The organism is Pseudomonas sp. RIT-PI-r (assembly GCF_001297015.1).
Taxonomy (GTDB): domain Bacteria; phylum Pseudomonadota; class Gammaproteobacteria; order Pseudomonadales; family Pseudomonadaceae; genus Aquipseudomonas.
In genome coordinates, this window is sequence record NZ_LIGE01000047.1 from 57,672 (window position 1) to 113,830 (window position 56,159).

Below are 56,159 nucleotides of genomic sequence, written 5' to 3' on the forward strand. Positions count from 1 at the left end.
TCGCCATCGGCTACACGATGGTTTACGGCATCATTGGAATGATCAACTTCGCCCACGGCGAGGTGTACATGATCGGCTCCTACGTGGCGTTCATCGCCATCGCCGGGTTGACCATGATGGGACTCGACAGTGTCCCGCTGTTGATGACTGCGGCGTTCATCGCCAGCATCGTCGTCACCAGTTCCTACGGTTACAGCATCGAACGCATTGCCTACCGCCCCCTGCGCGGCAGCAACCGTCTGATCCCGCTGATTTCCGCGATCGGTATGTCGATCTTCCTGCAGAACACGGTTCTGCTGGCGCAAGACTCCAAGGACAAAGCTATCCCCAACCTGATTCCGGGCAACCTTGCCTTCGGCCCAGGTGGCGCACAAGAAGTGCTGATTTCCTACATGCAAATCGTGGTGTTCGTGGTGACGCTGATCGCCATGCTCGGCCTGACACTGTTCATCTCCCGCTCTCGCCTGGGTCGCGCCTGCCGCGCCTGCGCCGAAGACATCAAGATGGCCAACCTGCTCGGCATCAACACCAACAACATCATCGCCCTGACCTTCGTCATTGGTGCCGCGCTGGCAGCCGTTGCGGCTGTACTGCTGAGCATGCAATACGGGGTGATCAACCCGAACGCCGGTTTCCTCGTCGGCCTCAAAGCCTTCACCGCAGCGGTACTCGGCGGTATCGGCAGCATCCCTGGCGCCATGCTCGGCGGGTTGGTGCTTGGGGTGGCGGAAGCGTTTGGCGCCGATATCTTCGGCGACCAGTACAAGGACGTCGTGGCTTTCGGCTTGTTGGTTCTGGTGCTGTTGTTCCGTCCGACCGGCATTCTGGGCCGTCCGGAGGTTGAGAAAGTATGACTAGGAATCTTAAACAGGCGCTGTTCAGCGCTTTGCTGGTGTGGGCCGTGGCCTACCCGGTACTCGGTCTGAAACTGACCATCGTCGGCATCAACCTGGAAGTGCACAACACCAGTCCGACCGTGCTGGCGACCATCGCCATCTGCTCGGTGCTGATGTTCCTGCGGGTGCTGTTCAACCAGCAGATCAGCAAGGCCTGGCGTTCATCGCCGGGTCTGCCGCTGATCCCGGCCAAAGCGAGCAACTTCCTCACACTGCCAACCACCCAGCGTTATTTCATCATTGCGCTGATCCTGGTGGCGCTGGTGTGGCCGTTCTTCGGCTCCCGTGGCGCGGTGGATATCGCGACGCTGATCCTGATCTACGTGATGCTCGGCCTCGGCCTGAACATCGTCGTCGGTCTGGCCGGTCTGCTCGACCTCGGTTACGTCGGCTTCTACGCCGTCGGCGCCTACAGCTACGCGCTGCTGTCGCACTACTACGGCCTGAGCTTCTGGATCTGCCTGCCGATTGCCGGCCTGATGGCGGCGACGTTCGGCTTCCTGCTGGGCTTCCCGGTGTTGCGTCTGCGCGGTGACTACCTGGCGATCGTGACCCTCGGCTTCGGCGAGATCATCCGTCTGTTCCTGCGTAACCTGACCGACATTACCGGTGGTCCGAACGGCATCAGCAACATCGAGAAACCGACGTTCTTCGGCCTGACCTTCGAACGCAAGGCCGCGGAAGGCATGCAAACCTTCCACGAGTATTTCGGCCTGCAATACAACTCGATCAACAAGGTGATCTTCCTTTACCTGGTTGCCCTGTTGCTGGCGCTGGCGGCGCTGTTCGTCATCAACCGCCTGCTGCGCATGCCGATCGGCCGTGCGTGGGAAGCGCTGCGTGAGGACGAAATCGCTTGCCGCGCACTGGGTCTGAATCCAACGATCATCAAGCTGTCCGCGTTCACCCTCGGTGCTGCGTTTGCCGGTTTCGCCGGTAGCTTCTTCGCTGCGCGTCAGGGGCTGGTGACGCCGGAATCGTTCACCTTCATCGAGTCGGCGATCATCCTCGCCATCGTCGTATTGGGTGGCATGGGCTCGCAGCTGGGCGTGATTCTCGCGGCCGTGGTGATGATCCTGTTGCCGGAAATGATGCGTGAGTTCAGCGAGTACCGCATGCTGATGTTCGGTGCCCTGATGGTATTGATGATGATCTGGCGTCCACAAGGTCTGCTGCCGATGCAACGCCCACACATGGAGTTGCGAAAATGAGCCGCGAGATCTTGAAAGTTGAGAACCTGAGCATGCGCTTCGGCGGCTTGCTGGCGGTCAACGGCGTGGCCCTGACCGTCAAAGAGAAACAAGTGGTTGCACTGATCGGGCCGAACGGCGCCGGCAAGACCACCGTGTTCAACTGCCTGACCGGTTTCTACCAGCCAACCGGCGGTAGCATCCTGTTGGACGGCGAGCCGATTCAAGGCCTGCCGGGGCACAAGATCGCGCTCAAAGGCGTGGTGCGCACCTTCCAGAACGTGCGTTTGTTCAAGGACATGACGGCGGTCGAGAACCTGTTGATCGCCCAGCACCGTCACCTCAACACCAACTTCCTGTCCGGTCTGTTCAAGACCCCGGCGTTCCGCAAAAGCGAGCGCGAGGCCATGGAGTTTGCCGAGTACTGGCTGGAAAAGGTCAACCTCAAAGAGTTCGCCAACCGTACCGCCGGCACCTTGGCTTACGGTCAGCAACGGCGTCTGGAAATCGCTCGCTGCATGATGACCCGTCCACGGATCCTCATGCTCGACGAACCGGCCGCCGGCCTGAACCCGAAGGAAACCGAAGACCTCAAGGCGCTGATCGGCGTGCTGCGTGAAGAGCACAACGTCACCGTGCTGTTGATTGAGCACGACATGAAACTGGTCATGAGCATTTCCGACCACATCGTCGTGATCAACCAGGGCACGCCTCTGGCCGACGGCACGCCGGAACAGATCCGCGACAATCCTGAAGTGATCAAAGCCTACCTGGGGGAAGCGTAAATGCTGCAGTTCGAAAACGTTTCCACCTTCTACGGCAAGATCCAGGCACTGCACAGCGTCAACGTCGAAGTCCGCCAGGGCGAGATCGTGACCCTGATCGGCGCCAACGGTGCCGGCAAGTCCACGCTGCTGATGACGCTTTGCGGTTCGCCGCAGGCGCACAGCGGCAGCATCCGCTACATGGGTGAGGAACTGGTCGGCCAGGACTCGTCACAGATCATGCGCAAGAGCATCGCGGTGGTGCCGGAAGGTCGTCGGGTGTTTGCCCGTCTGACCGTTGAAGAAAACCTGTCCATGGGCGGTTTCTTCACCGACAAGGGCGACTATCAGGAGCAAATGGACAAGGTTCTCGGCCTGTTCCCACGCCTGAAAGAACGCTTCAACCAGCGTGGCGGCACCATGTCCGGCGGCGAACAGCAAATGCTCGCCATCGGCCGTGCGTTGATGAGCAAGCCGAAACTGCTACTGCTCGACGAGCCGTCGCTGGGCCTGGCACCGATCATCATCCAGCAGATCTTCGACATCATCGAACAACTGCGCAAGGACGGTGTGACGGTGTTCCTGGTCGAGCAGAACGCCAACCAGGCGCTGAAAATCGCTGACCGCGCCTACGTTCTGGAGAACGGTCGTGTGGTCATGCAAGGCACCGGTGAAGCACTGCTGACCGACCCGAAAGTGCGCGAGGCGTACCTCGGCGGTTGATGCATTTCACTGAACAAAAAAACGGCCTTCTGGCCGTTTTTTTTACCTCACACATCCCCCCGTAGGAGCTGCCGAAGGCTGCGATCTTTTGACGTTGGTTGTTAAAAACAAGATCAAAAGATCGCAGCCTGCGGCAGCTCCTACAGAGCATCGGTGTCAGTACGGATTGCAGTGCTGTGCTACCGCCGTGGCCTGATCGACATACGGACGTGCCGGTTCCAGATTCCATTCAGGCTTGTTGCGCACAGGTTTGCCCTCGTACGTTGCCGCGAGGTGGCAAACCATCTGCCGACGCAACGAGCCACCATTGACGCTGTACTGCCGCCACTGCTGATCGTCTTTGTGCTTGTTGTACAGCTCGGCAAACATGCGATCAGTCTGGTCATCCTTGATCGCGCGACCGCAAGCGGTCGGTACCACCGAGAGTGACCAGGTGTTCGGCCCCAGTTTCGGATCAGGACGTTGTGCCCAGGTGCTGGATTCGATGTACTTGTCGCAGAATTTCGGTTCTGCCGGCATCGAGGTCTGGATGCACGAGAACGAAGCCTTGGCGACCGGAGTTCGCGGGAAGTCGATCTTGATGATATTGCGGTCCTTGCCAGTCTTGGCTTTGTAGTCCTTTTGATTGGCCAGTGCGTCATTCAGGCCACGTTGATCGCTGTAGAAAAACGCCAGAATCGGCAGCTCATCGGTTTTCGGATTGCCCAGACGCAGTTCCGTCTGCGTTTGAAACTCGCGGCTGTTGATGACTTTGCGCGCGCCCAAGAAATTGCGAAAGGCATCGACACGCTCCCTGCTGCTCATCGGATTGCGCATGTTGAAACCACACTGCAACTGATCCTGCTGCCGATTGTTGTTGTACTGGGTGAAGTGTGCGACCCAGGCATTCGGGCTGGTGATCGGTGGTTTCATGGCCTGGCAAACCGCTTCGGCCGGCGCAGTGTTTTTGTTGTCGCCACAGCCGCGGTCGTTGCGATAGTCGGTCCAGGCATCATTGGGAAAGGCGCAATAGACGTGCACGGGTGTTTCCGGATCGCGGATCAGATCTCTTGGTGTAATCAGATAGCCGTTTTGCGTACTCATGCCGGGGTCTTCATAGCTGATGCCGTCGGCACGCATATACGAAGCGGCGAACGTGCCCAGCTCCACGGCTTTCGGGCTGGGATTCCACACATCCCATTTCTGCCCCTTGGCCGGATCGGCGCGGTGGGTGCCACGAACCAACAGTCCCGAACAGTCCGACGCGGGGTCCTGACCGCAACTGTCGACGGTTTTGTTGTACAGGCTTTCGACCTTCTTCAGCGTCTCGTCGCAAGATTCGGCACGGGCCCATGTCGCGTGCAACAGCAGCGGCAACATCAGCAATGGAGCGGTCCTGATCAGACGTTTTTTCATGGCTTGCATCTCCTTGATTAGCCAATACACACTCAACGGGGAACGGGGTTGCAGCCGGCCGCCCGGGTCTCGGCGTCCGATAACGCCGGCCGGAACGGCTCGAGATTCCACGGTGTCTTGTTGCGATAATTGGCCAGGACACAGCCCAATTGCTGACGCATGCTGCCGGCCGACGTTTCGTTATCGCGCCAATGGCTGTCCGCGCCCTTGAGGGCGAACAGTTGCGCATAGATCGCCTCGAGTTGCTCGTTGGGCAAGGCACGTCCCGCCGCCGTGGGCACGATGCTCAGGCTCCATTCCTCCTTGCGGGTGCCGGGGTCGAAACGATTGACCCAGTCGGCCGAGGCGATGTATTGCGGTGACGCAGCCGCCACCGGATTGCACCCGGCCTTCGCCGCTTGCTGCGGGCTGACAGCAGGACGGAAGGGTTCCAGATTCCATTCGGTCTTGGCCGGATAGTTCTGCACCAGACAGGCCAGTTGCTGGCGCATGCTGCCCGCCGACTTTTCGTTGTCGCGCCATTGGCTGTCAGCCCCCCGCAGCGCCAGCAGTTCCTGATAGACAGCATCCTGATTGCTGGCCTGAATCGCTTTGCCCTGGACGGTCGGCGTCACGCTGAGCGACCACTCGTTTTTCTTGCTGCCCGGGTCGTAGCGCTCGATCCAGATGGCGTTGGCGATGTATCTCGAGGTCGGTGCATCCGGTGGCGGCCGGGTATCCCCCGTCACCGTCAGATCGATCGCCTGATCGGCGGCGACATAACTGAAACGCTGTTCGGCAGGCTTGGTGAAATCCAGCCGCAGGATCGGCACGCTGTAGCCTTGCGCCTGAAGTTTTTTCTGAAAGTTGCGCGCACTGTTCAGGCCGTTCTCGGGCTTCGGTGGCGCCTGATCACCGCGGGTGGCGAAGTTCTGCGTGCTGTTGACGTTGTAGATGAAGGCGTCGATGTACTTCATGTTTTCGCTGCCATCGTTGGTTGCCGTGGCATTTTTCAACATGAACTCGTTGACCTGGGCGCTGAAGGCAAACGGGTCTTTGTTGGTCGTGTTTGGCCGCGACTCGTGCACCCGAATCATTGCGTTCCAGTCGCTGGGTTTTTCCGCGTTCCATGAGCATTGGCCGTACTGAATCGGCCCCTTCATCAACCCGGTGTATTTCTGCGTCCATTGCTCGGCCGTGCTGACCCCCGCCTCGGCGCAAGTGCCGTAGGCCAGTGCAGCATTGCGATTGTTCATCGTGCCCTGAGCCGCGCGCGGCGGTTCACGGCTGTCGAAGAAACCGCAGCCATACCATTTGCGCTCCGGTCCGGTACCGCCATCAAAGGCATAGATGCAGGTAAAGCCCTGTTCCTTGACCGGCAGATTCAGCGCCGCCGCATCGGTGGGTGTACGCAGGATGAAGCCGGCCGGATGAATGAGAATGCGCGTGCTCAGATCCTTGCGGATCCACGAGTAGGAGGTCGCGCCAATCCTGATCGCGTAAGGACTGTAGTCCCACGGATTGAAAGGCCCGTCATTGACCATGCGTAGTGTCACACCGCTGCAATAGTAGAGACCGCGCGCGGCACCGGTATCGGGCTCCTGGCATGAGTCCTTGAGGGTGTTGTAGTTGTGATTGATACGCTTGAGTGTGTCCTGCGGATCGGCTTGCGACTGGGCGTGAACCGTGGAGAACAGCAAAGGCAGCGTGCAGGCCAGAGCAAACGATGAAGCCTTGCGCGACAGCACAGCGAAGACTGAGCGATCCTTGGTCATGAGATACCGTCCTGGTAAATCGGCCTGTTGGAGTGGCCGTAGAAGTGACTATAGAACACTGCCGGCAACTCGGATAAATCACTGCAGGAGCTGTCGCAGGCTGCGATCTTTTGATCTTGATTCAATCGCTAAAAAGCCGAGTCAAAGATCGCAGCCTGCGGCAGGTCCTACAGGGGGTTTGCATTATCTGGAAAAAATTGCTGTGGGCTGTAACGCATCGTCGACTGGTTTCTCTAGAGGGGTAAGCAAGCGCAAATCGCTTGTAAAAACCCTGACAAGACTGGAGAAACATCATGACTGCTACCACTCGTACCCTGTCCGCCACCGCCCTGGTTCTGGCCCTCGGTTCTGCCCTGAGCATGGCCGCCGTCTCCACCGCCCACGCTGCCGACGACATGGAAAAATGCTTCGGCGTGGCCATGAAAGGTCATAACGATTGCGCTGCAGGCGCAGGTACTACCTGTGCCGGCACGGCGAAAATGGACTACCAGGCCAACGCCTGGAAACTCGTCCCGAAAGGCACCTGTGCTACCACCGAAAGCAAGACCTCGCCGACCGGCTTCGGTCAGATGGAAGCGTTCAAAGCCAAGTCCTGATCCGCGATCTGCCTGAGTGACGATCATGTTCACAACACAACAAACTCCTCTACCCGGCACCCAGGCAGCCCTCACAGAACTCCCGCCGCGTGCCGGGCTGGGGCTCAAGACCGGGCATTTTCGTGAAGTGCTCGGTTTGCAACCGGACCTCGGCTTCTTCGAGGTCCACGCCGAAAACTACATGGTCGACGGCGGCCCGTTTCATCATTTTCTGGGTTTGATTCGCCAGCAGTATCCGCTGTCGCTGCACGGTGTCGGGTTGTCCATCGGCGCTGAAGGGCCGCTGGATAAAGACCATCTCAAGCGTCTTGCCGAGCTGAACCGGCGCTATCAACCCCAGTCCTTTTCCGAACATCTGGCCTGGTCCAGCCATGGCCCGGTGTTTCTCAATGATCTGCTGCCACTGGCCTACGACATGCCGACCCTGAACCGCGTCTGCGCGCATATCGATCAAGTGCAGGACTGCCTGCAACGGCCCATGCTATTGGAGAATCCGGCGACTTATCTGGCGTTTCAGCGCTCGACCATCGATGAGCCGGAATTCATCGCCGAGGTCATTCGCCGAAGTGGCTGTGGCCTGTTACTCGACGTGAACAATGTCTACGTTTCGTGCATCAATCATCAGCGCGCTCCGCTGGCCTATCTCGACGCACTGCCGTTGCACCGGGTGGGCGAGATTCATCTGGCCGGGTTTGCCGAAGATTCCGACAACCCGGGTGAGCGCTTGCTGATTGACGATCACGGCGCAGCGATCGATGACGCGGTGTGGGATTTATACCGGCAAGTGCTCGAACGCATTGGCCCGGTAGCCACGCTGATCGAACGTGACAATCAAGTGCCAGCGTTCAATGTGTTGCTGGCCGAAGCACAGCAGGCCGATGATTTTTTGCTGCAAGCGAGGGGGCGCGCATGAGCACGCACAGCGCTTTCGCTGCCGCGCTCATCGACACGCGACTAACCTGTCCAGAGGGCTTGTGCAGTGCCAGCGGCGCCGATCCGGCCAGGCGTTTCGCGGTGTATCGCAACAACGTGCAAAGCTCGCTGATCAACGCATTGGCCGACAGTTATCCAGTGGTCAGGCAATTGGTCGGCGAGGAGTTCTTTCGGGCGATGGCGGCCGTTTTCGTTCAGGCCCAACCGCCGCAAAGTCCGCTGATGAGCCGTTACGGCGAAGATTTCGCTGACTTCACTGCCGCGTTCGAACCGGCGTCCAGTGTGCCCTATCTGGCCGATGTCGCGCGCCTTGAGCGTTTGCGCACCTGTGCTTATCACGCGGCCGATGCGCTTGCGGTGCGGCCGGAAGAAATCACTGCCGCATTCGCCAATCCGCACTCCCTGAGCGCACTGACCGTCAAGCTGCATCCGTCGCTGCATCTGCTCGACTCGCCCTGGCCGACGGTGGCGATCTGGGCAGCACATCAACGGCAAGCAACGCTCGCGGGCCTCGACTTGCAGCAAGCACAGCACGCGCTGGTGCTGCGCAACCATCTCGACGTCGAAGTGTTTGTCATCGAACCCGGCGCCAGCGCGTTTATCCGCCATCTCATCGATGACCAGCCATTACTGGCGGCAGTTGCACACAGCCCTCCCTTCGATCTTGCACAAACCCTCGGCTTGTTGATCGCGCACAACGTCATCACCCACTTGAGCTACAAGGAACTGCCATGAGCAACCTCATCACCCGCGCCATCGCGCTGCTGGAAAAAATCCCCCACAGCCTGATCGCCTTCATCGCACGGTTTTCGATTGCTGCGGTGTTCTGGAAGTCCGGGCAGACCAAGATCGAAGGGTTGGCCATCGACCTGATCGACAGCACCTTTGAATTAGGCTGGCCACGACTGGCCGACTCGACGATTCCGCTGTTCAAGAGCGAATACCCTGTGCCGCTGTTGTCGCCAGAGATTGCTGCGCACATGGCCGCATTCGCCGAGCACTTCTTTCCGGTGTTGATCCTGATCGGTTTCGCCACACGGTTTTCTGCGTTGGCATTGCTGGGTATGACCCTGACGATTCAACTGTTTGTGTACCCGGATGCGTATCCGACTCACGGCACCTGGGCGGCGATATTGCTGTACCTGATGGCGAGCGGGCCTGGGAAGCTGTCGATCGATCATCTGATTGCCAGACACCACAACCGCTGATATTCCTCTAGCAGGCTTCGACAGCTCCAGGGAATGGGTTGGAAGGGAACGGGATAGCAGGGGATGGTCAGCGCTGGAGACGATCCAGCGCCTCTCCACTGCGCTTGAACCAGCCGATCAGATAGTCCGCCAGCACCTGCGTACGTTTGGGCAGCCCTCCCTGATACGGATGCACCAGGTACATCGGCATGCGTCGGGTCTGAAAATCGCGCAGCAGCCATTTCAATCGCCCGTCCGCCAATTCCGCTTGCAGCAGGTACGAAGGCAATCGAGCGATGCCGGCGCCGGACAGCGCAGCTTTTTTGAGCAGGCTGTAATGGTTGCTGGCGAACGGCCCGGACACCCGCACCCGCAACAATTCGTGCTGCAGGTGATATAGCCACTCTTCGCGCCCGCTGTAGTGGCTGTTGAGCAAGCAACGGTGTTCGGCCAGTGCCTGCGGCATCGTCGGCTCACCGAAACGCTCAAGATAAGCCGGGCTGGCGCAGGTCATTTCCTGCCAGGCCAGCAGGGGCTTGGCCACCAGCCGCTGATCATTGGCGACCTCGGAACGAATCGCCAGATCAAAACCATCCCGCGACAGGTCGCGATAACTGTTGTTCAGTTCCAGCTCGATCTGCACCTCGGGGTATTTCTGCGAGAACTCCAGCAGCAAGCCGTCAAAGAAGGTTTCCCCCAACGACACCGGAACCGTCATACGCACGGGACCGGCCATATCGTCCTTCAAACGCGCCAATGCCTGACGCGCCTTTTCGACCTGGACTACCAGCGCCTGGGCCTGCGGCAACAACGCCGCGCCCGCGGCGGTCAGGCTCAAACGCCGGGTGGTCCGTTGCAACAACACCACAGAAAACTGCGCTTCGAGCTGGCTGATGCGCTTGGACAACTGGCCCTTGCTACAGCCCAATTGCTGCGCCGCCAGGGTGAAACTGCCAGCCTCGATCAGCACGGCAAACGCCGCCAGATCATCCATCTCGCTCATGGATTGTTTCCATTTGAAAACCAAAGGTTGCCTATTAGTGCGCTTATTGGCAGAAAAAACCACTCTAGACTGAAACCTCGTTCAATCACTTGAGGCACAGCACGATGAAAATTCTGTTGATAGGCGCTGGCGGCACCATCGGTTCGGCCGTGGACAAAGAACTGGCGCAACGCCACGAAGTCATTCGTATTGGCCGCAATAGCGGTGACTTGCAGGTGGATATCAGCGACAGCACCTCGATTCGCAAGCTGTTCGAAAAAACCGGCAAGTTCGATGCACTGGTCTGCGCCGCGGGCAACGTGACCTTTGCCTCGCTGGATGAAATGACTGAAGACAGCTTTGCCCTCGGTCTCAAGGACAAACTGATGGGCCAGGTCAATCTGCTGCTGATCGGCCGTGAATTCGCCAACGACGGCGCCTCGTTCACCTTCACCACTGGCGTACTCAGCCACGATCCGATTCGCAGTGGCGCATCGGCAGCGCTGGTCAACGGCGCACTCGACAGTTTTGTCCGCGCGGCCGCCATCGAACTGCCACGCGGCCTGCGGGTGAACTCGGTCAGCCCTACCGTGTTGCTGGAAGCGATGGGTAAATATGCGCCGTACTTCCGTGGCTACAAGCCAGTTGCCGCGGCAGATGTGGCGTTGGCCTACGCGAAAAGTGTCGAAGGCTTGCAGACAGGTCAGACGTTTCACGTCGGTTAAGATCAAAAGATCGCAGCCTGCGGCAGCTCCTGCAGGAGAATGTCGAGGCGGCGATCTTTTGCATTTGCCTGACAGGCTGCGTAACGTGGCGGCACTTGTCTGGAGAGCCGAAGATGCGTGTTGCCCGTTCGTTAGCCGTTGTTGCCCTGCTGCCGTTGTTTGCCGCCTGCCAGTTGTTCGATGGCCAGCGAGAAAGTGCCTCGCACGTCGGGCAGACGCGGATGCAAGGGCAGCTGACCGCCGCCGACGGCAAACTGGTGTTCCAGCCGTGTCAGGATCAGCGCCAACTGGTGGTCAATGACATCGGCGGCACCAGCGTCCTGCAAGAAGCCGCCACTCTGGCCGACGAGCAAGGCAAACTGTTTGCCGATGTTCGCGGCAAAGTCTCGGGCGATCGACTCGATCTGACTCAGTTGTACCGCGTCGAACGCTCCGGCACAGCCTGCGACGACCCCAATTTCAAACTGCTGATCCTGCGCGCTGCCGGCCATGGCCCGGAATGGAACGTCAAGGTCAGCGGCAAAGGCATGGTCATTGACCGCGAAGGCCAGCCACCACTCGCCGTACCTTATGTTGAAGAACAACTGGGCGACGGCCGCTTCAACCTCAGCAGCGAGGCCAACAACCAGCGCATCGAATTGTGGGTCGCGCCGCAACGCTGCGTCGACAGCAGCACCGGCAGCGTGCAGCACATGAGCGCCGAGTTGCGCATCGACGGCCAGGTGCAGCGCGGTTGCGGGTATTTCGGCGGATCGCGCAACGACTGAGCGTTTTAGCCTCACCGGATCCGGCCTTTGCGGCTTATAATCGCCGCCTTCAAACGCCTTGGCGCAGTTGTGCGCCCCGCGAACCCGGATCCTCGCCATGTTACGAATCACTGAACTCAAGCTGCCAATCGACCATCCCGAAGAAGACCTGCGCCCTGCCATCGTGCAGCGCCTGGGCATCGCCAGCGATGACTTGCTCGATTTCACCTTGTTCAAGCGCAGCTACGATGCGCGCAAAAAGTCCTCCGAACTGTGCTTCATCTACACCATCGACCTCCAAGTGCGCGACGAGGCCAAAGTGTTGGGCAAGTTCGCCGACGACCGTAACGTCAACGTGGCGCCGGATGTCAGCTACAAATTCGTCGGTCAGGCGCCGAGCGACCTGAGCCAGCGCCCGATCGTCGTCGGTTTCGGCCCGTGCGGAATCTTCGCCGGCCTGCTGCTGGCGCAAATGGGCTTCAAGCCGATCGTCCTCGAGCGTGGCACGGAGGTCCGTCAGCGCACCAAGGACACCTGGGGCCTGTGGCGTAAAAGCGTACTCAACCCCGAGTCCAACGTGCAGTTCGGCGAAGGCGGCGCGGGCACGTTCTCCGACGGCAAGCTGTACAGCCAGATCAAGGATCCGAAATTCCTTGGCCGCAAAGTCCTGCACGAGTTCGTCAAGGCCGGCGCGCCGGAAGAAATCCTCTACGTCAGCAAGCCGCACATCGGTACGTTCCGTCTGACCGGCATGGTTGAAAACATGCGCGAACAGATCCGCGAATTGGGCGGTGAAGTGCGCTTCCAGGAACGCGTCACCGACGTGCTGATCGAAGACGGCCAATTGGTCGGCGTCGAATTGGCCAGCGGCGAAACCCTGCATTCGAAACACGTGGTTCTGGCCCTCGGCCACAGCGCCCGCGACACTTTCCGCATGCTCCACAGCCGTGGCGTGTTCATGGAAGCCAAACCGTTCTCGGTGGGTTTCCGCATCGAACACCCGCAATCGCTGATCGACCGCGCGCGTCTGGGCAAATATGCCGGCCACCCGAAACTGGGCGCCGCCGACTACAAACTGGTGCACCACGCCAAAAACGGCCGTTCGGTCTACAGCTTCTGCATGTGCCCGGGCGGCACCGTGGTCGCGGCGACTTCCGAGCCAAATCGCGTGGTCACCAACGGCATGAGCCAGTACTCGCGTAACGAGCGCAATGCCAACTCCGGCATCGTCGTTGGCATCACCCCGGAAGTCGATTATCCGGGCGGGCCGCTGGCCGGGATCGAGTTGCAGGAACGTCTGGAATCCCACGCCTTTATCCTCGGCGGCAGCGATTACAAGGCGCCGGCGCAACTGGTTGGCGACTTCATCAACGACATTCCTTCGACCGAACTGGGCGAAGTCGAACCGTCGTACAAACCGGGTGTGGCGCTGGGTGATCTGGCCTTGGCCTTGCCGGATTTTGCCATCGAGGCAATCCGCGAAGCGTTGCCGGCGTTCGAGAAGCAGATTCGCGGTTACTCGTTGCACGATGCGGTGTTGACCGGGATCGAGACCCGCACTTCCTCGCCGCTGCGCATTACCCGTAACGAGACGCTGCAGAGCATGAACGTCAAAGGCTTGTTCCCGGCCGGTGAAGGCGCGGGTTATGCGGGCGGGATTCTGTCGGCGGGTGTGGACGGGATTCGCATTGCTGAAGCCGTGGCGCGCGATATTCTCGGCCTGACTGACTGACACAAAACCCTGTAGGAGTGAGCCTGCTCGCGATAGCGGTAGTCCATTCAACATCAATGTTGAATGTTATTCCGCCATCGCGAGCAGGCTCACTCCTACAGTTGATTTCGGTGTGTCAGATATTGGCACGCAGGACTGAAGTCGGCAGCGCCTCACCGCGCTCGGCACTCGCCGCCACCGCTTCGATCAACCCAGCCAGCTCATACCCCTGCGCCTGCAGCCAATCCTGATCGTAATACGTGTCGGCATACCGCTCGCCGCCATCGCACAGAATCGCCACGATCGACCCCGACTCCCCCGCCGCTTGCATCTGCTGCGCCGCCATCAAGGCGCCGATCAGATTGGTCCCGCTCGATCCGCCGACATGCCGGCCCAGACGCTGCGCCAGATAATGCATGGCCGCCAGCGACAAGGCGTCCGGCACCTTGACCATCGCATCGATCACCTTGGGCAGAAACGACGCCTCAACGCGAGGCCGGCCAATGCCTTCAATGCGCGAACCGCAATCCAGACGCAAACTGGCATTGCCAGTCTGGTAGTAATCGAAGAACACCGAACGCTCGGCATCGGCGCACAACACGCGAGTGCAATGCTGGCGATAGCGCACGTAACGACCGAGGGTAGCGGTGGTGCCGCCGGTGCCCGGACTGGAAATCAGCCAGCTTGGTTCCGGGTGCTTTTCGTAGCGCATCTGCTGGAAAATCGATTCGGCGATGTTGTTGTTCGCACGCCAGTCAGTGGCGCGCTCGGCGTAGGTGAACTGATCAATGAAATGGCCATCGTGCTCACGGGCCAGACGCTCGGATTCGGCGTAGATCTGCGTCGGATCTTTTACCAGATGGCTTTTGCCGCCATAGAACTCGATCTGCGCGATCTTCTCTTTGGAGGTGGTCGCTGGCATTACGGCAATGAATGGCAAACCGAGCATCCGCGCGAAATACGCCTCGGAAATCGCCGTCGAACCACTGGACGCCTCGATCACCGGCGCACCAGGTTTCAGCCAGCCGTTACACAGCGCGTAGAGAAACAGCGAACGGGCCAAGCGATGTTTAAGACTGCCGGTCGGATGGCTGGACTCATCCTTGAAGTACAACTCGATGCCCGCAAAACCTGGTAGCGGCAAAGGGATCAGGTGGGTGTCGGCGCTGCGCTGAAAATCCGCTTCGATGATGCGGATGGCTTCGCGGGCCCACTGTCGGTTGTCGCTCATGGTGATGGTTCTCGTTGAATCGGCAGGAGATGAACCTGTTCGAAAGGCTCACTCATCAGCTTAGGAAAATTCCGATAGCGCGCACAGATACAGCTGAGTCTCAATATGTCAGGCAACTGCTAGGCTCAGCGTGGCTTGGGCCAGACACCTTGTAACGACATATAACAAAAAAGAATATAACTTTTGTTTTAACAACTAACAGTACGGGTTAGGGTGTCCCACCTTTTTGACGATTCGATGGAGAGCGACCTTGCCTCTGCGTAGCACTTTCACGCGTTTCTTTCAGTTGGAAGCTGCCAGCGGTCTGTTATTGATCGCCGCAGCCGTCCTGGCCCTGATTATCAACAACTCGCCGCTGTCGTGGCTGTACACCGGCCTGCTCGACACCCCCGTGGTGGCGCAGATCGGTGCGTTGAAAATCGCTAAACCCCTGCTGCTGTGGATCAACGACGGTCTGATGGCGATGTTCTTCCTGCTTATCGGCCTGGAAGTGAAGCGCGAAGTCCTCGACGGCCAACTGTCAAAGCCCTCGCAAATCGTCCTGCCCGGCGCGGCAGCGATCGGCGGCATGCTGGTACCGGCGCTGATCTACTGGTTCCTCAACCGTGACAACCCGGCAGCCCTTGATGGCTGGGCGATTCCGACCGCGACCGACATCGCCTTCGCCCTCGGCGTATTGGCCTTGCTCGGCAAGCGTGTGCCGGTATCGCTGAAACTGTTCCTGATGACCCTGGCGATCATCGATGACCTCGGTGCCATCGTGATCATCGCGATCTTCTACTCCGGCGAACTCTCGACCCTGTCGCTGGGTCTGGCGGCGGCCTGCATTGCGTCGCTGGTGGCGATGAACCGGCTCGGGGTGGTCAAACTCGGGCCCTACATGATCATCGGTCTGATCCTCTGGGTTTGTGTACTCAAAAGCGGAGTGCACGCGACGCTGGCCGGCGTGACCCTGGCCTTCTGCATTCCACTGCGCACGAAAAACGCCGAGCCGTCGCCACTGCTGACCCTGGAACATGCGCTGCATCCGTGGGTGGCCTACGGCATCCTGCCGCTATTCGCCTTCGCCAACGCTGGCCTGTCGCTGAGCGGCGTCACCATGGAAAGCTTCACCCATCACGTGCCGATGGGTATTGCGGTCGGCCTGCTGCTGGGCAAGACCGTCGGTGTGTTCGGTCTGACCTGGCTCGCGGTCAAAACCGGCATCGCCGCCCTGCCGCAAGGCGCCAACTGGGGTCAGGTGCTGGGCGTGGCGATCCTCTGCGGCATTGGCTTCACCATGAGCCTGTTTGTCGGCTCGCTGGCGTTTGAGCCGGGTGTGAGTGACTACGCAGGCATGGACCGGATGGGCATTTTGACCGGGTCGATTCTGGCGGCGTTGATTGGTTATGCGGTGACGGCGGCGGCGAGTCGCCGGAATACTCTGCAAAACGTCTGAAACGCTTCCTTAAGAAATCATAGCCCTTCTATATAGAGGGGCTTGGCTCTGAACCTTGCAAGTGTGCTATATCTTTCATTGACAGCCACACCTACGCAACATCGTTTCTGGAGTCATCCATGTCACGTAAAGCAGAAAAACGCCCAATGACGGACGATCAGATTTCCGTACAGGAATCGCGAATTCCGGATATCGCTCTGAAGGCATTCAGCAACGCGTACAAGATGGCGCTCGCCAATGGCGCCGCGGTGCTCGTTGCTAAAGATGGTCAGCTGTTTGAAGTGACAGAGAAGAGTTCTGTCGCTTTGCGCACAATCGGTACCTACGGAAACCTGAAAAGCGGCACTCGCCTGCACATCAACAAATCCTCGAAACAGGTCACTTCTTGAGCACACCGAGAATACGGATATTCGCTGGGCCCAACGGGTCAGGAAAAAGCACTTTCAATCGACTGGTTCCCGCGCATTTGCTGGGCAACTACATAAATCCTGATGACATAGAGCGCTCAATCAAAGATACCGGTTTTTTTGACTTCACCTCTTATCGTATCGAAGACCACAAGAAGACATTTTTGAGTTTTTCCGTGAGCACGCTTTGCTCAAGAAAGCCCCTCACTCATTGGCAAAGCTGGATTCTCTGACAATTGACGGTGAACGGCTCAGCTTCGCAAATACTGAAATCGACTCCTACGTCGCATCAGCCCTTTCCGACTTCATACGAAGATCTTTGATCAAAGAGCGCATCAGCTTTACGTTTGAAACCGTCATGTCGTCCTCTGACAAGGTCAAACTGCTCGCTGAAGCTCACGCCTCCGGTTACAGAGTGTATGTTTACTACGTCGCTACCGCCGATCCTCAGATCAACATTGCCAGGGTCGCCTATCGAGTCTCACAAGGCGGGCACAGCGTTCCCCCTGAAAAAATAGAAGCGCGGTATTGGAGATCTTTGGAGCTTCTATCTGATGCCATCCTGACCTCCAACAGAGCTTATATTTTCGATAACTCGGATGAAGGTAGCGAGGGCCTCACGCAGATTGCGGAAATCACTGATGGCGAGTTGATTGAAATCAAATCAGATACTCAGCCACCGTGGTTCAAAGAGTTCGTGCTCGACAAATTACTGTAGTGCGCTGAACGAATTTTTCCTGAGGGCTCAATCCTCTGAGTCTCGAACAACAGCCTATCTACAGATCAGAATCCGTCGAACAATCCCCACGTCTTTAGAGACGCGTCCTACAGCCACCATTTTCCTCCTTCGTTAACGTTGCGCAGCCCTTTGCGAAGGGCTGTCGATGGATGAGCGAAAGGACGATCAGTGGCTCGCAACAAGGAGATTCCTCGGGCTCAAAACCCACCGCAAGGCGACGGGCATCACGTCACCTACCGCCATATGACGGCCACTGAACTGGCCGAGCGCGACGCCAGACAAAACGCTTACGACGGCATGCTGGCGCGGCAGGAGGCTTTCGAGCGCAGCCGTGAGGTGGCGGTCAAAAAGACAGAGGCCGTTCGTGCCGGCTGCGTATTCGCCAAGTCCTGCAAATTGCCGGATGCGATTATCGATTACTCCAGTCCTTCGGGGATGGTGCCGACTGACAGCCTGAAGGATTACGGCGACCTGATCCTGCTAGGCGCGCGTGAGGCCGATGAAAACGGCGCAGTTCCTCTAAAGAAAATCGGTGCGACAGCTATTCCAGTTGGGTTTGGCAGTCTGGCGTTGGCGGGATCGGTGTTTGAAGCACTGCCCGCTGCTTTATCTAGTGCGGCTGTTGCGCCTTTAGTTGGTTTGGTTGCGCTGTTCATGCCATCGAGCCTTGGTGACAGCGCGCTCTATACCGACGAACAACTGCGTGGACTTGAACAGGCGCGAACGCGTGTTCGGTTGAGGGTCGAACAGCAGGCCGACGGCTGCCTGAAGGGCTACGGCTTCTACACCGGCAAGAATCGCGATTGGGAAATGGTTGATGTCGTGCAGTTCAAGTTGCGTGGCAGCCAGTTCATTGCTGACTTGGGCGAAGGCGTAGAACTGATCTGGACGCCTGCTGTAGATGGCTCGGACATCCTTGGTATTCCCGCGCTGGAGGCTGCACCGCAGGCACCGAACATCTGGGTTTATCCGCCGACGAAAGCGGCAGAAGGGATTCTGGTTAACCCGGTTTATCCGCCGGAGTACCGGGATTTTATTCTGGTGTTTCCCCCTAACTCCGGGGTTCGGCCGGTTTATATTGTTCTAAATGTTCGACGCCACGGTACCGCCGAAGCTGGACATACCTACCATCCTGCTCCCGAAACACGCGATATCACTGCATTTCCCGGTTTGAGAAGAGCAAAAAAGAAAACCCCATACGCGGGTGGTCTCCGAGATCGCTGGACGGATGCGAAAGGCAGAACAATATATGAATGGGATTTTCTACATGGAGAACTTGAGACGTACCGGGCAAGTGATGGCACTCACTTGGGATCGTTCGACCACAAAACCGGTAAGCAGTTAGATCCGCCAAAAAAGAAGAAACGCAGCATTAAGAAATTTCTATGAGGGGTCTATGGGATTAAGAGCCAGGCTTGAATGGTATGACAAGAAAACTGAACTGGGCGAAGGAGAAGAGTTATCGAAAGACTTCGGTGACGACGGTTCAATTATCGAATCACTTGGAATGCCAATCGAAAATAATGTGAACAACGGAGGATTCGATGTGCCCTCGCAATGGGTCAATATCCTGCAACCCCATTTTAGACAAACCATTGATTTATCCTCTTTCGACTTTCAGGTCGCTTTCGTCTACCGCGACCATTGGTAAGCGACCAACAAAAAACCCCGACCAGTCACCTGATCGGGGTTTTCTTTACCCCGAATTCCGCTTAGTGCGAAACGCGGCTGGTCCCGCCAACGGTGGAGATGCGCACGCGCTCGCCAACGCGGAACACTTCATTCTCCTGAACCTGCTGCACGTAGGCACGCATGCTGCCGTCGTCTTCACGCACGGTGATTTCCACACCCTGGGTACGGGTCAGACCTTCTTCAGTCGCCGAGCCGATCAGGCCACCGGCCACCGCACCGATGACCGCAGCAACGATGCTGCCCTTGCCGCCGCCGATAGCGCTGCCGCCAACACCGCCGACTGCCGCACCGGCGAGGCCGCCGATCGGGGTTTTGGTGCCTTCGATCTTGACCGGGCGCAGGGATTCGATGGTGCCCATGCGAATCGTCTGCACGCGACGCGCTTCGTCACGGGAGTAGGAGTCACCGGTCAGGCTCGATTGGCAGCCGGTAAGCAACATCGCCATCGTGGAAAAGGAAGCAACCAGCAGAACAGACTTACGCATAGCATCAACTCCAAAGAAACATATAGTCATTAAACTCCGTGGCTTGACGCCTGTCACGACGCAGCCCGGACAAATTCGCTTTCATTCAGGCGCGGTACAGACGCCGCACGCATTCCCTGACATAGCCCTACAGTAGCGCCAAATTGCCGATTCTGCGCCACCCGACCCCAGGATTTTCATGGATTACTTCATCATCGTCGTCACCACGGCCGCCGGTTTGTACTTCCATTGGTGGTTGTACGTGCGGATCAAACGCTGGATGGATCGCGACCTGGCGCTGTCATTGGCCGGCAAGGACGAGGGCAAACGCGCCTTCATGCTCGAACAGTTGGCGAACGCTTAGGCGCAGAAGATCAAGCGCCGGGATCTGCCGAAGTGGCTGGAGGCCGCAGCGGCAGGCTATCCCGCTCGGTAGACTGTTCAGGGTGCCAGACGTTCAAGAATCCAGTCGGCGCCCTGCACACGGTAGTTGAGGCGATCGTGCAGACGGCTCGGACGGCCCTGCCAGAACTCGATGCGCTCAGGCAGCAAGCGGTAACCGCCCCAATGTTCGGGGCAGTCGGGTTGGCTATCGGAGAAACGCTGTTCGGTGGCTTTGAGCAGATCTTCCAGTTCACCGCGCCCGTTGATCACCCGGCTCTGCGGTGATGCCCAGGCACCGAGACGGCTGCCCAGCGGACGCACCTGATAATACGCATCGGACTCCGCAGGGGTGACCTTCACCACCCGCCCTTCGATGCGCACTTGGCGCTCGAGGGTCGGCCAGAAGAAGGTCATGGCAGCGAACGGGTTGGCCGCCAGATGCTGGCCCTTGGCGCTGTCGTAGTTGGTGAAGAAGGTGAAGCCCTGCTCGTCCAGCCCCTTGAGCAGCAGAATGCGGCAATGCGGTCGCCCAGCCATGTCGACCGTGGCCAGGGTCATGGCGTTGGCTTCCACCGGTGCCTGTTCGGTTTTCACCGCGTCGGCGAACCACTGATGGAACAACGCAAACGGCTCGGCCGGGGCTTGCGCCTCGGTCAGACCATCCCGGGTGTAATCACGACGCATATCTGCCAGAGCCTGGGTCATGGCGCATTCCTTTTCGTTAGCGGATCACTTCTTGGTGGTATCGGTCGCGGCGACTTTCTTGTCGGTCGCGGCGGCTTTGGCTGGTGCAGTTTTCTTCGCTGGGGCCTTGGCTGGAGCTTTTTTCGCTGGAGCCTTGGCAGCGGTTTTCTTGGCCGGAGCCTTTTTGGTTGCCGGAACAGCAGCTTTTTTCGCCGCAGGAGCCGGGGTTACCGGTTTGGCAGCTGGCTTGACGTCTTGCGCCGCGACCAGGGTCACCGGCTTCGGCGCGGGCATGTTGTACTTGCTCAGCAGCGCGACCATGGTGTTCTGTGGGGTCACCAGCAGTTCGACACGACGGTTCAGGGCACGACCTTCAACGCTGTCGTTGGCGGCGCGCGGCGCTTCGGAACCCATGCCGCGCAGCATCAGGCGATCACGCTGCAAGCCGCTGAGACGGAAGATCGCCGCAATGGACTGGGCACGTTCCTGGCTCAGTTTGATGTTGGCAGGCGCGGCACCACTGGAATCGCTGTGGCCAAGAACCAGCACGGCGGTTTTCGGGTCGGCTTCAAGGATTTTTGCTACACGAGTGAACGGGCCAAGGGTGACCGGCAGCAGCATGGCTGGACGATCCGGGTTGAACGAGCCTTCGACGGGGGCAGTCACGACCAGCACGTTTTCACGGCGTTCGAGTTGCAGGTTGCTGTCCTTGACCGCTTCACGCAGGCGCGGCTCGTAGTCATCCAGCCAGGCTTGAGTGACTTTCGGATCGGGCATCGGCACCGCTTTAGTGGTCGGCTGATCCTTGCCGCCGAACGGCCACCACCATTTGCTGCCGGTATCGGCGTCAGCCTTGGCCACGGCAACCGGTTTCCTGGCTTCAGGCGCTACTTCTGCCTTCATGTCAGCTTTGGCGGCTTCGTCATCGGAACCGAACGGCCAGTACCAAGGGTTGCTGCTTTCAGTTTTGGCCACCGGTGCAGTCGCCGCCGGCTTCAAAGGCGCCGGAGCCGGCTCCTTGGCCGCCACTTTGTCGGAAGAACCGAACGGCCACCAACTGCTGCCGTCCGCATCGTTTTTAGGGGTCTGTGCGCAACCGGTGATCGCTACACACAGGGCCAGGGCGAGGGTCTTTTTCGATGACATTGAAAATCCACAAAATGAAGTAATGAAAAATCAGAGCACTTTCGCCCGGATAAACAGCCGTTTTGAAACGAAAAACCGCTTGAGGTTCCGACCCTGGGACCTCGGATGAAACTTTACAGACAAGTGGCAAGTACCCGCGCGAGCTTCTGCGCACGCGGATCCATCAAGACGTATGGCCCAAGGGTATTTGTCACAAAACCGAAGGCGACATCATGCTCAGGATCAGCAAAACCGATGGAACCGCCCGCGCCCGGATGGCCGAATGCACGAGGACCGAGGCCGTAGGTAGCGTTGGGCACGTCCGGTTGATCGAGCATGCAGCCCAGACCGAAACGGGTCTGGGTCAACAGTGTCTTGTCTTCGCCGAGGCTGTGTTCGCGGGTCAGCTCTTCAAGCATGTCGCTTTCGAGCAGACTGCCGTCGAGCAGGCCCGCGTAGAAACCGGCCAGACTGCGCGCATTGCCGTGGCCATTGGCCGCCGGTTGCTGCATGCGCCGCCATTCCGGTTTGTTGGTGCTGGTGAGCACTGAAGGTGGGTTGGTAAAAGCGCGGGTGGTCATCGCGGCGGGCTCGCGCATGGTCACCTGCAGCAGGCGTTGCGCGGCGGCATCGCCAGCGTTGCCCTTGCCGCGGGCAATGTGCGCCACGCGGTGGAACTCTTCGTCAGCCAGACCGACATGAAAATCCAGACCCAGAGGTTTAGCGACACGAGCGACGATGGATTCACCCGGCCCACGACCGTCGGCGCGGCGCAGCAGCTCGCCGATCAGCCAGCCGTAAGTGATTGCGGCGTAACCGTGGCCAGTACCTGGCGTCCACCATGGCGCTTCGGCCGCAAGAGCGTCGACCATGGTTTGCCAGTCATACAGCGCTTCCGGCGCCAGCAATTCACGCAGAGCTGGCAGACCGGCCTGGTGGCAGAGCAATTGGCGCAGGGTCACGGATTCTTTGCCGGCGGCGGCGAATTCCGGCCAGTAGCGCGCAACCGGAACATCCAGTTGCAGCTTGCCTTCGCCGACCAGTTGCAGCGCGGTGACCGCAGTAAACGTTTTGGTGCAGGAGAACAGATTGGCAATGGTGTCGCTGTGCCAGGCCTCGGCGCCGTCCTTGTCAGCAGTACCGGACCAGAGGTCGAGGACAGTCTCTCCGCCGACCTTGATGCACAGGGCTGCGCCGCGTTCCTGGGGATCGTCGAACAGTGCGGCGAAGGCTTCGCGCACCGCTTCGAATTGAAGCTCGTAATGTCCCTGAATCTGCACCCGCAACTCCCCCGCGAAAACGCTCTACAAAGTGGCCCGCATTGTTCCAGCCCTTGAGGGATTTGGGAACAGCTGCGGGCCAGACGGTTAAAAGCCAAGTCAAAAGATCGCAGCCTGCGGCAGCTCCTACATGGATTGCGTTTCCATGTAGGAGCTGCCGCAGCTGCGATCTTGTTAGAGCATCACAGGTTAGTGACCATTGCCGGAATGACCACCGGCATGCCCTGCCCCCGGACCTTTACCGGCTTCGCCTTTGCGGCCGCCCTCAGCCTCATGCCCCGCTGCGGCGGCCGCTTTCTCAGCCTCTTTGCCAAGCTGATCAAGCGCCTGCAAATTGCTCTTGCGCACCGATTCGACGAAACCCTGATACGGCAGATCTGTCACCCCGACCAGACCGAAATGACCGTTCTCGCCATCCAGCAAACGCCCGGTCACCGGTTGATCCAGATACTGGAACCAGTGCACGCCGACAATCGAAGGCTCGCTCAAGGCCTGCTTGAGGAAATTGGCATACGCCGGGCCACGATCCTCTTCCTTGCTCAGTTGCGTCACGCCGCCCCAGAACGGGCCGCGATCAGCGGAGCCGAAGTTGAACTCGGTAATCAACACCGGTTTGTCCAAAGCCCCCAGCGCGGCAAAGTCATAACCATCCTGCGGCGTGAGCGTGTACATATTGAAACTCAGCACATCGCAATACTGCGCGCAGGACGCCACGGCTTCCGGGGTGCTGATCGCAAAGCGCCCGCCCAACAGCATCTGATTCGGCGCGTGCCATTTCAGCGAATCGGAGATGGTCTTGAAGTAGGTGTCGGCAAAGACCTTCTGGAAATATTTGAAGTCCGCTTCGATTTCCGGGTGTTCGGGATTCGGCAATGGCGGCACAAAACCCGGGTCTTCCATCAGCTCCCACGCCGGCAGATCAATGCCCCATGCCTTCGACAACCCGGCCTGATTGCGGTACTTGTCGCGCAACTGCTTGAGGAACGCGCGCTTGGCCGGCACGTCGGTGGTCATCTTCAACGTGCCGTAAGCCAAGGCGTAACGCGATTTCGGATCGTCGCCCGGCCCGGCCCAGGCCAATTCGTTGTCAGCGTAATAACCGATCAGCCAAGGATCATCGCGATGGTCGCGGGCGGCGATGGCCACGGCACGCTCGGTGGCCATGGCGAAACGCGGATCGAACGGATCCGGCATGCCGCCCCACCAGTCGCTGCCGGTGCTGATGCTGGTGTAGTCGCCGACAATCGACAGCGGCAAGGTGTACGGCACGCGTTCGGCTTCACTGAGCGAATCGGCGCTCCAGTTGCCGACCGTGTTGAAACCCCAGGCTTGCAGGCGATCAAGCGTGTGGTTGGCCCACTGCGACTCATCAATAGTTGCTTTGCACGGTGCGGCAGCCGGTTCGCTGGCCACTTGCACGGTTTCAGTCTTGGCCGCTTCGGCGACGCCTGACTTCGGCTCAGCCGGCACAGCGACAGGTTCTGATGCCTTGGCGGCAGCGCTTTCTGCCGCTTCAGTCTTCGCCGCTTCAGCGACCCCGGATTTACTCTCGCTGTCCCCTTTGCACGGCTCGCCGTACACGCGCTGCAGGTTGGCGCCGTAGAAGTCATACCAACGCCCGTTGCCGTAGCCTCGACCTTGATCTGCGCCATTGCCGCCACGGTTGTCGCCTTCACCAAAGTGACTGGCCAGCGGCTCATCCGGTTTCGGCAAGGATTCGAACATGAATTCGCGACCCGCCACATAAGTCTGGCTGACGTCCGGGCTGACAGTGTTGACGCCGAGGGAGTAGAACGGATGCCCCTCAGGCGTGACCAGGTACCAGCGGCCGTCACGTTTTTCGGTGCGGAAGAAACCGCTGGCCTTGAACGCCGGGCCTTTGCTCCAGCCACCGAACTTGTCCAGCGATGACTTTTCGCGCTCGGCCAGCCAGGTTTTCAGCTGTTGCTGTTCCTTGGCGGCAGCGGATTTAAGCTGTTCATCGTTAGCGATTTTTTCTGGCCACTTGCTGCGAGTCGATTGCCCGTAAGCGTCGACCAGATTGCCATACACCGCTTGGCTGACCGACTCGCCGTCCTGCACGCCGAAACGCTCAAGCAGCAAGCTCTGCGCGACTTTCGGCTGATCCATCGACAAACTCACCGACACTACTTGGCTGCGATCAATCTCGCCGCTGCTGCTGGCCAGCAAAATGCGCTGACCATCGACAGTCATCGGCATCGGCGGGCCGGCCTTCATGCCTTGGCTCAACGGCGCAGTAGCCACTAGTGGCACCAGCAACGTCTGCGCAGGACCGGCCGGCAGATCGACGCGGCTGACCAGTGTGCGGCCGTCATTGCTCTGGATTTGCACGTAAACGGTAACCGCCCAGTTCATCGCACTCTGCAGGCGCAGGGTCATCATCCCCGACTGCGACCAGTCCCACGCACCGGTTTGCGGCGTCAAACGCAAGGTCGGGCGGGCCACCGGGTTGAAGATCACACGGCGCAGCACTTCGCCCTCGGGGGTTTGCTCGGCGTTGGCTTGCGGCAGATCAGCATTTTCGGTGGCGATTTTCACCACGTCGGCAGGACGGACAAAGTTGAACAGGGTCTGCTGCCCCGCAGGCGCCGCGAGTAGCGGCGTGGCGAAGATCAAGGCGAATACGGCAGGCAACGAACGGCGGATCATAAGAACGGAGTTCTCCCTAACGACCAACATTGGCCAATGGAAAAGTGATGGCAGAGAGATAGACAACACGGCGGGCAAAACTGCCCACCGTTGTCTCAGGATATTTCACGACGGAAAGGCGGCAACGCATTGAGGATCGCCTTGCCATAGCGCTGGGTGACCAGGCGCCGATCCAGCAAAGTGATGGTGCCGCGGTCTTCTTCGGTGCGCAGCAGACGCCCGCAAGCCTGAACCAGCTTCAGCGAGGCATCGGGCACGGAGATTTCCATGAACGGATTGCCGCCACGGGCCTCGATCCACTCCGACAGCGCCGCTTCGACCGGATCATCCGGCACCGAAAACGGGATCTTGGCGATTACCACGTGCTCGCAGTAGGCACCCGGCAAGTCGACACCCTCGGCGAAACTGGCGAGACCGAACAGCACGCTGGAATCACCGCCATCGACCCGCGCCTTGTGCTTGTTCAGGGTTTCCTGTTTCGACAGGTTGCCTTGAATGAACACTTGCTTGCGCCAGTCGCGATCGAGGCCGTCGAACACGTCCTGCATCTGTTTGCGCGAAGAGAAAAGCACCAGGGTGCCGCGCGAACCTTCGACCAGGTCCGGCAGCTCACGAATGATCGCTGCCGTGTGTGCGGCGGCATCGCGTGGATCGGCCTTCAGATCGGGCACGCGCAGCACACCGGCGTCGGCGTGATGGAACGGGCTCGGCACCACCGCGGTGACGGCTTTTTTCGGCAGACCGGCGCGCATGCGGAAGCGATCGAAAGTGCCCAAAGCAGTCAATGTTGCCGATGTAACGAGACAACCGTAAGCGACATTCCACAGGCTACGGCGCAAGGTTTCCGCCGCCAGAATCGGGCTGGCGTTGACCTCGATGTCGAACAGCGAACCGCTTTCGGCCAGGGTCAGCCAGCGCGCCATTGGGGGGCTGTCTTCCGGATCTTCGGCGGTGAACGCCGTCCACAATTCCCAGTTGCCGGAGGCGCGAGACAACAGGCTGCCGAACAGCGGATACCACTCTTCGGCCTGATTGCTGGCGATGCCGATGTTGACCTCGCCGTCCATGCCTTCCTTGAGCAGGTCGGTCAGGCGCGTGAACAGATCATTGAGGCGCGAAAAGCCCTTTTTCAGCTCGATGCCCATTTCGCGGATGTGCTCGGGAATCACCCCGGCGACAAAACGATAACGCGGCCGCTCACGGCCCTCGACATCTTCGCCGGGCTTGAAGTCGGCAACCTGCTCGCAGGCGCTGAACATGAACTGTTGCTGGGCCTTGATCTCCCGCGCCAGTTCCGGCACTTGTTCGATCAACTTGCCGAGATCGCCCGGCAGCGGATGCTGGGCCAGCAGCTTGGTCAGGTTTTTCGCCGTGGTTTCCAGCCAGTCGGCAGTGGAACGCAGGCGCGTGTAGTGAGCGAAGTGGCCGATCGCCTTGTCCGGCAAGTGATGGCCTTCGTCGAACACGTAAATGGTGTCGCGCGGATCGGGCAGTACCGCACCGCCGCCCAAAGCGAGGTCAGCCAGGACCATGTCGTGGTTGGTGACGATCACGTCGACCTTGCCCATGCCTTCGCGGGCCTTGTAGAAGGCGCACTGGCCGAAGTTCGGGCAATGACGGTTGGTGCACTGGCTGTGATCGGTGGTCAGACGCGCCCAATCGGCGTCTTCCAGCGCATTTGGCCAACTGTCACGATCGCCGTCCCACTTATTGCCGGCGAGTTTCTCGATCATGCTGGTGAACAGCTTCTGACTGGCCTCATCGACCTCGATCTTGAAGCCTTCTTCTTCGAACAGCTGCGCGGTGGCAGTTTGCGCGTGGCCTTCCTGCAGGAGCATGTCGAGTTTGGACAGGCACATGTAGCGGCCACGGCCCTTGGCCAGCGCGAAGCTGAAGTTCAGCCCGCTGTTGCGCATCAGGTCAGGCAAATCCTTGTAGACGATCTGTTCCTGCAGCGCCACGGTCGCGGTGGCGATGACCAAGCGTTTGCCGGCGAGCTTGGCGGTCGGAATCGCGGCCAGGCTGTAGGCCACTGTCTTGCCGGTACCGGTGCCGGCTTCCACCGCAACAATCGCGGGGTCGCCACTGCGCCGGCCTTCGTCGTCGGTGTCGATATCCCCGAGGACTTTGGCGATTTCAGCGATCATCAGGCGCTGGCCGTAACGCGGCTTGAGGCTCTTGGCCTCTAGAAAACGCGAGTAGGCGCCCTGGATCGTGGTTTTGAGTTCAGTGCTGATCATGAATTTTCGGGCGCAAAAAACGCTGGATAAATTTTCAGTGGTTTCGGATGGCGGCTATCATACCCCGCTAATTAATCCCGCGCAGAACGGAGTGCCCCAATGACACCTTTTAGCCTCGTCTATCCCCTGCATGTGCTGTCCGCCCTGGTCTGGGTCGGCGGCATGTTTTTCGCCTGGATAGTCTTGCGCCCGGCGGCTGTGAAGGCCCTCGATGGCCCTGCCCGGCTGACCTTGTGGGTGGAAGTGTTTCAAGGTTTTTTCCGCTGGGTCTGGGTTGCGGTGATCCTGCTGCCGATCAGCGGCGTGGGCATGTTGCATTTGCAGCAGGTCGGGTTCGAGACCGCGCCGAAATATGTGCAGGTGATGATGGGCTTGTATGTGGTGATGACGGCGCTGTTTATCCGCATTCAGGGGTTGATGCTGCCGGAGCTGCGGAAAGCGGTGGAAGCGAAGGACTGGCCGGCGGGTGCGGCGGTGCTGGGGCGGATTCGGCGGGTGGTGGGGCTTAATCTGATTGTCGGGCTGGTGCTGGTGGCGATTGCGGCGGCAAGACCGTGATCGTTCCCACGCTCTGCGTGGGAATGCCGCAAGGGACGCTCTGCGTCCAGTGACGCGGAGCGTCACGGGCTGTGTTCCCACGCGGAGCGTGGGAACAATCAGTGATCTTACAGGCGCTGCACAGTCACAGCCCCCGCCGCCCCCACCGGCCCAGGCTGTCCATCCGCCCCGGCCTTGCCGTTCTTGCCGCCATCGGCGCGGTACACCAGACAACCCTTGGACTTGCCGCCCTTGCCTGCCTTGCCGCCAACACCCGCCGGGCCACCGGCACCGCCAGCAACATTGACCTTGATCAGCTCGGCCGGAAATTCGCGCGGCACTTCAAGGCGCACCAGCGCCCCCGGTGCGCCTGGCTGCCCGTCCCTGCCGTTGCTGCCATCAAACCCGTGCCCGGCCGAGCCATAGGTGCAGCCCGGGTCTTCACCGTTGCCGCCGTCCAGCCCGACAAAACCCGGCGCGCCGGTGCCGCCACGGGCATCGCCCAACAGTTGCGGCGCGTTCAACGCCTTGAATTGCAGATTCAGATTGCGGCCGGCTCGGGCGGCTTTTTCATAAGTGCCCGGCGCTCCACGCGCAGTAATCTGGCTGCCATCGCTCAGCTCTGCGCGAACGACCTTCATGTCCAAAGCGTTCTCGCCCGGAACGATCGCGATGCGTGCTTCATGGCCAAGACGCAACTCACCGACACTCAACTCGGTCACGTTGGCCGGAATCAGCAGCGTGCCGTAATCAGCGACTTCGAGTTTCTCCAGTTGCAAGGTACTGGCGGTGTTGGGCAGGCGCATCAGCGAATTGGTTTCGACGCTGACCACTTGGGCGCAGGCCAAAGGGCTGATGAATGCAGCGAGCAAGCAAAGTTTACGCATGGGAAGAAGCCTCCGGAGCGGCCGGGGCCGGGATGGTTTGCAGGTGGAATACGCCGAACAACAGGATGCGGCCACGGTCACGCCAAGGGTGCGGACGGCCTTTGAGGCTGCGGTTGCACAGCAACACTTCGAGTACATGGATCAGCAACAACAGACCGCCGGCCAGATTGACCAACAGATTCAACGGATGTACGAACGGCACCAGCTGATTGGCCAGCACCACGCAGCAGAACAGCAGGGTCAACAACCGCCCCAGCCCCCAGAACACTTTCATACGCTCCCCCGTGTTGCGAATTATTCTTTGGGCGCACAGTAACGGCTTCTGCGGGGGATAAGCCAGAGGGGCAATTGAAAAAAAACCTGTCGCCTGCCAAATGGCTGCCGAAACGACGCCGATCGTCGTCCGGCAGCTCTAGCCTGCGCCCTACAGACGCGTCCTAACGATTGATGTGCAACTCCACCCGGCGGTTCTGCGCGCGGCCTTCATCGGTGGCGTTATCGGCGACCGGCTCGCTTTCACCGCGCCCCTCACTGGTGAGTTTGTTCGGCGCCAGGCCCTGGCTCAGCAGATAAGCGGCGACACTGCTCGCACGCCGTTCCGACAATGCCTGGTTGTAGGCATCCGACCCTTTACTGTCGGTGTGACCGATGACCTTGATGCTCACCACGTCGGCATTGCGCAGTTTGTCCATCAGCGTATCGAGCTGGGCTTTGGCAGCCGGGGTCAGGTCGGACTTGTCGAAATCGAACAGCACATTGCCGGCATCGCTGAGTGTGATGACTTCCGTCTGCGGTGCAGGCTCCGGCACTTTTTCCGTGACCGGGTATTGCGGTAGAGGGCAACCACGGTGATCGACCGGGGTATTGGCCGGCGTATCCGGGCAACGGTCGCGGCGGTCGAACACGCCGTCGTCGTCTTCATCGCCGTCCTGGGCGTAACAGATCAGTCCGCCGGTGAGTATCCCCAGCGCCGCACCGCCGCCGGCCCAGCCAGCACTTTCAATGGCGCCGAGACCGCCACCGACCAGCCCGCCGATAAGGCTGCAGATCGGCCACGTACGTTGATTGAGGGGGGCATCGCCATCGCTGTGAGTGGCGCAACCGGTGAGCAAGCTGCCTAACAGCAGTACCGGCAAGACGGACCTTGAGAAAACAGTCATTGTGAAAGCTCCTGTGTCACCGGCCCATACCGGTTACACAGGAGTAAAGACCCGCATCCGCGACTGCACAAGCCGCGGATGCGAGAGGTCTAGCGGACGATTTTGATTTCGGTACGACGGTTTTGCGCACGACCGTCAGCGGATTTGTTGTCGGCCACAGGCTGGCTTTCACCCAGACCGGACACCGAAACGAAGCTGGCGCGCGGCACACCTTGCTGAATCAGGTAGTCCACCACCGAGTGGGCGCGACGATCCGACAGTTTCTTGTTGTAGGCATCGCTGCCCACGCTGTCGGTATGGCCGGTCACGGTCAGTTGTGCTGTAGAGGATTCCTGTTTCAGGCGCGTGGCGACCTTGTCGAGTACTTGCTTGTCAGGGCCGGTCAATGTGGCTTTGTCGAACTGGAAGTGCACATCACGGATGACAATGGTTTCTTCCTTGACCACTACAGCTTCTTCGACCACAGGTGCAGGCGTTGGTGGAGGGCAACCGTCAGCGTCGACCTGTACGCCTTTAGGCGTGCCCGGGCACTTGTCGCGACTGTCCGGCACGCCATCGCCATCTTCGTCGCCATCACCGTGCACCCAGCAATAAGCCGCTGCCGTGCCACCGATCAGCAACGCGCCGTAGCCGGCCCACGCCGAACTCTCGGTCGCGCCGAGACCGGCACCCACCACACCACCGACCGCCGCACAGGTCGGCCAGTCGGTTTTCTGCAAACCTGCACAACCAGTCAACACACTGGTTAGCAGAATCAAAGGTAATGCTGTCCGAACTATGCTCATCTGGTTTTCTCCTGAGGGATCGGCTTAGAACCGATTCAGGGAGTAAAGACCGGAGTTTTAATCTCCGCCAGCAATAGGCCACCGCTGTTTGCGAGCGTGTTCACAGGACTTTGACGCTTTTGCCGCAAACCCGCGAGACAGGGCGCTAGGCTCCAATGATAGAGCGCGCTAGTCTTGGCGGTCTGATTGAGGAGCTTCGATGAACGTCGCCATTTCTTCCCGCACGCCGCAACAGGCGTTGGCCGCTTTGCTGGATCGCTACGCACCGGCGCGTCTTTTGCTGATCGGCGCCAGCGAGTTTCCGGCCCTGAGCGCCTTTAAAGAGGCGCATCCTGACACCGTCGTCGCCCACGCCGCGCCCGGCGCCTTGCCTGCCGAACTGGCGGCGCAGCGCTTCGATCTGGCGCTGGTGGTCGATTGCCTGGAACATTTGCCCAAGCGCGATGGCCTGAATCTGTTGGGCGGGATTCGTAATCTCAATGCCAGCCGCATCGCGGTGCTGGCGGATCTGTCCGCCAGCGGTTGGCAGGAAACCGACTTCTATTCGCTGGCGCTGCAAGCCAGCGAACGCTTTCAACGCGACGATCAAGTGCTGACGCTGTTCACCTATGATCTGCTTGAATACAAACAAGTCCCCGACTGGCTCAATTCACGCTTCTGGGCCAATCCGGAAAACTTCGGGAAATACTGGTGGTAATGCAATGAGTACAGCCATTTGCCCTTGCGGCAGCGGCAATCTGCTGGATGCCTGCTGCGGCCATTATCACGACGGCCATCCTGCGCCGTGCGCCGAGGCACTGATGCGTTCGCGCTACAGCGCGTATGTGCTGGGGCTGATCGACTATCTGGTAGCGACTACCCTGCCCGCCCAGCAAACGGGGCTGGATAGGCAGTCGATCGGCAACTGGAGCGCGCAAAGTACCTGGCTCGGTCTTGAAGTAGAAAGTTCGGAGGTCTTTGGCGGCCAGCCGGAACACGCCTTCGTCACCTTCACCGCGCGCTGGCACGATGATCAGGGTGAACACAGCCATCGCGAGCGCTCCTCGTTCGTGCAGAACACCGGACGCTGGTACTTCATTGATCCGACAGTGCAAATGAAGCTGGGGCGCAATGACAGTTGCCCGTGCGCGAGCGGGCAGAAGTTCAAGAAGTGCTGTGCAGCGTATTTCGGCGCTTAAGATCAAAAGATCGCAGCCTGCGGCAGCTTCTAAAGAGGTAGGCGATCTCATGCAGGAGCTGCCGCAGGCTGCGATCTTTTAGGACTAGACTGAGCATCAAAGGGAGTTATCACATGCTCGGTCGCAGGCGCACATTTCAGTTCTTGATGCTTACGCTGGTACTCAACCTCGGCGGTTGTGCGTCGTGGTTCAGCGATGACAGCGTCGACCCCGCCGTGCACCTGGTAAAAGTCGAGGTGGTGCGCGCCAAGCTGCTCGAACAGAAATTCATCCTGCACTTTCGCATCGACAATCCCAATGACAGCGACCTGACCGTGCGCGGTCTCGAATACCGCATTCATCTGGCCGACATGTTGCTGGCCGAAGGCGAGCATGAACACTGGTTCACCGTCGGGCCCAGGCACAGCGCCTATTTCAAAGTGCCGATCCGCACCAACCTCTGGCCGAAGGTAAAAGACGTGGTGAAACTGCTGAAAAATCCGAATCAGCAGATTCCCTATCGTTTGCAGGGCGAAATGGAAACAGGTTTATTCATCGCCCACTACGTGCACCTTGAGCGCAATGGCGTGATAATCCCCGCCGATTTAATTCCGGAGCAACACCGATGACCCAGCAACCTCATGTCCATGGCCCAGACTGCAACCACGATCATGATCATGACCATCATCACGATCATGACCACGGCCACGTGCACGGCCCGAACTGCGGCCACGCCCACCAGGAACCGGTGCGCAATGCCCTGAAAGATGTCGGCCGCAACGATCCTTGCCCATGCGGCAACGGCAAGAAATTCAAGAAGTGCCACGGCGCGTGATGCCCGGGGCGGACAGTCGTTTCGCCTGACACACCGCTTTCGCGAGCAAGCTCGCTCCCACCGTTGATCTGCACTGAACATTTTTTTTGTGGACATCCGCAGGCCCTGTGGGAGCTGGCTTGCCAGCGATGAGGCCGGCACATTCAACATTGATGTCGCCTGTTACTCCGCCATCGCTGGCAAGCCAGCTCCCACAGGTTATCAGTCGGCTGCCAAAATCTGTGCAGCACTGACCACCGTCGCATACTCCCCCTGCAAATTCCCCAGCGACATTGCGTGCACCTCTTCCGCCGTGCGCAATGTGCCGAAATAATCGGCCTTGTCGAAGGTGAAACAGGCATCCTCCGCCACCCATGCATCAAACCCCAGATTCCCCGCCGTACGCGCCGTTGACTCCACCGAGTTGTTGGTCGCCACACCGACGATGACCAACTGCCCGATGCCCGCCTCGCGCAACTGCGCCTCTAATCCGCTGGCACAAAACGCATCCGGCACCTGCTTCTGAATCAGCCATTCGCCATCCTGCGGCAAAAACCTGTCCTGAAATTCCACCCCTTCCTGCTCGGGCCAGAACACCGAATCCAGCTCACGCGACAGATGCTGCACATGAATCACCGGCCTTGCACTACGCCGCCACAGCCCCAACAGATCAAGGATTCGCTCTTGCGCCTGAGGATTGTTTCTTCGCCCCAAACGCGGCTGCAGGATGCCTTTTTGCTGGTCGATGATGATCAGTGCAGCGTTGGCCTGAAGCTCCATGGCGATTTTTCTCATGTGGGGTCATTGAATTTGCCCCAGTTCAGCATCACCTCTTCCAGTCAGGCAAGCTTTCGAATGCACACGGGATCACCTGACGCCGGCGTTTGCTGTCCGCACGCAAGTCCATTTCTGCTTTGGAGTTCTCCATGATCGACCTGTATTACTGGACCACCCCCAACGGCCACAAGATTTCCCTGTTCCTTGAAGAAGCCGGCCTGCCGTACAACGTGCACCCGATCAACATCAGCCAGGGTGAGCAGTTCCAGCCACACTTTCTGAAGATCGCGCCGAACAACCGCACCCCCGCCATCGTCGATCACGAGCCGGCTGACGGTGGCGAGCCGTTGTCGCTGTTCGAATCAGGGGCGATTCTTTTATATCTGGCGGAAAAAACCGGCCAGTTCCTGCCCAAAGACCTGCGCGGTCGGCAGACGGCCCTGCAATGGTTGTTCTGGCAAATGGGCGGCCTCGGGCCGATGGCCGGGCAGAATCATCACTTCAGCCAGTTTGCGCCGGAGAAAATCCCCTACGCGATCAAACGCTACATTGATGAAACCGCGCGGCTGTATGGCGTGCTGGACAAACAATTGGCCAACAACGACTTCGTCGCCGGCAGCGAATACAGCATTGCCGACATGGCGATCTATCCGTGGATCGTCTCGCACAAATGGCAAAGCCAGAACCTTGAAGACTTCCCGCATGTGCAGCGCTGGTTCAACCACATCAAGGATCGCCCGGCGACCGTGAAGGCGTATGCGCTGGTGCAGAAGATCAATCCGCCGAAATCCTGAATGAAGATCAAAAGATCGCAGCCTGCGGCAGCTCCTGCATTGGAATGCGCGTCCCTGTAGGAGCTGCCGCAGCCTGCGATCTTTTCCATTCGACAGAAATGCACAAATAACCCCCGCCCCCGCTTGCGCGGCCACCTCCTGCTCACTAACGTAGCGGCTTTACTGACGCTACCCCCCGCAGGAGCTTTGCCATGGCCTCGCCAGCCCTTACTCATTTTCTTCCCCGGTTCGGCGTTGCCGCAGCAGTGGCCGGTGTTTTGGGCCTGTCCGGTTGCCAGACCTGGAACGCCCAGGACACCCTGCCGCCGACCTCCGGCGTGCAACCGCTCAAGGGTCTGGCGCAGAACGTGTCGGTGCGCCGCAATGCCATGGGCATGCCGCTGATCGAAAGCAATACCTTCCACGACGCGCTGTTCAGCCTCGGCTACGTGCACGCCAGCGACCGCATCAACCAGATGGTCACCCTGCGTTTGTTGGCTCAGGGCCGTCTGGCGGAAATGTCCGGCGCCTCGATGCTCGATGCCGACCGCTACATGCGCGCGGTCAACCTGAAGAAAAGCGCCGGTGAGCTGTACAAGGCTTCGTCGCCACGCCTCAAGCGCTTCTTCGAAGTCTATGCGCGGGGGGTCAATGCCTACCTGTTCCGCTACGCCGACAAGTTGCCGGGCGACCTCGCCTCCAGCGGTTACAAGCCTGAATACTGGAAACCGGAAGATTCGGCGCTGATTTTCGCCCTGCTGAATTTCAGCCAGTCAGCCAACCTGCCGGAAGAAATTTCCTCGCTGGTGCTCGCGCAAACCGTGACCACCGACAAACTCGCCTGGCTGACGCCGTCCGCGCCCGACGAGAATCTGCCTCTGGCCGAAGCCGACAAGCTGCAAGGGCTCAAACTCAACGGGCAGATTCCCGGCCTGACTGAATTGAGCAGCGCCAGCCAGCAACTGTCGACACTGAACATGCTCGGTGCTACGTCTTCGAACAACTGGGCGCTCGCCCCGCAACGCAGCCGCAGCGGTAAAAGCATTCTCGCCAGCGACGCCCACGGGCCGCTGGCCGCGCCGTCGCTGTGGAGCTTCGTGCAGATCCGCGCCCCGAAATATCAGGCCGCTGGCGTCACCGTCGCCGGTCTGCCGCTGGTCCTCGGTGGCTTCAACGGCAAAGTGGCGTGGAGCACCACCAGCGTGCTCGGCGACAACCAGGACCTGTTCCTGGAAAAAATCCGTCGCCAGGGCAGCAGCCTGACCTATGAGGTCAATGGCAAATGGCAGCCGCTGGGCGTGCGCAACGAAACCTATTTCGTCAAAGGCCAGCGACCGGTTCGTGAAGCGGTGTACGAAACCCGTCATGGCGCGTTGCTCAACAGTGCTCAAGCCGCCGCACAAGGCAGCGGTTTCGGCCTGGCCTTGCAGACGCCGAGCTTTACCGACGACAAGTCGCTGGATGCGTTTTTTGACCTGACCCGTGCACAAACCGTTGAACGTGCTTCGGACGCCAGCCGCGAGATCCGCGCCATTGCGCTGAATCTGGTGTTTGCCGACGCGAGCAACATTGGCTGGCAAGTCACTGGCCGTTTCCCGAACCGTCGTGAAGGCGAAGGTCTGCTGCCATCGCCGGGCTGGGAAGGTCGCTACGACTGGGACGGTTACGCCGACCCGATGCTGCACCCCTACGATCAAGACCCGGCGCAAGGCTGGCTCGGCACCGCCAACCAGCGCGTGATTCCTCACGGTTACGGCATGCAGTTGTCGAATTCCTGGGCGGCGCCGGAGCGTGGCGAACGCTTGGCGGAACTGGCCGGCAGCGGCAAACACGACAGCCGCAGCGTGATCGCCATGCAATACGACCAGACCACCACGTTCGCCGCCAAGCTGAAAAAAGTGTTTGAAGCTCCAGGCATGAAGCAGCCGCTGAAGCAGGCCATCGATGCGCTGCCGGAAGCGGATCGCAGCAAGGCCCGCGAGGCGTTGACGCGGCTGATGGCGTTCGACGGCAAGCTCAGCCCGACATCGGCCGATGCGGCGATGTACGAACTGTTCCTGCAGGAAAGCATGAAGCAGATTTTCCTCGACGAACTCGGCCCGGAATCGAGCGCGGCGTGGAAAGCGTTTATTGCCAACGGGGATTTGTCCTACGCGGCGCAGGCCGATCATCTGTTGGGACGTGAAGACAGCCCGTTCTGGGACGACACTCGCACGCCGCAGAAAGAAGACAAAGCAGTGATTCTTGCCCGCAGTCTTGCGGCGGCGATCAGCGCTGGCGACAGTCAGTTGGGCGGCGATCACCGCGCCTGGCAGTGGGGCAAATTGCACAGCTATGCCTGGAAAAACAGCAATGGTCAGACGGTACGCGGCCCATTGGCGGCGGGTGGCGACCACACCACGTTGAACACGTCGGCCTTCGCCTGGGGTCAGGACTTCAACACCACGCGCGCGCCGTCGATGCGCTTTATCGTCGACTTCGGTCAGGCTGAACCGCTGATGGGGCAGAACGGTACGGGGCAATCGGGTAATCCGCTCAGCCCGAACTATCTCAATGGCATCGATGCGTGGTTGAAGGGGCAATACATCGGTTTGCCGATGCAGCCGCAGAACTTTGACCGGGTGTATGGCAAAACCCGTTTGACCCTGACTCCCGGCAAATAAGGCAAAGGTCAAAAGCCCCTCACCCTAACCCTCTCCCGGAGGGAGAGGGGACTGATTGGGGGTTGCTGCAGGTCTACGCCGACCTGAAGGAGTGTGCCGAATCCGGAGTTAACTCGGTTCGTTCGTTGCCGAATCCATAATCGGCGCGGTTTTTCAGGTCGATGTCACTCGCCAGACACCTCGGTCGGCTCCCTCTCCCTCTGGGAGAGGGCTGGGGTGACGGTTGCTCTTCAAAGTCGATAGAACTTCTGGACTCGCGCCAACCTCATAGCTAACAAGCCCCCCATTCCTGGTAACGACATGGACCTTGTTATCGCCCGCCCCGAAGGTCTCTATTGCCCTGCCGGGGATTTCTACATTGATCCGTGGCGCCCCGTCGAGCGCTCGGTCATTACCCATGCCCACGGCGATCACGCCCGCACCGGCAACCAGCATTATCTGGCCAGCAGCGCCAGCGAAGGGATTCTGCGCGCACGACTGGGGCAGGACATCAACCTGCAAACCCTCGCCTACGGCCAGCGCCTCACCCATCACGGCGTCACTTTGAGTTTTCACCCCGCCGGCCACGTGCTCGGCTCGGCACAGGTGCGTCTGGAATACGGCGGCGAAGTCTGGGTCGCGTCCGGCGATTACAAGATCGAGCCGGACGGTACCTGCGCGCCGTTCGAACCGGTGCGCTGCCACACCTTCATCACCGAATCGACCTTCGGCCTGCCAATCTATCGCTGGCAGCCGCAGGCGCAGGTGTTCGCCGAGATCAATCAGTGGTGGGCAGCGAACATTGCCGCCGGCAAAGCCAGCGTGTTGTTCTGCTATTCGTTCGGCAAGGCCCAGCGGATTCTCCACGGCATTGACGAAAGCCTCGGGCCAATCCTCAGCCACGGCGCGGTCGAGCCGCTGAATCGGGTGTACCGCGAGGCCGGCGTGTACCTGCCGCCGACGATCTACGCCGGTGACGTCGCCAAAAATGATCCACGGATGCGTGAGGCACTGGTCATCGCCCCGCCCTCGGCCGGTGGCAGTAGCTGGATGCGCCGTTTCGGTGATTTCAGCGATGCCTTCGCCAGCGGCTGGATGCGCCTGCGCGGTACCCGGCGGCGGCGCGGTGTTGATCGCGGCTTCGTCCTTTCCGATCACGCCGACTGGCCTGGCCTGTTGTGGGCAATCAACCAGACCGGTGCCGAACGGGTGATGGTCACGCACGGTTCGATCGGAGTGCTGGTGCGTCATCTGCGCGAGCACGGTCTGGATGCGCAAGGTTTTAACACCGAATACGGTGATGACGAGGAAGACAACATCGCCGCCGAACCCACCGTCGCCGAGACTTCAACATGAAAGCCTTCGCCGAGTTGTACGCCGAGCTCGACGCCACCACTTCAAGCAACGCCAAACTGGCAGCGATGCAAGCTTACTTTGCCCTGGCGGCACCGCAGGACGCGGCGTGGGCGGTGTACTTTTTGTCCGGCGGACGGCCTCGGCAATTGGTCCCGGTGCGGATTCTGCGCGAAATTGCCGTGGAGATGTCAGGCCTCGAACCGTGGCTGTTCGAGGAGAGCTATCAGTCGGTCGGCGATCTGGCGGAGACCATTTCGCTGGTACTCCCGGAAAACCCGCACAGTTCTGAAGCCGGCCTCGCCGAATGGATCGAGGACAAACTGCTGCCGCTGCGTGGTGAAACGCCGGAGTTTCTTTCCCGACAATTGCCGGCGCTGTGGGCACAACTCGATCGATCAAGCCTGATGTTGTGCATCAAACTGATCACCGGCAGCTTCCGCGTCGGCGTGTCGAAATTGCTCGTCACCCGCGCGCTGGCCTCGATGGCCGGCCTTGACAGCAAACGCGTGGCGCAGCGGCTGGTGGGTTACACCGACCTGTCGAACCGCCCCAACGCCGCCAGTTACCTGAAACTGATTGCCCCGGAATCCGCCGACGAACACGCCCAGCGCGGCGGTCAGCCGTACCCGTTTTTCCTCGCCCACGCGTTGTCGCAACCGGTTGAGGAATTTGAAGCGCTGATCGGCCCGGCCAGCGACTGGCAGATTGAATGGAAATGGGATGGCATCCGCGCACAAGTGGTCAAACGCGAGGGCCGCTTGTGGGTGTGGTCGCGCGGCGAAGAACTGGTCACCGAGCGCTTCCCCGAGCTGGATGTGCTGGTCCACGGTTTGCCGGACGGCACGGTGATCGATGGCGAGATCGTTGTGTGGAAGAGCAACCATCCGACCACCGAAGACGCCTTCGATCCGCAATCGACAGAGCCGCCAGCGGTGCAGCCGTTTGCCTTGCTGCAACAGCGCATCGGTCGTAAAACCCTCGACAAGAAAATCCTCGAAGACGTGCCGGTGGTGGTGCTCGCCTACGACTTGCTCGAATGGCAGGGCGAAGACTGGCGCAACCAGCCGCAAGCCAAACGTCGTGCGCAACTTGAAGAGGTCATTGCAAGCTGCAACAGCCCGGTGTTGCTGCCCTCCCCCGTGCTGACTGGCAGTGACTGGTTCGACCTCGCCCGTCAGCGCGAGGCCTCTCGGCGTTTGGGGGTGGAAGGCATGATGCTCAAGGCGCGGGATTCGCTGTATGGCGTCGGCCGCACCAAGGACATGGGCGTCTGGTGGAAGTGGAAAGTCGATCCGTTCAGCGTCGATGCGGTGTTGATTTATGCGCAACGAGGGCATGGTCGACGGGCCAGTCTCTACAGCGATTACACCTTTGCCGTGTGGGACGGGCCACCGGAGTCAAGCCAACGGGCGCTGGTGCCGTTCGCCAAGGCCTATTCGGGACTGACCGATGCGGAGATGCGTCAGGTGGACAGCATCGTGCGCAAGACCACGGTGGAGAAATTCGGCCCGGTGAGCAGCGTGAAACCGAGCCTGGTGTTTGAGCTGGGTTTCGAGGGCATCGCCCTTTCGCGGCGACACAAGAGCGGAATTGCCGTGCGGTTTCCACGGATGCTGCGCTGGCGACAAGATAAAACCGTGGATGAGGCGGATAGCCTAGCCACATTGCAGGATCTTCTCGCCTGAGTTCAACATGACGCGAAGATCGTTCCTACGCTCCGCGTGGGAATGCCTCAACGGACGCTCCGCGTTCGGCTCTGGATGGGACGCGGAGCGTCCCGGGCTGCATTCCCACACAGAGCGTGGGAACGATCAAAACCTGGTGTTTGATCCGAAAGGGTGCAACGAAATAGCAATGCCCGTTTCCGGGCATCCAACCGCCCTCAACATCCCCCGCCCAACCTTTTAAAACGCTTGTTCGGGACTATGGTTCGGAAATTGCTACTTTCTATAGGTCGTACGCGTTCCAGTAACAATAATTCTGCGCCACAAGCGCTCATATTGGTTCTTAGGGATTGAATAATGAAAAAAGCATTGCTGACCCTTTCTGCACTGGCGTTGTGCATGGCCGCTGGCTCCGCGCTGGCCAAGGAATACAAAGAGCTGCGCTTTGGCGTTGACCCTTCGTACGCACCGTTTGAGTCGAAAGCGGCCGACGGCAGCCTGGTGGGCTTCGACATCGACCTGGGCAACGCGATCTGCGCCGAACTGAAGGTCAAGTGCAAGTGGGTCGAAAGTGACTTCGACGGTATGATTCCGGGCCTCAAGGCCAACAAATTCGACGGTGTGATCTCGTCGATGACCGTGACCCCGGCCCGCGAAAAAGTCATCGACTTCTCCAGCGAACTGTTCTCCGGCCCGACCGCTTATGTGTTCAAGAAAGGTTCCGGCATCACCGCAGACGTCGCGTCCCTCAAGGGCAAAACCGTCGGCTACGAGCAAGGCACTATTCAAGAGGCCTACGCCAAAGCCGTGCTGGACAAGGCCGGCGTGAAAACCCAGGCCTATCAGAACCAGGATCAAGTGTATTCCGACCTGACCTCCGGCCGTCTCGACGCCGGTATCCAGGACATGCTGCAAGCCGAACTGGGCTTTTTGAAGTCGCCACAGGGCGCCGACTATGACGTCAGCAAGCCAGTGGACAGCGAATTGCTGCCAGCCAAAACCGCTGTCGGTATTAAGAAAGGTAACACTGAGCTGAAGGCGCTTTTAGATAAAGGTATCAAAGCGTTACACGATGACGGCAAATACGCCGAGATTCAAAAGAAACACTTTGGCGATCTGAATCTGTACAGCGGCAAATAATGCCCCGGCGCCCATCCTCGATGGGCGCCTTTTCCATCCGCTCAGGTTGCTGATTTATGTTCGAAACCCTCCTGCAAAATCTGGGGCTCGCCGCCTTCAGCCTCAAGGGCTTTGGTCCTTTGTTGCTGGAAGGCACCTGGATGACTATCAAATTATCGGCGTTGTCGCTGCTGGTGGCCGTGTTGCTCGGCCTGCTCGGCGCCAGTGCCAAACTGTCAAAAATCAAACTGGTGCGCCTGCCCGCCCAGCTCTACACCACGCTGATTCGCGGCGTGCCGGATCTGGTGCTGATGCTGCTGATCTTCTACAGCCTGCAAACCTGGCTGACGTCTCTGACCGATTATCTGGAATGGGAATACATCGAAATCGACCCGTTTAGCGCCGGGGTGCTGACCTTGGGCTTCATTTATGGTGCGTATTTCACCGAAACCTTTCGTGGCGCGATCCTCGCGGTGCCGCGTGGTCAGGTTGAAGCCGCCACCGCGTATGGCCTCAAACGCGGTCAGCGCTTTCGCTTTGTGGTGTTCCCGCAAATGATGCGTTTCGCTTTGCCGGGCATCGGCAATAACTGGATGGTGATGCTCAAGGCCACCGCGCTGGTGTCGATCATCGGCCTGGCCGATCTGGTCAAAGCCGCGCAAGACGCCGGTAAAAGCACTTATCAACTGTTCTACTTCCTGGTCCTTGCTGCGTTTATTTACTTGCTGATCACCAGTGCCTCGAATTTCATCCTGCGCTGGCTCGAACGCCGCTACGCCGCCGGTGCCCGGGAGGCCGTGCGATGATCGAACTTCTGCAGGAATACTGGCGCGCCTTCCTTTATACCGACGGCCAGAACATCACCGGGCTGGCGATGACGATGTGGCTGCTCACGGCCTCAATCGTTATCGGTTTCCTCGTCTCGATTCCTTTGTCGATCGCGCGGGTATCGCCGCACTTCTACATTCGCTGGCCGGTGCAGTTCTACACCTACCTGTTCCGTGGCACGCCGTTGTATATCCAGTTGCTGATTTGCTACACCGGTATTTACAGCCTGGCCGCCGTGCGGGCGCAGCCGCTGCTCGACAGTTTCTTTCGCGATGCGATGAACTGCACGATTCTGGCGTTCGCCCTCAATACCTGCGCCTACACCACGGAGATTTTCGCCGGGGCGATCCGCAGCATGAACCACGGCGAAGTCGAAGCGGCCAAGGCATACGGCCTGACCGGCTGGAAGCTGTATGCCTACGTGATCATGCCGTCGGCGCTGCGCCGTTCGTTGCCTTATTACAGCAACGAAGTGATCCTGATGCTGCACTCGACCACCGTGGCTTTCACCGCGACTATCCCCGACATCCTGAAAGTCGCGCGGGACGCCAACTCGGCGACCTTCCTGACCTTTCAGTCGTTCGGCATCGCCGCGCTGATCTACCTGACCATTACCTTTGCGCTGGTCGGCCTGTTCCGCCTTGCCGAACGCCGATGGCTGGCCTTCCTCGGCCCGACTCACTAGGACAACACAGCAAATGCGCCACCTGATCCATGACTTGCTGGCCCCGCTGCCGGGGACCGCACGACAGATCCACAGCTTCCACTTCGGCCCGGAGCAGGCCAAAGGCAAGATCTACATCCAGTCTTCACTGCATGCCGACGAATTGCCGGGCATGCTCGTCGCCTGGCATCTCAAGCAGCGCCTGACGGAGCTGGAAGCTGCCGGCCGCCTGCGCAGTCAGATCGTGCTTGTACCGGTGGCCAACCCGGTCGGCCTCGAACAAGTGCTGATGGATGTGCCGCTGGGCCGCTACGAACTGGAAAGCGGACAGAACTTCAACCGCTGGTTCGTCGACCTCAGCGAGGAAATCGGCAACGCCATCGAGGGCAGGCTGAACGACGATCCGCAGCACAACCTTGAACTTATCCGCACGCATCTGCGTGACGCCCTCGCCCGCCAGACCGCCGGTACGCAACTGCAATCCCAGCGTCTGACCCTGCAACGGCTGGCCTGCGATGCCGACATGGTGCTGGATTTGCACTGCGATTTCGAATCGGTGGTGCACCTTTACACCACGCCTGAAGCCTGGCCGCAGGTCGAGCCATTGGCGCGTTATATCGAGGCTCAGGCGAGCTTGCTGGCCACCGATTCCGGCGGCCAGTCGTTCGACGAATGTTTCACCCTGTTGTGGTGGCAATTGAAGGAACGCTTCGCCGAACATTTCGAGATTCCCCTCGGCAGTTTCTCGGTGACCGTCGAGTTGCGCGGCCAAGGTGACGTCAATCATCCGATGGCCAGCCGCGACTGTCAGGCGCTGATCGACTATCTGATCCAGTTCGATGCAATCGTCGGCGAAACCAAACCGCAGCCGCCATTGCCGTTTCCGGCCACCCCGCTGGCCGGTGTCGAACCGGTGACCACGCCGGTTGGCGGCTTGCTGGTGTACAGCGTCACAGCAGGGCAATACCTGGAAGCCGGCCAGCAAATCGCCGAAATCATCGACCCGATCCACGACAAGGTCACCCCCATTCATTGCGTCGCCGCCGGCCTGCTGTATGCCCGTTCGCTGCGACGCATGGCCACGGCCGGCATGGTCATCGCCCACGTCGCGGGCGCCGAAGCCTACCGCAGCGGCTACCTACTTTCGCCTTGAGGATGTCTGTCCCATGTACAAACTGACCGTTGAAGGCCTGCACAAAAGCTATGGCGACCATCAGGTGCTCAAAGGCGTTTCGCTCAAGGCCAAGACCGGCGACGTGATCAGCCTGATCGGCGCCAGCGGCTCGGGCAAAAGCACCTTTTTGCGCTGCATCAACTTTCTCGAACACCCCAACGACGGCGCCATGAGCCTCGATGGCCAGGCGATCCGTATGGTCACCGACCGCCACGGCATGCATGTCGCCGACGCCGATGAACTGCAACGCCTGCGCACGCGACTGGCCATGGTGTTTCAGCATTTCAACCTGTGGAGCCACATGACCGTGCTGGAAAACATCACCATGGCCCCGCGCCGGGTACTGGGTTGCAGCAAACAGGAAGCCGACGATCGTGCCCGGCGTTATCTGGACAAGGTCGGCTTGCCGGCGCGGGTGGCGGATCAGTACCCGGCATTTCTTTCTGGCGGTCAGCAACAGCGCGTGGCGATCGCTCGGGCGTTGGCGATGGAACCGGAAGTGATGTTGTTTGACGAACCGACTTCAGCGCTCGATCCGGAGTTGGTCGGGGAAGTGTTGAAGGTGATTCAAGGCCTGGCTGAAGAGGGTCGAACCATGATCATGGTCACCCACGAAATGAGCTTCGCGCGCAAGGTGTCGAGCCAGGTGCTGTTCTTGCACCAAGGTCTGGTGGAAGAAGAAGGTGCGCCCGAAGACGTATTGGGTAACCCGAAGAGCGAACGCTTGAAGCAATTTCTCAGTGGCAACCTGAAGTAGCCTCAGGGTTGAAACAGCAGCAGCCGGTTTTCCGGCTGCTGTTATTCAGGCATCAGGTTCAAGCTGGATGATCGAACTTGAAACTGCCATTTTCAATCAGGATTGCATGTTCATCGGTACCGCTGAAGGTGCCGGAAAACTGCGCGTTCCCGCCTACCGTCAATTCCATTGTCCCCGGAAAAACCACGGCTTCTGAAGTCTGAATTTCACCTCGCATAGCTGCGGTTGCTCGCGGCTGCGAAGTGATGGAAATTAAACTTGTCATAGCGCTGCATGGTCACTGGAAGAACATCTTCTGAGCGCACGTAGCCGGCATGCCCATCTCGCCCGACCTCGCAAAAATCTGGTTCAGCGCCCGCCACTGGAAGCCGTTCGCTTTTCAGAAACAAGTCTGGGCGGCGGTCAAACGTGGGGAATCCGGATTGCTCCATGCCAGCACCGGTGCCGGCAAAACCTATGCGGTGTGGTTCGCTGCGCTCAACCGTTTCGCCAAACCCGCTGCCATCGTTGAAACCTCTCGCAAGCGCAAACCACCGGCCGAACCACTGACCGTGTTGTGGATCACGCCCATGCGCGCCCTCGCCGCCGACACCGCACGCGCGCTGCAAGCCCCTGTCGAGGATTTGCAAATACCGTGGAGCATCGGTCTGCGCACCGGCGACACCAGCAGCAGCGAACGCGCCCGCCAAAGTCGACGCCTGCCGACCACGTTGATCACCACACCGGAAAGCCTGACATTGCTGCTGGCCCGCGCTGATGCGCAGGTAGCGCTGTCGACGCTGCGGATGATCGTCGTCGACGAATGGCACGAACTGCTTGGCAACAAGCGCGGTGTGCAATTGCAACTGGCCCTCGCGCGTTTGCGGCGCTGGCAACCGGATCTGATTGTCTGGGGCGTCTCCGCCACGCTCGGTAATCAATCCCACGCCGAGGAAGTACTGATCCCACAGGGCGATGGCATCAGTGTTCAAGGGCAAAGCGAAAAATCGCTGAAAGTCGACACCCTTATCCCGCCGTCCATTGAACGCTTTCCGTGGGCTGGGCACATCGGTCTGAAGATGCTGCCCCAGGTCGTTGCCGAACTCGACGCCTGCGTTAGCACGCTGGTCTTCACCAACACCCGGGCGCAGTCGGAGATCTGGTATCAGGCGTTGCTTGAAGCGCGGCCGGACTGGGCTGGATTGATCGCGCTGCATCACAGCTCTCTGTCTCGCGACACCCGCGACTGGGTCGAGAAAGCCTTGAAGGATGGCCTGTTGAAAGCCGTGGTCTGCACCTCGAGCCTGGATCTGGGCGTGGACTTTCTGCCGGTCGAGCGCGTGCTGCAAATCGGTTCGGCCAAAGGTGTCGCACGTCTGATGCAGCGCGCCGGGCGTTCGGGCCATGCACCCGGGCGTACCTCTCGGGTGACGCTGGTGCCGACCCACAGCCTTGAATTGATCGAAGCCGTTGCGGCCCGCGATGCAGTCGAGCAACGGCGCATCGAACCGCGCCTGTCACCGCACAAACCGCTGGATGTGCTGGTCCAGCATTTGGTCAGCATGGCGCTGGGTGGTGGATTTTTGCCGGATGAGTTGTACGAAGAAGTCCGCGGCGCCTGGGCTTATCGTGATCTGACGCCTGCGGACTGGACGTGGGCGCTGGCTTTCGTACGCCACGGCGGAATGTCTCTGACAGCCTATCCGGATTACCGCCGGGTTGAACCGGATGAACATGGCGTCTGGCGTGTACCGGATGCGCGTCTGGCACGGCGCCACCGCATGAGCGTGGGCACCATCGTCAGCGATGCCAGCATCAACCTGAAGTTCTGGAGCAAGGGCGGCGGCGGTAAACAGCTGGGCAGCGTCGAAGAAGGTTTTATCGCCCGGCTCAAACCCGGCGATGGGTTTCTGTTCGCCGGGCGTTTGCTGGAGTTGGTGCGCGTGGAAAACATGACCGCTTACGTCAAGCGCAGCAGCGTGAAAAAAGCGGCGGTGCCGCGCTGGAATGGCGGGCGCATGCCGCTCTCCAATGAACTGGCGCAAGCCGTGGTGACACGCTTCAGTGCGGCCGCAGAAGGTGAGTTCATCGGCGCGGAAATGCAGGCACTGCGACCGCTGCTGGAGACTCAGGCTCGCTGGTCGGGTCTGCCGACCGTTAACAATATGCTCGCGGAGGTGCTGAAATCCCGCGAGGGCTGGCATCTTTTCCTCTATCCGTTCGCCGGGCGGCAGGTGCATCTGGGGCTGGCGAGTTTGCTCGCCTGGCGCGTCAGTCAGCGCCAACCGGTGACGTTCTCGATTGCGGTGAATGATTACGGTCTGGAGCTGCTCAGTGCCACGCCGGTGGATTGGTCGAAGCAGCTCAACGCTGAACTGCTCGACCCTGCGCATCTTTTGGCTGACGTTCTGGCAAGTCTCAATGCTGGCGAACTCGCTTTGCGGCGTTTTCGCGAAATCGCGCGAATTGCCGGGCTGGTGTTCGCCGGTTACCCCGGCGCGCCGAAAAGCACCCGACAGGTGCAGGCTTCGAGCGGACTGTTCTTTGAAGTATTTAAACAATATGACGCGGACAACCTGTTGCTCGCCCAGGCCGGGGAAGAAGTCCTGCGCGAAGAGCTGGATATTCGTCGACTGGAACAGACCCTGGATCGCATCAATCGGATGAAACTCGACGTGCAGCAGATCAAACGTCCTACGCCGTTGGGCTTTCCGTTGCTGGTGGAGCGCATGCGCGAAAGTATGAGTTCGGAAAAACTCGCCGACCGGATCAGACGGATGGTCGGGGATCTGGAAAAATCGGCCGACAAGGGCAAACGCCCATGAATACGCCTTATCCCGTAAGACTGGCCGGGGAAGAGCTTTGGCTGCTGCCGGAAAAAGCCCTGTACTGGCCGGCGCAACAGGCGCTGCTGATAGCCGACGTGCATTTCGGCAAAGCCGCGGCTTACCGCAGCCTCGGCCAACCGGTTCCGCAGGGCACCACGGCGAGCAATATCGCGGTGATTGATCGTTTGCTGGCAACGCTGCCCTGCCGACAACTGATATTTCTCGGAGACTTCCTGCATGGCCCCGGCTCGCACGCTGCGGGCACTTTAGGGGCGTTGGCGGAATGGCGTGCACGCCACGCGGGTCTGCCGATGACGCTGATTCGCGGCAATCATGACAAACGCGCAGGGGATCCACCGGCGGCGCTGAACATTCGAGTGGTGCCAGAGCCGCTACTGTTGGGCCCATTCGCCCTGCAGCACGAGCCCGAGCCACATCCTCAACGGCATGTGCTGGCCGGACATGTGCATCCGGTTTATCGGCTGCATGGCAAGGGCCGCCAGAGTTTGCGGCTGGCGTGTTTCAGGTTGGGTGAACGCATCAGTCTGATGCCAGCGTTCGGCGCGTTTACCGGCGGTTATCCGGTCGAGAGGGATGACTGCTGCAAAATCTTTGTCATCGGTGATAACCAAATCTGGCCAGTCAGTTGAACCGCCCCTCAACCCTGCAGGAGCAGAGCTTGCTCACGAAGGCGTCCGCCCATTCACCCAGGATGAAACAGACAGACCGCTTCGCGAGCAAGCTTCGCTCCTACAAAAGCACAAGCATCAGGCCACCGGCGCCGGTGGTGGCTCATCCGGCAGGGTCGGCTCGCCCGGTTCGGTCGGCTGTTCGTTGGGCGTGTCGGGATCAGGCTGTCCGGGAATTCCACCGGCCATGCTCAAGGATGGTTGTGCCAACAGGGACCAGGCCAATACGCCAACCTGATTGGGCTCAAGCCTTGCCAGCTCGGCACTGATATGCGGATCGATCTTCATGGAGCACTCCTCGGCGAAGGCCCGTTTTGCCAGAAGCAAGAGCGGGCAGTACCCCCCATAGAGTGTCTGCCCGCCAAAGAATTCCCGACATCCGCCGGATGGACGAATCAGGTACGCGGCAGAGTCACGCCACGCTGGCCCTGGTACTTGCCGCCGCGATCCTTGTAGGAAACTTCACATTCTTCATCGGATTCAAGGAAGAGCATCTGCGCCACGCCTTCGTTGGCGTAGATTTTCGCCGGCAGGTTGGTGGTGTTGGAAAATTCCAGGGTCACATGACCTTCCCACTCAGGCTCAAGCGGCGTGACGTTGACGATGATGCCGCAACGCGCGTAAGTGCTCTTGCCCAGGCAAATGGTCAATACGTTGCGTGGAATGCGGAAGTATTCGACGGTGCTGGCCAGGGCGAACGAGTTCGGCGGAATGATGCAGACGTCGCTGTGGACGTCGACGAAGCTGCCCGGGTCGAAGTTTTTCGGGTCGACGATCGACGAGTTGATGTTGGTGAACACCTTGAAATGGTTGGTGCAACGCACGTCGTAGCCGTAGCTCGACACACCGTAGGAGATCACCCGGCTGTCGTCGCTGCCGCGCACCTGGCGCTCGACGAACGGCTCGATCATGCCCTGTTCCTGCGCCATGCGGCGAATCCACTTGTCCGATTTGATGCTCATGGCGGGGTGTCCTGAATAGCGAGGTGGAAAAATTCTGTCCGGCATCTTACCGGGCGCGCCGCCTCGTTCAAAGTGCGCACTGCAATTCTCGGCGATCCCCCATGATTTACGCGGTCTGGCGACGAACCGTCACACCGCCGATCCCTAAATCGAAGAAACCTTCGCAAGAAGCATTGGCACGTCTCGGAAAAAGGGTTAAGGTGGCGCCACTGTGCTGCTTGTGTCACTGAGAATCTCTACACGATATGTTGAATTTCGATCCAACCATCTACAAGAATTTTTCCTGCTCTTTGCACTCAGTCTCGGCCAGGGTTCTTCCTGAGTCGCAGTTATCTTTGTTCAAGGAGTTACACCATGTCTAATCGCCAAACCGGTACCGTTAAGTGGTTCAACGATGAAAAAGGCTTCGGCTTCATCACTCCACAATCCGGTGACGACCTGTTCGTTCACTTCAAAGCTATCCAATCCGACGGCTTCAAAAGCCTGAAAGAAGGCCAACAGGTTTCTTTCATCGCTACCCGCGGTCAGAAAGGCATGCAAGCTGAGGAAGTACAAGTTATCTAACTTGTAGCTTCTTTAGAAAAAAGCCCCGCCCTTAAAAGCGGGGCTTTTTTGTGGGCGACTATTTTTCAGCGCGCAAAAAAAGATCGCAGTCTTGGGCAGCTCCTAAAGGATGTATATCAATCCTCTTTAGGAGCCGCCGAAGGCTGCGATCTCTGCTTTTGCCTTACCAGGCCACGCCAAACCCAGCGGTGTAACGGGTCTTGTTCAGATCGGCATCGTTAGTGCCGCTGATGATGTCACGCTCCGCCTTGAGATTGAGCGACGCCCAGTCGGTGACCTTGTAGCGCAAGCCCATCTCGGCATCCAGTGCGTAGTCAGCCACGCCAGACAACGGCTTGCCGACTTCACCGTTGGTGAAGAACTCGACCTTCTTGCCAATCAGGTAGCGGTTGTAGTCCCACTTCATGGCGACGGAGTAGAAGTTGTCCTTGCTACCATCGCGATACTCGTAATCAGTGCGGTTGAGCAGCGAGCCGAGAGAGAACGCCCCCAGCTCATCGTCCCAGAACTGGTAACCGGGACCGGTACCCACCACGCGCTGGCGGGCCAGCTCTTCGATGTGATCACGCTTGTAATTCAAACGCCCCTGCCAGAACCACTGATCAGTGAGGAAGCGGTCCAGCGAGTATTCCGCGCGCCAGTTGTCGGTGGTGGTTACATCGTCCTGCACTTCGCGGTTGTATTCACCTTCCGCGATGTGCCGCCAGCGACCATGCCGCGCAGTGGTCTTGAAGCCGACGTCATAGTCGTCGGTATCCTTCTCGGCACGCTGATAGTCCAGCGCCAGGTCGACATTACCCTTCCAGACCAGATCCTCGACCACCGGTTTGGGCTTGAGAATCTGCTGAATGCTCGCCAGCTCGACCGTCTTCGGCGCCTCACCATTGGCCAGGGTAACCTTGCCGTCTTCCGCTGCGCTCAGCGATTTGGACACTTCGCCGGTGTAGGCATCCTGCTTGACCAGCAAGTGCTGATCGCTGTCCAGGGTCTTGACCTCTTTCCAGTCAATCGTGACCGCGCCAGCGTATTTGGTCTGGATCAACAGCTTGCCGCCATCGAACACGGTAATGGTGCCGCTCAACTTGTCACCGTTCTTCAACCAGACGGTGTCGGCAAGCAAGGGCGTGGACGCACTGAAAACAGCTAGGCACAGCAGGGATCTGGACAACATAAGCGAATCAAAGGCTCAAGTTTGCGAAAAAGTCGGCATTATCCGTAGGAATAAGACCCTGACAAGGACTGACCGGACTATTTCTATTGAGTTCATTTCTCAACTGCGCAGTCACGCATTACCCTTGCAGCGACAACTGCGCCGAAGTTCAGGAACCACGCCCGTGACAGACCCGATCCACGAAGATGAGAGCGAAGCGCAAATCCGACGCACGGCGCTCTACTCGACCCTCGCGCAAGTCCCCGAGGGCAAAGTCGTCAGCTATGGTCAGTTGGCCGAACTGGCCGGGTTGGGGCGCGCCGCCCGCTGGGTCGGTCGTACGTTGAGTCAATTGCCCGACGATACCAAGTTGCCCTGGCACCGCGTGCTGGGCGCTGGTGGGCGGATCAGCCTGCCGGTGGGCAGCACGTCGGGCGACGAACAAAGGGCCAGATTGCGCATGGAAGGCATCACCGTCCGGAATAATCGTGTGGATATTCAGCGCCATGGCTGGCGTCCGGTAGAGCACAGCGGTTAGAGTGCGCGCTTTGTTTTCGCAATCTTGAGGCAGACTTCAGCCCATGCCCCGTAAAACCTGGCGCGCCGCGCTCGCCGCCTATGCCAGTCCTTCGACGCTCGTGCTGTTGTTGCTCGGTTTCGCTGCCGGCCTGCCGTACATGCTGGTGTTTTCGACGCTTTCAGTCTGGCTGCGTGAAGCGGGCGTCGCCCGTGAAACCATCGGCTACGCCAGCCTGATCGGTCTGGCTTATGCGTTCAAATGGGTCTGGTCACCGTTGCTCGACCAATGGCGCCTGCCGCTGCTCGGCAAACTTGGCCGCCGCCGTTCATGGCTGGTGCTTTCTCAGGTGCTGGTGATCCTCGGCCTGATCGGTATGGGGTTCTGTGATCCGCAGAAACATCTGTCCTGGCTGATCGCCATTGCCGTTGTCGTCGCTTTCGCCTCCGCCACCCAGGACATTGCGGTCGACGCCTATCGCCTGGAAATCGCCGAAGACAACCGTCAGGCCGCCCTCGCCGCCAGTTACATGTCCGGTTACCGCGTCGCCGCCCTGCTCGCAACTGCCGGCGCATTGTTTTTCGCCGAAGGTTTCGGCTCTACCGGTTTCAATTACAAACACTCGGCCTGGACTGGCACCTATGTGCTGTTCGGTGCATTGATGGTGCCGGCGCTGCTGACCACGTTGTTCATGCGCGAGCCGCCGGTGCCGCTGCGCACTCAGCTGCAGGCCGGGCGCTACACCTTCATGCATCAATTGATGTCGGTGTTCGTGCTGATCGTCCTGCTGGTGTCCGTACCGGCGATGTTCACCCAGCTCTACAACACCGATTTCGCCAGCGTGCTGTTCGGCGGCATGAGTCCGCTCGACCTGCTGCTCGAAGACCGCGCCTTTCTGCGCGCCATTCTCTATACGCTGCTGACCGGTCTGTGCCTGTCGACCATGGGCCGCCGTGGTCTGGCGCCAGTGCTGACACCGGTCAACGACTTCATTCTGCGTTACCGCTGGCAGGCGCTATTGCTGCTCGGCCTGATCGCTACCTATCGGATGTCGGACACGGTGATGGGCGTGATGGCCAACGTGTTCTACATCGACCAGGGGTTCACCAAGGATCAGATCGCCAGTGTCAGCAAGATCTTTGGCCTGATCATGACCCTCGTCGGCGCCGGCATGGGCGGCCTGCTGATCGTGCGTTTCGGCATTCTGCCGATTCTGTTTATCGGTGGTGTCGCTTCGGCAGCTACCAACCTGCTGTTCGTGATGCTCGCCGACATGGGCCCGGACCTGCAGATGCTGGTGGTGACCATTTCCCTCGACAACTTCAGCTCGGGCCTCGCGACTTCGGCGTTCGTTGCCTACCTGTCGAGCCTGACTAACCTGAAGTTTTCGGCGACGCAATACGCCCTGCTCAGCTCGATCATGCTCTTGCTGCCACGTTTGATGGGTGGTTATTCCGGGGTGCTGGTCGAGAAGTTCGGCTATCACAGCTTCTTCCTGATCACCGCGCTGCTCGGCGTACCGACGCTGGTGCTGATCGCATTGCACTGGTTCCAGGAGAGCCGCCGCGAAGGCCCGACGCCAACGCCCGAGCCGGTACCGACACCTGTCGCGGAAGAATCGTAAGACGTTTCCTCAACGGCGGGAGGAATTCCGCTGTTGAACCTCTCCCCCGGCCGCCCGCCTGTACGTCAGCAAAACTCGCCGGTACACTGCTCCGTCATTTCCAGTCATAGCAACCGACAACGGCCAACCATGCGCACCAGTCAATTTTTGCTCGCCACACAGAAAGAAACGCCTTCCGATGCGGTCGTGATCAGCCATCAGCTGATGCTGCGCGCCGGGATGATCCGCAAACTCGCCTCGGGCCTTTACACCTGGCTGCCCATGGGCCTGCGAGTCATGCGCAAGGTTGAAGCCATCGTTCGCGAAGAGATGAACGCCGCCGGCTCTCTGGAAGTGTTGATGCCGAGCACCCAACCGGCCGAGCTGTGGCAGGAATCGGGGCGCTGGGAAGAATACGGCCCTGAGTTGCTGCGCATCAAAGACCGCCACGGTCGCGACTTCTGCGCGGGCCCGACCCACGAAGAAGTGATCACCGATCTGATGCGCAACGAGTTGAGCAGCTACAAACAGCTGCCAATCAACCTGTACCAGATCCAGACCAAATTCCGTGACGAAATCCGTCCACGCTTCGGTTTGATGCGCGGCCGCGAATTCATCATGAAGGACGCTTACTCCTTCCACGCAGATCAGGCGTCGCTGCAAGTCACCTACGACCGCATGCATGAAGCCTACTGCAACGTGTTCACGCGTCTGGGCCTGAAATTCCGTCCGGTTGAAGCCGACAACGGTTCGATCGGTGGTGCCGGTTCGCACGAATTCCACGTACTGGCCGAGTCCGGCGAAGACGACATCGTCTTCAGCAACGGTTCCGACTACGCCGCGAACATTGAAAAAGCCGAAGCCGTGCCACGCGAGACTTCGCGTCCAGCGCCGGCCGAAGAGCTGCGCCTGGTCGACACGCCAGACACCAAAACCATCGCGGCACTGGTGGAAAAATTCAATCTGCCGATTGAAAAGACCATCAAGACCCTGATCGTGCGCGCCGAAGAAGAAGGCAAGCTGATCGCGCTGGTCATCCGTGGCGACCACGAGCTCAACGAAATCAAGGCAGCCCAGCAACCTGGCGTGGCCAACCCGCTGGTCATGGCCACCGACGCCGAACTGCGTGACGCCATTGGCGCCGGCGCAGGTTCCCTCGGCCCGCTGAACCTGCCGCTGCCGATCATCATCGACCGCTCGGTCGAACTGATGAGCGATTTCGGCATCGGCGCCAACATCGATGACAAGCACTACTTCGGCGTGAACTGGGAGCGTGATCTGCCGGTTCCGACCGTGGCCGACCTGCGTAACGTGGTCGCTGGCGACCCAAGCCCGGACGGCAAAGGCACCCTGGAAATCAAGCGCGGCATCGAAGTCGGGCACATCTTCCAGCTGGGCAACAAGTACAGCAAAGCAATGAAGTGCGAAGTACTGGGCGAGAACGGCAAGCCGGTCACCCTGGAAATGGGTTGCTACGGCATCGGCGTTTCCCGCGTGGTGGCTGCGGCCATCGAGCAGAACAACGACGCCAACGGCATCATCTGGAGCGACACCCTGGCGCCGTTCCAGATCGCTCTGGTACCGCTGCGTTATGAAACCGAGCAGGTGCGCGAAGCCACCGACAAACTGTACGCCGAATTGACGGCGGCCGGCTTCGAAGTGCTGCTGGACGATCGCGACAAGAAAACCAGCCCGGGCATCAAGTTCGCGGACATGGAACTGATCGGCATTCCTCACCGGATCGTGGTCAGCGACCGCGGCCTCGCCGAAGGCAACCTGGAATACAAGAGTCGTACCGAAGGCGAAGCGCAAGCATTGCCGGTGGCTGACGTATTGTCCTTCCTGCAGGCCCGTATCCGCCGCTGAAACCAGATAGAGACGTCATGTTCAAGCGAAACACCTTAGGCCTCGGAGGCACCGCCCTGTGCGGTGCCCTGCTGGTCAGCGGCTGTGCCAATCACATGTCACAACGCAGCGAGCACGAAGAGCGGGTCGAGCGGAAGTTGCTCGACCACAGCCTGCAGATTGATGTCGGTGAGCCTAAGGCGCTTGAGCTGCCGCAGCGGCGCGTGAAGATCAACGAACAGAAGACTTTCGAAGTCACCGAGTTCGAGGTCACCCGTCATTACGATCGCTACACGCCTTACCAGCCTTGGCGGGAGGTCTACGAGATCCCGCTGGGCGTAGTGGCCGTGGTCGGCGGCGTCGGTGCGAATGTGGTCAACGTTTTTGCGTTGGGCAACCTGCCGGACAGCGTGACCAAGGACTGGCTGAGCTACGGTTTTGCCGGGCTCAATCCGTTCATGAACGTACAGTCCAACGGTCGTGCGCAACAAAACCTCGCGGGCATCGATGAAGTCCAGCGCGACAAGCGCACGGAGTATTCGAGCCTGCCCTGGAGCGAGCGCCCGGTACAGGTCAAGGCTGGCAAACAGACCTTCGACATGACCACCGATCGCAACGGTGTGCTGCGCCTGAATCTGCTCGACAGTCCCTTTGCTGAAAATGATCTCAATCATGTCGGCAAATTGCAGATCAGTGTCGAAGACAGCAAGGATGACGTGCACTCGGACTCGACGCTGATGATCAGCAGTCACCTGCGTGGCAAGTTGCTGGAAGCGCACGGGCTGATTTATGACGACCTCGAAGACGACGAAGTGAGCCAGTGGGTACACCGGGTCAAGCGTCTGTCGGAACTGGGTCTGGAAGAAGAAGCCAGCGAACTGGAACAAAGCCTGATCGAACTGACGCGCAATGATCCTGAGTTGCAGACTGAGTTTCTCAAGTCGCTGACCAAGGATGCCGGGCGTCTGGTGG

The 56,159-nt window shown here is 59.6% G+C and carries 55 protein-coding genes and 2 pseudogenes (2 of these 57 cut by a window edge); 39 read left to right on the forward strand and 18 right to left on the reverse strand.

Annotated features, from left to right (window positions below):
* The 4 genes in view from livH to AK821_RS27555 are tightly spaced (each overlapping or abutting the next) and all read left to right on the forward strand, a layout consistent with a single transcriptional unit that may run on beyond the window.
* On the forward strand, positions 1-854 hold the 3' portion of the coding sequence (gene livH, locus AK821_RS27540; protein ID WP_016986597.1) for a high-affinity branched-chain amino acid ABC transporter permease LivH. Its footprint begins 70 nt before the window's first position; 854 of the gene's 924 nt are visible here — the last part of the coding sequence; the start codon falls outside the window, past its left edge; it ends in the stop codon at positions 852-854.
* On the forward strand, positions 851-2,107 hold the full coding sequence (locus AK821_RS27545; protein WP_064393061.1) for a high-affinity branched-chain amino acid ABC transporter permease LivM: 1,257 nt from the start codon (positions 851-853) through the stop codon (positions 2,105-2,107). The genes livH and AK821_RS27545 overlap by 4 nt, the downstream gene beginning before the upstream one ends.
* Positions 2,104-2,871 (forward strand): high-affinity branched-chain amino acid ABC transporter ATP-binding protein LivG, encoded by a 768-nt coding sequence (gene livG / locus AK821_RS27550; RefSeq protein ID WP_016771357.1) that lies wholly within the window; start codon positions 2,104-2,106, stop codon positions 2,869-2,871. The genes AK821_RS27545 and livG overlap by 4 nt, the downstream gene beginning before the upstream one ends.
* Positions 2,872-3,573, forward strand: a complete 702-nt coding sequence (locus AK821_RS27555) for an ABC transporter ATP-binding protein (protein WP_003222380.1) — start codon at positions 2,872-2,874, stop codon at positions 3,571-3,573. It begins immediately after the preceding gene.
* 156 nt (positions 3,574-3,729) lie between these two features.
* On the opposite strand, the gene AK821_RS27560 is transcribed toward AK821_RS27555, so the two are convergent.
* Together AK821_RS27560 and AK821_RS27565 are read right to left on the reverse strand one after the other, a co-directional pair.
* Entirely contained in the window at positions 3,730-4,968 is a 1,239-nt protein-coding gene (locus AK821_RS27560) for a DUF2599 domain-containing protein (protein WP_064393062.1), read from the reverse strand.
* A 32-nt stretch (positions 4,969-5,000) separates the two neighbouring features.
* Positions 5,001-6,722, reverse strand: a complete 1,722-nt coding sequence (locus tag AK821_RS27565; protein ID WP_064393063.1) for a DUF2599 domain-containing protein — start codon at positions 6,720-6,722, stop codon at positions 5,001-5,003.
* 293 nt (positions 6,723-7,015) lie between these two features.
* On the opposite strand from AK821_RS27565, the gene AK821_RS27570 reads away from it, so the two are divergent.
* From AK821_RS27570 to AK821_RS27585, 4 genes are read left to right on the forward strand one after another with little or no spacing between them, the layout of a single operon-like run.
* Positions 7,016-7,318, forward strand: a complete 303-nt coding sequence (locus AK821_RS27570; RefSeq protein WP_008086321.1) for a BufA1 family periplasmic bufferin-type metallophore — start codon at positions 7,016-7,018, stop codon at positions 7,316-7,318.
* Between the two features lie 25 nt (positions 7,319-7,343).
* A complete protein-coding gene (gene bufB, locus AK821_RS27575) occupies positions 7,344-8,231 on the forward strand; it encodes an MNIO family bufferin maturase (protein ID WP_064393064.1) in 888 nt (295 codons plus the stop codon).
* Complete coding sequence (locus AK821_RS27580) at positions 8,228-8,986, forward strand: HvfC/BufC N-terminal domain-containing protein (protein WP_064393065.1); 759 nt, start codon at positions 8,228-8,230, stop codon at positions 8,984-8,986. Before bufB ends, AK821_RS27580 begins: the two co-directional genes overlap by 4 nt.
* Positions 8,983-9,459 carry a DoxX family protein gene (locus AK821_RS27585; RefSeq protein ID WP_064393066.1) on the forward strand — a complete coding sequence of 159 codons (477 nt, stop codon included), beginning with the start codon at positions 8,983-8,985 and terminating at the stop codon, positions 9,457-9,459. Before AK821_RS27580 ends, AK821_RS27585 begins: the two co-directional genes overlap by 4 nt.
* A gap of 67 nt (positions 9,460-9,526) precedes the next feature.
* Here AK821_RS27585 and AK821_RS27590 read toward each other — a convergent pair whose 3' ends face one another.
* Entirely contained in the window at positions 9,527-10,441 is a 915-nt protein-coding gene (locus AK821_RS27590; protein WP_064393067.1) for a LysR family transcriptional regulator, read from the reverse strand.
* Positions 10,442-10,545: 104 nt separating this feature from the next.
* Here AK821_RS27590 and AK821_RS27595 point away from each other — a divergent pair, with 104 nt between their 5' ends.
* The 3 genes from AK821_RS27595 to AK821_RS27605 all read left to right on the forward strand — a co-directional run bounded on the left by AK821_RS27595 (position 10,546) and on the right by AK821_RS27605 (position 13,623).
* Entirely contained in the window at positions 10,546-11,145 is a 600-nt protein-coding gene (locus AK821_RS27595) for a short chain dehydrogenase (protein WP_064393068.1), read from the forward strand.
* A gap of 113 nt (positions 11,146-11,258) precedes the next feature.
* Complete coding sequence (locus AK821_RS27600) at positions 11,259-11,912, forward strand: COG3650 family protein (protein ID WP_064393069.1); 654 nt, start codon at positions 11,259-11,261, stop codon at positions 11,910-11,912.
* 97 nt (positions 11,913-12,009) lie between these two features.
* A complete protein-coding gene (locus tag AK821_RS27605) occupies positions 12,010-13,623 on the forward strand; it encodes an NAD(P)/FAD-dependent oxidoreductase (protein WP_064393070.1) in 1,614 nt (537 codons plus the stop codon).
* A gap of 115 nt (positions 13,624-13,738) precedes the next feature.
* Here AK821_RS27605 and AK821_RS27610 read toward each other — a convergent pair whose 3' ends face one another.
* Positions 13,739-14,833, reverse strand: coding sequence for a PLP-dependent cysteine synthase family protein (locus tag AK821_RS27610; protein WP_064393071.1), 1,095 nt, complete (start codon positions 14,831-14,833; stop codon positions 13,739-13,741).
* Between the two features lie 250 nt (positions 14,834-15,083).
* On the opposite strand from AK821_RS27610, the gene nhaA reads away from it, so the two are divergent.
* The 5 genes and pseudogenes from nhaA to AK821_RS27635 all read left to right on the forward strand — a co-directional run bounded on the left by nhaA (position 15,084) and on the right by AK821_RS27635 (position 19,068).
* On the forward strand, positions 15,084-16,271 hold the full coding sequence (nhaA, locus tag AK821_RS27615; RefSeq protein ID WP_064393072.1) for a Na+/H+ antiporter NhaA: 1,188 nt from the start codon (positions 15,084-15,086) through the stop codon (positions 16,269-16,271).
* A 119-nt stretch (positions 16,272-16,390) separates the two neighbouring features.
* On the forward strand, positions 16,391-16,660 hold the full coding sequence (locus AK821_RS27620; RefSeq protein WP_064393073.1) for a hypothetical protein: 270 nt from the start codon (positions 16,391-16,393) through the stop codon (positions 16,658-16,660).
* Positions 16,657-17,396: pseudogene (locus tag AK821_RS27625) on the forward strand (zeta toxin family protein). Before AK821_RS27620 ends, AK821_RS27625 begins: the two are co-directional and overlap by 4 nt.
* 189 nt (positions 17,397-17,585) lie before the next feature.
* Positions 17,586-18,806: an S-type pyocin domain-containing protein gene (locus AK821_RS27630; RefSeq protein WP_064393074.1), complete on the forward strand. Its 1,221-nt coding sequence runs from the start codon at positions 17,586-17,588 to the stop codon at positions 18,804-18,806.
* 7 nt (positions 18,807-18,813) lie between these two features.
* Positions 18,814-19,068, forward strand: coding sequence for a colicin E3-like toxin immunity protein (locus tag AK821_RS27635; RefSeq protein ID WP_064393075.1), 255 nt, complete (start codon positions 18,814-18,816; stop codon positions 19,066-19,068).
* A 61-nt stretch (positions 19,069-19,129) separates the two neighbouring features.
* Here the strand turns inward: AK821_RS27635 and AK821_RS27640 are convergent, their stop codons facing one another.
* Positions 19,130-19,594 carry a glycine zipper 2TM domain-containing protein gene (locus tag AK821_RS27640; protein ID WP_007918566.1) on the reverse strand — a complete coding sequence of 155 codons (465 nt, stop codon included), beginning with the start codon at positions 19,592-19,594 and terminating at the stop codon, positions 19,130-19,132.
* 178 nt (positions 19,595-19,772) lie between these two features.
* On the opposite strand from AK821_RS27640, the pseudogene AK821_RS27645 reads away from it, so the two are divergent.
* Positions 19,773-20,009 (forward strand): annotated as a pseudogene (locus AK821_RS27645) (hypothetical protein).
* A gap of 5 nt (positions 20,010-20,014) precedes the next feature.
* Here the strand turns inward: AK821_RS27645 and pdxH are convergent.
* From pdxH to dinG, 5 genes are all read right to left on the reverse strand, one after another.
* A complete protein-coding gene (pdxH, locus tag AK821_RS27650; protein ID WP_064393076.1) occupies positions 20,015-20,662 on the reverse strand; it encodes a pyridoxamine 5'-phosphate oxidase in 648 nt (215 codons plus the stop codon).
* A 24-nt stretch (positions 20,663-20,686) separates the two neighbouring features.
* Positions 20,687-21,787 carry an OmpA family protein gene (locus AK821_RS27655; RefSeq protein ID WP_064393077.1) on the reverse strand — a complete coding sequence of 367 codons (1,101 nt, stop codon included), beginning with the start codon at positions 21,785-21,787 and terminating at the stop codon, positions 20,687-20,689.
* 113 nt (positions 21,788-21,900) lie between these two features.
* Positions 21,901-23,046 (reverse strand): serine hydrolase domain-containing protein, encoded by a 1,146-nt coding sequence (locus AK821_RS27660; protein WP_064393078.1) that lies wholly within the window; start codon positions 23,044-23,046, stop codon positions 21,901-21,903.
* Positions 23,047-23,235: 189 nt separating this feature from the next.
* Positions 23,236-25,716 carry a beta-galactosidase gene (locus AK821_RS27665; RefSeq protein ID WP_064393079.1) on the reverse strand — a complete coding sequence of 827 codons (2,481 nt, stop codon included), beginning with the start codon at positions 25,714-25,716 and terminating at the stop codon, positions 23,236-23,238.
* Between the two features lie 95 nt (positions 25,717-25,811).
* On the reverse strand, positions 25,812-27,956 hold the full coding sequence (gene dinG / locus AK821_RS27670) for an ATP-dependent DNA helicase DinG (protein WP_064393080.1): 2,145 nt from the start codon (positions 27,954-27,956) through the stop codon (positions 25,812-25,814).
* Between the two features lie 99 nt (positions 27,957-28,055).
* On the opposite strand from dinG, the gene AK821_RS27675 reads away from it, so the two are divergent.
* Positions 28,056-28,514, forward strand: coding sequence for a CopD family protein (locus AK821_RS27675; RefSeq protein ID WP_064393081.1), 459 nt, complete (start codon positions 28,056-28,058; stop codon positions 28,512-28,514).
* 107 nt (positions 28,515-28,621) lie between these two features.
* Here AK821_RS27675 and AK821_RS27680 read toward each other — a convergent pair whose 3' ends face one another.
* From AK821_RS27680 to AK821_RS27695, 4 genes are all read right to left on the reverse strand, one after another.
* Positions 28,622-29,380: a hypothetical protein gene (locus AK821_RS27680; RefSeq protein WP_064393082.1), complete on the reverse strand. Its 759-nt coding sequence runs from the start codon at positions 29,378-29,380 to the stop codon at positions 28,622-28,624.
* Positions 29,373-29,654: a DUF1145 domain-containing protein gene (locus tag AK821_RS27685; protein WP_064393083.1), complete on the reverse strand. Its 282-nt coding sequence runs from the start codon at positions 29,652-29,654 to the stop codon at positions 29,373-29,375. The genes AK821_RS27680 and AK821_RS27685 overlap by 8 nt, the downstream gene beginning before the upstream one ends.
* A 163-nt stretch (positions 29,655-29,817) precedes the next feature.
* Positions 29,818-30,540, reverse strand: a complete 723-nt coding sequence (locus AK821_RS27690; RefSeq protein ID WP_064393084.1) for an OmpA family protein — start codon at positions 30,538-30,540, stop codon at positions 29,818-29,820.
* An 89-nt stretch (positions 30,541-30,629) separates the two neighbouring features.
* The gene (locus AK821_RS27695; RefSeq protein ID WP_064393085.1) at positions 30,630-31,325 is read right to left on the reverse strand and encodes an OmpA family protein; all 696 of its coding nucleotides are present in this window, start codon (positions 31,323-31,325) and stop codon (positions 30,630-30,632) included.
* A 199-nt stretch (positions 31,326-31,524) separates the two neighbouring features.
* On the opposite strand from AK821_RS27695, the gene AK821_RS27700 reads away from it, so the two are divergent.
* From AK821_RS27700 to AK821_RS27715, 4 genes are all read left to right on the forward strand, one after another.
* On the forward strand, positions 31,525-32,022 hold the full coding sequence (locus tag AK821_RS27700) for a DUF6231 family protein (RefSeq protein WP_064393086.1): 498 nt from the start codon (positions 31,525-31,527) through the stop codon (positions 32,020-32,022).
* 4 nt (positions 32,023-32,026) lie between these two features.
* Positions 32,027-32,503 (forward strand): YchJ family protein, encoded by a 477-nt coding sequence (locus AK821_RS27705; protein WP_064393087.1) that lies wholly within the window; start codon positions 32,027-32,029, stop codon positions 32,501-32,503.
* Between the two features lie 113 nt (positions 32,504-32,616).
* Positions 32,617-33,111, forward strand: a complete 495-nt coding sequence (locus tag AK821_RS27710; protein WP_064393088.1) for an LEA type 2 family protein — start codon at positions 32,617-32,619, stop codon at positions 33,109-33,111.
* Positions 33,108-33,317, forward strand: a complete 210-nt coding sequence (locus AK821_RS27715) for an SEC-C metal-binding domain-containing protein (protein ID WP_008083915.1) — start codon at positions 33,108-33,110, stop codon at positions 33,315-33,317. The genes AK821_RS27710 and AK821_RS27715 overlap by 4 nt, the downstream gene beginning before the upstream one ends.
* Before the next feature lie 201 nt (positions 33,318-33,518).
* Here the strand turns inward: AK821_RS27715 and AK821_RS27720 are convergent, their stop codons facing one another.
* A complete protein-coding gene (locus tag AK821_RS27720; RefSeq protein ID WP_064393089.1) occupies positions 33,519-34,076 on the reverse strand; it encodes a cysteine hydrolase family protein in 558 nt (185 codons plus the stop codon).
* Between the two features lie 146 nt (positions 34,077-34,222).
* On the opposite strand from AK821_RS27720, the gene AK821_RS27725 reads away from it, so the two are divergent.
* The 12 genes from AK821_RS27725 (at position 34,223) to pdeM (ending at position 48,507) form a co-directional block, all read left to right on the forward strand.
* Positions 34,223-34,867 carry a glutathione binding-like protein gene (locus tag AK821_RS27725; RefSeq protein ID WP_064393090.1) on the forward strand — a complete coding sequence of 215 codons (645 nt, stop codon included), beginning with the start codon at positions 34,223-34,225 and terminating at the stop codon, positions 34,865-34,867.
* Between the two features lie 191 nt (positions 34,868-35,058).
* Positions 35,059-37,509 carry a penicillin acylase family protein gene (locus tag AK821_RS27730; protein WP_064393091.1) on the forward strand — a complete coding sequence of 817 codons (2,451 nt, stop codon included), beginning with the start codon at positions 35,059-35,061 and terminating at the stop codon, positions 37,507-37,509.
* A gap of 300 nt (positions 37,510-37,809) precedes the next feature.
* Positions 37,810-38,844 carry a ligase-associated DNA damage response exonuclease gene (locus tag AK821_RS27735; protein WP_064393092.1) on the forward strand — a complete coding sequence of 345 codons (1,035 nt, stop codon included), beginning with the start codon at positions 37,810-37,812 and terminating at the stop codon, positions 38,842-38,844.
* Positions 38,841-40,529, forward strand: a complete 1,689-nt coding sequence (locus AK821_RS27740) for an ATP-dependent DNA ligase (RefSeq protein WP_064393093.1) — start codon at positions 38,841-38,843, stop codon at positions 40,527-40,529. Before AK821_RS27735 ends, AK821_RS27740 begins: the two co-directional genes overlap by 4 nt.
* A gap of 336 nt (positions 40,530-40,865) precedes the next feature.
* The gene (locus tag AK821_RS27745; protein ID WP_007918608.1) at positions 40,866-41,648 is read left to right on the forward strand and encodes a transporter substrate-binding domain-containing protein; all 783 of its coding nucleotides are present in this window, start codon (positions 40,866-40,868) and stop codon (positions 41,646-41,648) included.
* Positions 41,649-41,704: 56 nt separating this feature from the next.
* Positions 41,705-42,433, forward strand: a complete 729-nt coding sequence (locus AK821_RS27750; RefSeq protein WP_064393094.1) for an ABC transporter permease — start codon at positions 41,705-41,707, stop codon at positions 42,431-42,433.
* Positions 42,430-43,140 (forward strand): ABC transporter permease, encoded by a 711-nt coding sequence (locus AK821_RS27755; RefSeq protein WP_008083897.1) that lies wholly within the window; start codon positions 42,430-42,432, stop codon positions 43,138-43,140. The genes AK821_RS27750 and AK821_RS27755 overlap by 4 nt, the downstream gene beginning before the upstream one ends.
* A 13-nt stretch (positions 43,141-43,153) precedes the next feature.
* Entirely contained in the window at positions 43,154-44,272 is a 1,119-nt protein-coding gene (locus AK821_RS27760) for a succinylglutamate desuccinylase/aspartoacylase family protein (protein ID WP_064393095.1), read from the forward strand.
* Between the two features lie 13 nt (positions 44,273-44,285).
* The gene (locus tag AK821_RS27765) at positions 44,286-45,050 is read left to right on the forward strand and encodes an ABC transporter ATP-binding protein (RefSeq protein ID WP_064393096.1); all 765 of its coding nucleotides are present in this window, start codon (positions 44,286-44,288) and stop codon (positions 45,048-45,050) included.
* A gap of 67 nt (positions 45,051-45,117) precedes the next feature.
* Positions 45,118-45,246, forward strand: coding sequence for a hypothetical protein (locus AK821_RS31170; protein WP_269084686.1), 129 nt, complete (start codon positions 45,118-45,120; stop codon positions 45,244-45,246).
* Positions 45,247-45,364: 118 nt separating this feature from the next.
* Positions 45,365-47,854 carry a ligase-associated DNA damage response DEXH box helicase gene (locus tag AK821_RS27770; protein WP_064393097.1) on the forward strand — a complete coding sequence of 830 codons (2,490 nt, stop codon included), beginning with the start codon at positions 45,365-45,367 and terminating at the stop codon, positions 47,852-47,854.
* Complete coding sequence (pdeM, locus tag AK821_RS27775; protein WP_064393098.1) at positions 47,851-48,507, forward strand: ligase-associated DNA damage response endonuclease PdeM; 657 nt, start codon at positions 47,851-47,853, stop codon at positions 48,505-48,507. Before AK821_RS27770 ends, pdeM begins: the two co-directional genes overlap by 4 nt.
* Before the next feature lie 117 nt (positions 48,508-48,624).
* On the opposite strand, the gene AK821_RS27780 is transcribed toward pdeM, so the two are convergent.
* Entirely contained in the window at positions 48,625-48,834 is a 210-nt protein-coding gene (locus tag AK821_RS27780) for a hypothetical protein (RefSeq protein WP_064393099.1), read from the reverse strand.
* Positions 48,835-48,941: 107 nt separating this feature from the next.
* Complete coding sequence (gene dcd / locus AK821_RS27785) at positions 48,942-49,508, reverse strand: dCTP deaminase (RefSeq protein WP_008083888.1); 567 nt, start codon at positions 49,506-49,508, stop codon at positions 48,942-48,944.
* A gap of 354 nt (positions 49,509-49,862) precedes the next feature.
* On the opposite strand from dcd, the gene AK821_RS27790 reads away from it, so the two are divergent.
* Positions 49,863-50,072, forward strand: coding sequence for a cold-shock protein (locus AK821_RS27790; protein ID WP_002554837.1), 210 nt, complete (start codon positions 49,863-49,865; stop codon positions 50,070-50,072).
* Between the two features lie 163 nt (positions 50,073-50,235).
* Here AK821_RS27790 and AK821_RS27795 read toward each other — a convergent pair whose 3' ends face one another.
* Complete coding sequence (locus tag AK821_RS27795) at positions 50,236-51,243, reverse strand: DUF481 domain-containing protein (protein ID WP_064393100.1); 1,008 nt, start codon at positions 51,241-51,243, stop codon at positions 50,236-50,238.
* Positions 51,244-51,406: 163 nt separating this feature from the next.
* On the opposite strand from AK821_RS27795, the gene AK821_RS27800 reads away from it, so the two are divergent.
* The 4 genes from AK821_RS27800 to AK821_RS27815 all read left to right on the forward strand — a co-directional run.
* Entirely contained in the window at positions 51,407-51,760 is a 354-nt protein-coding gene (locus tag AK821_RS27800) for an MGMT family protein (RefSeq protein ID WP_064393101.1), read from the forward strand.
* Positions 51,761-51,803: 43 nt separating this feature from the next.
* Positions 51,804-53,363, forward strand: coding sequence for an AmpG family muropeptide MFS transporter (locus AK821_RS27805; protein ID WP_064393102.1), 1,560 nt, complete (start codon positions 51,804-51,806; stop codon positions 53,361-53,363).
* Positions 53,364-53,492: 129 nt separating this feature from the next.
* Positions 53,493-55,208 (forward strand): proline--tRNA ligase, encoded by a 1,716-nt coding sequence (locus tag AK821_RS27810; RefSeq protein ID WP_064393103.1) that lies wholly within the window; start codon positions 53,493-53,495, stop codon positions 55,206-55,208.
* A 17-nt stretch (positions 55,209-55,225) separates the two neighbouring features.
* A protein-coding gene (locus tag AK821_RS27815) for a hypothetical protein (RefSeq protein ID WP_064393104.1) crosses the window boundary here: on the forward strand, positions 55,226-56,159 show its 5' portion. Its footprint extends 20 nt past the window's final position; 934 of the gene's 954 nt are visible here — the first part of the coding sequence; it begins with the start codon at positions 55,226-55,228; its stop codon lies beyond the right edge, outside the window.

What these genes read in the sequence shown, in the direction of transcription:
- AK821_RS27700 (WP_064393086.1), top strand. Translation starts at nt 31,525, where the DNA reads ATGAACGTCGCCATTTCTTCCCGCACGCCGCAACAGGCGTTGGCCGCT.
- AK821_RS27545 (WP_064393061.1), top strand. Translation starts at nt 851, where the DNA reads ATGACTAGGAATCTTAAACAGGCGCTGTTCAGCGCTTTGCTGGTGTGG.
- AK821_RS27735 (WP_064393092.1), top strand. Translation starts at nt 37,810, where the DNA reads ATGGACCTTGTTATCGCCCGCCCCGAAGGTCTCTATTGCCCTGCCGGG.
- AK821_RS27565 (WP_064393063.1), bottom strand. Translation starts at nt 6,722, where the DNA reads ATGACCAAGGATCGCTCAGTCTTCGCTGTGCTGTCGCGCAAGGCTTCA.
- AK821_RS27705 (WP_064393087.1), top strand. Translation starts at nt 32,027, where the DNA reads ATGAGTACAGCCATTTGCCCTTGCGGCAGCGGCAATCTGCTGGATGCC.
- AK821_RS27740 (WP_064393093.1), top strand. Translation starts at nt 38,841, where the DNA reads ATGAAAGCCTTCGCCGAGTTGTACGCCGAGCTCGACGCCACCACTTCA.
- AK821_RS27635 (WP_064393075.1), top strand. Translation starts at nt 18,814, where the DNA reads ATGGGATTAAGAGCCAGGCTTGAATGGTATGACAAGAAAACTGAACTG.
- AK821_RS27590 (WP_064393067.1), bottom strand. Translation starts at nt 10,441, where the DNA reads ATGAGCGAGATGGATGATCTGGCGGCGTTTGCCGTGCTGATCGAGGCT.
- AK821_RS27690 (WP_064393084.1), bottom strand. Translation starts at nt 30,540, where the DNA reads ATGACTGTTTTCTCAAGGTCCGTCTTGCCGGTACTGCTGTTAGGCAGC.
- AK821_RS27570 (WP_008086321.1), top strand. Translation starts at nt 7,016, where the DNA reads ATGACTGCTACCACTCGTACCCTGTCCGCCACCGCCCTGGTTCTGGCC.
- AK821_RS27695 (WP_064393085.1), bottom strand. Translation starts at nt 31,325, where the DNA reads ATGAGCATAGTTCGGACAGCATTACCTTTGATTCTGCTAACCAGTGTG.
- AK821_RS27555 (WP_003222380.1), top strand. Translation starts at nt 2,872, where the DNA reads ATGCTGCAGTTCGAAAACGTTTCCACCTTCTACGGCAAGATCCAGGCA.
- dinG (WP_064393080.1), bottom strand. Translation starts at nt 27,956, where the DNA reads ATGATCAGCACTGAACTCAAAACCACGATCCAGGGCGCCTACTCGCGT.
- AK821_RS27760 (WP_064393095.1), top strand. Translation starts at nt 43,154, where the DNA reads ATGCGCCACCTGATCCATGACTTGCTGGCCCCGCTGCCGGGGACCGCA.
- AK821_RS27795 (WP_064393100.1), bottom strand. Translation starts at nt 51,243, where the DNA reads ATGTTGTCCAGATCCCTGCTGTGCCTAGCTGTTTTCAGTGCGTCCACG.
- AK821_RS27770 (WP_064393097.1), top strand. Translation starts at nt 45,365, where the DNA reads ATGCCCATCTCGCCCGACCTCGCAAAAATCTGGTTCAGCGCCCGCCAC.
- AK821_RS27655 (WP_064393077.1), bottom strand. Translation starts at nt 21,787, where the DNA reads ATGTCATCGAAAAAGACCCTCGCCCTGGCCCTGTGTGTAGCGATCACC.
- livG (WP_016771357.1), top strand. Translation starts at nt 2,104, where the DNA reads ATGAGCCGCGAGATCTTGAAAGTTGAGAACCTGAGCATGCGCTTCGGC.
- AK821_RS27725 (WP_064393090.1), top strand. Translation starts at nt 34,223, where the DNA reads ATGATCGACCTGTATTACTGGACCACCCCCAACGGCCACAAGATTTCC.
- AK821_RS27720 (WP_064393089.1), bottom strand. Translation starts at nt 34,076, where the DNA reads ATGGAGCTTCAGGCCAACGCTGCACTGATCATCATCGACCAGCAAAAA.
- AK821_RS27685 (WP_064393083.1), bottom strand. Translation starts at nt 29,654, where the DNA reads ATGAAAGTGTTCTGGGGGCTGGGGCGGTTGTTGACCCTGCTGTTCTGC.
- AK821_RS27680 (WP_064393082.1), bottom strand. Translation starts at nt 29,380, where the DNA reads ATGCGTAAACTTTGCTTGCTCGCTGCATTCATCAGCCCTTTGGCCTGC.
- AK821_RS27585 (WP_064393066.1), top strand. Translation starts at nt 8,983, where the DNA reads ATGAGCAACCTCATCACCCGCGCCATCGCGCTGCTGGAAAAAATCCCC.
- AK821_RS27755 (WP_008083897.1), top strand. Translation starts at nt 42,430, where the DNA reads ATGATCGAACTTCTGCAGGAATACTGGCGCGCCTTCCTTTATACCGAC.
- AK821_RS27790 (WP_002554837.1), top strand. Translation starts at nt 49,863, where the DNA reads ATGTCTAATCGCCAAACCGGTACCGTTAAGTGGTTCAACGATGAAAAA.
- AK821_RS27610 (WP_064393071.1), bottom strand. Translation starts at nt 14,833, where the DNA reads ATGAGCGACAACCGACAGTGGGCCCGCGAAGCCATCCGCATCATCGAA.
- pdeM (WP_064393098.1), top strand. Translation starts at nt 47,851, where the DNA reads ATGAATACGCCTTATCCCGTAAGACTGGCCGGGGAAGAGCTTTGGCTG.
- AK821_RS27810 (WP_064393103.1), top strand. Translation starts at nt 53,493, where the DNA reads ATGCGCACCAGTCAATTTTTGCTCGCCACACAGAAAGAAACGCCTTCC.
- AK821_RS27560 (WP_064393062.1), bottom strand. Translation starts at nt 4,968, where the DNA reads ATGAAAAAACGTCTGATCAGGACCGCTCCATTGCTGATGTTGCCGCTG.
- AK821_RS27665 (WP_064393079.1), bottom strand. Translation starts at nt 25,716, where the DNA reads ATGATCCGCCGTTCGTTGCCTGCCGTATTCGCCTTGATCTTCGCCACG.
- AK821_RS27580 (WP_064393065.1), top strand. Translation starts at nt 8,228, where the DNA reads ATGAGCACGCACAGCGCTTTCGCTGCCGCGCTCATCGACACGCGACTA.
- AK821_RS27600 (WP_064393069.1), top strand. Translation starts at nt 11,259, where the DNA reads ATGCGTGTTGCCCGTTCGTTAGCCGTTGTTGCCCTGCTGCCGTTGTTT.
- AK821_RS27640 (WP_007918566.1), bottom strand. Translation starts at nt 19,594, where the DNA reads ATGCGTAAGTCTGTTCTGCTGGTTGCTTCCTTTTCCACGATGGCGATG.
- AK821_RS27595 (WP_064393068.1), top strand. Translation starts at nt 10,546, where the DNA reads ATGAAAATTCTGTTGATAGGCGCTGGCGGCACCATCGGTTCGGCCGTG.
- AK821_RS27605 (WP_064393070.1), top strand. Translation starts at nt 12,010, where the DNA reads ATGTTACGAATCACTGAACTCAAGCTGCCAATCGACCATCCCGAAGAA.
- AK821_RS27675 (WP_064393081.1), top strand. Translation starts at nt 28,056, where the DNA reads ATGACACCTTTTAGCCTCGTCTATCCCCTGCATGTGCTGTCCGCCCTG.
- AK821_RS27620 (WP_064393073.1), top strand. Translation starts at nt 16,391, where the DNA reads ATGTCACGTAAAGCAGAAAAACGCCCAATGACGGACGATCAGATTTCC.
- AK821_RS27715 (WP_008083915.1), top strand. Translation starts at nt 33,108, where the DNA reads ATGACCCAGCAACCTCATGTCCATGGCCCAGACTGCAACCACGATCAT.
- AK821_RS27730 (WP_064393091.1), top strand. Translation starts at nt 35,059, where the DNA reads ATGGCCTCGCCAGCCCTTACTCATTTTCTTCCCCGGTTCGGCGTTGCC.
- AK821_RS27745 (WP_007918608.1), top strand. Translation starts at nt 40,866, where the DNA reads ATGAAAAAAGCATTGCTGACCCTTTCTGCACTGGCGTTGTGCATGGCC.
- AK821_RS27710 (WP_064393088.1), top strand. Translation starts at nt 32,617, where the DNA reads ATGCTCGGTCGCAGGCGCACATTTCAGTTCTTGATGCTTACGCTGGTA.
- bufB (WP_064393064.1), top strand. Translation starts at nt 7,344, where the DNA reads ATGTTCACAACACAACAAACTCCTCTACCCGGCACCCAGGCAGCCCTC.
- dcd (WP_008083888.1), bottom strand. Translation starts at nt 49,508, where the DNA reads ATGAGCATCAAATCGGACAAGTGGATTCGCCGCATGGCGCAGGAACAG.
- AK821_RS27780 (WP_064393099.1), bottom strand. Translation starts at nt 48,834, where the DNA reads ATGAAGATCGATCCGCATATCAGTGCCGAGCTGGCAAGGCTTGAGCCC.
- pdxH (WP_064393076.1), bottom strand. Translation starts at nt 20,662, where the DNA reads ATGACCCAGGCTCTGGCAGATATGCGTCGTGATTACACCCGGGATGGT.
- AK821_RS27805 (WP_064393102.1), top strand. Translation starts at nt 51,804, where the DNA reads ATGCCCCGTAAAACCTGGCGCGCCGCGCTCGCCGCCTATGCCAGTCCT.
- AK821_RS27750 (WP_064393094.1), top strand. Translation starts at nt 41,705, where the DNA reads ATGTTCGAAACCCTCCTGCAAAATCTGGGGCTCGCCGCCTTCAGCCTC.
- AK821_RS27765 (WP_064393096.1), top strand. Translation starts at nt 44,286, where the DNA reads ATGTACAAACTGACCGTTGAAGGCCTGCACAAAAGCTATGGCGACCAT.
- AK821_RS31170 (WP_269084686.1), top strand. Translation starts at nt 45,118, where the DNA reads ATGATCGAACTTGAAACTGCCATTTTCAATCAGGATTGCATGTTCATC.